Genomic DNA, 57671 nt, shown 5'->3' with positions numbered 1-57671 from the left:
GCATCCCTGCCTTAATCATATTGATTATTCATGCTTCTAAGCACGGTACCGCATCAGCCGTAGTTGCATTTACTGTTTATGGTGTAAGTATGTTCTTACTGTACTTGTTTTCAACATTGCTACATAGCATTCATCATCCTAAAGTAGAAAAAATATTTACTATTTTAGATCATTCAGCCATTTACTTATTGATTGCTGGCACGTATACTCCTTTTCTACTTATTACACTTCGTGGCCCATTAGGATGGACGTTGCTTGCTATAATATGGACACTAGCAATCGGAGGTATCGTCTTCAAAATTTTCTTTGTACGTCGCTTTATTAAGGCATCAACGCTATGTTATATCATAATGGGATGGCTCATAATCGTTGCTATTAAACCACTTTATGAAAATCTAACTGGACATGGTTTTTCACTACTTTTAGCAGGTGGCATTTTATATTCTGTCGGAGCTATATTCTTCCTTTGGGAAAAGCTACCTTTCAACCATGCCATATGGCACCTGTTCGTTTTAGGTGGTAGTGCGATGATGTTCTTCTGTGTACTCTTTTATGTCTTACCTACAGCATAATAAAAAGGATTCAGCTTACGATAAGCTGAATCCTTTTTTATTACTTATGTAATTGTGATGCAATAACTTCCTGTGTATGCTTCGTTAATTCTTTAATATCCATATTCGCATAATCTTCAGGTGTAATCGGCTTAGAAATTGTTACTGTTGCATGAGCTGGCTTCATACGATTTCCATTCGCTTCAAACATCTTATATGTACCATCTAACGTTACAGGTAAAATTGCTACACCTGACTTTACTGCAAGATGAAAACTACCAGCCTTAAACTCTCCAACTTCGCCGCCCTTACTTCTCGTTCCTTCAGGGAAAATTACGATAGAATGTCCATTCTTTAATAGTTCAATTCCATCTTTAATCGCTTGAAGAGATTGACGACGATCGCTACGATCCATAAATACACAATTCATCAGTTCCATCCAAGTTGGTACAACTGGGAACTTTTTAATCTCTGCTTTTGAAACGAATCCAATTGGTTTATTTAAGTAACCTAGTAAAACAGGGATATCCATATTACTTTGGTGATTACTTACAACTAGTACTGGCTTGTCTTTCGGAACATTTTCAAGTCCTTTCACTTCTACTGCCCCTCCAGCTACACGTACCATTTTCTTACCAAACCAATTTGTCGTTTTATACACAGCATTATCTTTTTCTTTTGGCGCCATCGTATTTACTTGTCTTTTAAGACGCCACATTCTCGGTGTAATCGCAATTACGATTAAAATTAAATAAAAGATTTTAAAAAACGTTTGAATCATACAGAACCCCCACCTATTATCATTCCGACCTTCATTATACTAGACAAACGAAGGAAAAAGAAGAAAAAAAGTCCAAACAGCAAGTGTTCGGACTTTTTAAGCATTCTATATTAGAAACGTTTTGCTAATTCACGAGCATTAGCAATTGCTGCTTCTTTAATTTCTTGTGCTTTTTCAGGGTTTGCATTCATACCTTCAACTGCAATATATTCAGTATCATTTACACCGACAAATCCTAATACAGTCTTTAAGTGATTGCGACCGAAGTCTACAGCTGCGTATGCTCCTTCAGAATATACGCCACCTGTTGCCTGAATGTGAAGCGCTTTTTTACCTTCTAATAAGCCGACTGGACCATTTTCAGTATATTTGAATGTTTTACCTGCGATTGCTACGTTATCTAAGTATGCTTTTACTACTGGTGGATAGCTAAAGTTCCACATTGGAGTTACGAATACATAACGATCTGCATTCATAAATGTTTCTAAGTTTGTGTTCATTGCTGCTACTTTTTGTTGTTGAACTTCAGTTAAAGCTTCAAAGCCTTCACCTGCTGCAAATTTACCCCAAGCAGCAAATACATCTGCATCAATTGCTGGTACTGTAGTGTTGAATAAATCAATTGTTACAACTTCGTCTTGTGGATGTTCGTTTTTATAAGCTTCAATGAAAGCTTCCCCTACTGCCATTCCGAAAGAACCTTCTGCTGAATTTGGATTTGCTGTAATAAATAGTACTTTTGTCATTGTATTCTCTCCCTTTTTTCTCTTTATCTTTAATTCAAGATTTGTTTTTTAAAAGTTAATAACTTACCTTATGTAAGTATAATACAAAAAGTTTTAATCAATGTCAATAAAAAATAGCTACTTTTTTTTCGTAAGTTAATGATTTACTTTGTTTCCTTAAAATTCAGTATACAGATATTACGAACTCTTTCATATAAAAAGGCTACCTCTACAACTTATAGAGATAGCCTACTATTACATATTATTTTTGAAATACATGTTTTACTTTTTCAGCTGGAATATTACTTCCGCCTCTACCTTTTACATCTTCAATCATCATTGTAATGACCATATCTGGGGAATTTAAATCAAATGCAGCGAACCAACCTAGTTCTTTTCCTTCGGCCTCTTTTGATACTTTTAATTCCGCTGTACCTGTTTTTCCAGCAAGAGTCATACCATCAATTTTAGCAATTCTCCCTGTACCATCTGGATCATTAATTACTTTCGTCATTGCAGTTTTTAATATATCCTGATTTCCTTTAGAAATTACATTTTCTTTCCAAGCTTTTGGTTGTTTATCTGTTTTAATAATATACGGTGACGGAATCGTTCCATCATTTACAATTGGCGCATACGTTAAAGCTAAATGAAGAGGAGTCATTAATACTTGTCCTTGTCCATATCCCGTATCTGCCATTTGAATATCATTTTTAATGCCGTCATTTGCAATTTTAGAAGCAGGGAATCCATATTCAATTGGTAGTTTCTCATCGAATCCGAATTTTTTTGCTTCACTCATAAACTTGTCTTTTCCGATTTTCAAAGCTTCTTGTGCGAAGTAAATATTATCCGAGTATTTCATCGCCTTATCAAGATCAATCGGATTTGCATCTTTCACACGCGTTACATAGTAATTACCCCAAGAAGAATCTTTTGTCCATTTTAATCCTTCAATTTTCAACTCTTCTTTTGGATTAATTGTTTTCGTTTCAAGACCAATTGCAGCTGTAATAGGTTTAAATACAGAACCTGGTACCGACAATTGTGTAAAGCGATTTGTCATTGGTTTTTTCGGATCATTATTCCAAGCTTCGCGTTGTGCCTTCGATGTCCCTCGTGCAATTATATTAGGATCATATGCTGGACTACTTACTAGTGCAATTGTTTCTCCACTTTTCGGATTAATTGCTGCACTTGAACCAGCTTCGCCCTTCATTTCATTATACGTTTTTTCTTGAACAACACTATCAATAGTTAAAGTTACATTTTCTCCATCAACAGCATCTGTTTTTGCCAAGTTTTTAATTTCTTTTCCTTGCGCATCTTCTACAAAGACACGGCCACCTTTTTTACCGCGTAGCTTTTCCTCTAATACTTGCTCTAAACCAGCTTTACCAACTGGGTCATCAGCTTGATAGCCTTTCTTTTGTAGCGTTTTTAAATCTTCAGCATTTACCTTTCCAATATAACCAGTCAGATGAGCTGCCGCTTCCCCTAACGGATATGTACGAACATTTACAGGTTTTGTTGAAACACCTGGTAAATCAATGTACGTATTTTGTGTTGCCCCTTCAGGCAAAATTCCAATTGGTACGAGATACCCTGGTTTTACCCATTTAGCAGCTAATTTTTGATCAATTTCTTCTACAGACATATTTAATAACTTCGCTACTGTTTCTTTCGTTTGCGGAGCAGCATCGCCTAACTTTTCAGGAATCAATCCGATTTCAGAAGCTTTCCCATTCGTTGCAAGACCTTTTCCATTACGATCGTATATTTCACCACGTTTTGGCTGTGTTGTCTGCATACGCACTTTACTATCTTTCGTCATGCCTGGGAAAATAAAATCAGGAGTCCAATCTATTTTCCAAGATTCTTTATCTCCATCTTTTTCTTTCACCATTTTTGCTTCATGACCAAATGTAATTTTACCACCAACTGTATCCATGCTTACTTTAAAAGGAACAGGGCCTTCATCTTTTTTATCTTCTTTTACTTCCCCTGTTTCTACCTTTAAGTCTTTCACTTCGATACCAGAATAAATTTTTTCATATTTCTCAGTAAACTCTTTCTTTGAAATATCTTTTTTTGCATTTTTTGATAGTTGATCATACATATCTGCAAATTTTTGTTTATTCCACGCTTTTACATATGTATCAAACGCTTCTTGTGGTTTTTCTTCTTTACCACATCCAACTAACATGAATGTTAAGCAAAGAAAAAGAATCCCCCATATCTTTCTCAATCGATTCTCCTCCTCTTTCTATATTAGTACTTTTGAAAATTTTAGCATTTTTACATGCTACCTATCATTATAGCACTATCGAATCTCATCTATAAACTTATATTGGTGAATATAAATAAAAAGATTGATGCGAATTCTCACATCAATCTTTTTTATTATTGTTGTTTCTCATATACATGGTAATAATACGTATATGGGTTTTTTTCATCCGTTAAACCTTTTTCTACAAAAATCTCTTTCCAATTTGTCATATCTATTTCTGGGAAGAATGTATCTCCTTCAAATGCATGATGGATTTTTGTTATATATAACTTGTCTACATAAGGTAAAAAGAGGTCGTAAATTTGCGCTCCACCAAAAATAAAAATCTCTTCTTCATTTTTACATAGTTCAAACACTTCTTCTACAGAATGAACAACTTCACAACCTTCAACATGATACCCTTCATTACGAGTTACAATAATATTACGTCTTCCAGGCAGTGGTCTACCAATCGCTTCATAGTTCTTTCTTCCCATAATAAGCGGGTGACCCATCGTTGTTTTCTTCACGTATTGTAATTCACTCGGTAAACGCCAAGGTAAATTATTATCTTTACCAATTACTCTATTTTCGTCCATAGCGACCATAAATGAAACAATCATTTTTTCATCTCCTCTACAATTATACTGCAACCGGTGCTTTAATTGCTGGATGCGGATCGTATCCTTCAATCGTTAAATCTTCCATTTCAAAATCGAAAACAGATTTCACATCTGGATTTAATGTAAGTTTCGGGAATGGACGTGGTTCACGTGCCAATTGCTTTTCTACTTGTTCAAAATGATTTGTATAAATGTGTGCATCACCAATTGTATGAACAAACTCTCCCACTTCAAGTCCGCATTCATGTGCAATTAAATGTGTTAGTAGTGAGTAACTTGCAATGTTAAATGGAATCCCAAGGAATATGTCACCACTTCTTTGATATAACTGACAAGAAAGCTTTCCATCTGCTACATAAAACTGGAATAGCGTATGACAAGGCGGTAAGGCCATACTTGGTACATCTTCTGGATTCCAGGCAGAAACGATTAAACGACGTGAGTCTGGTGTTTTTTTAATCATTTCAATTACATCTTTTAATTGATCAAGTGTCTCACCAGCTGTCGTTTTCCAAGCACGCCACTGTTTACCGTAAACGTCTCCTAAATAACCATATTTATTTGAGAACTCATCATCTTCTAAAACGTTCTTTTTAAACAATTCCATTTGCTCGTCGTACTGTACTTTAAATTCTTCATCTTGTTGTGAGCGAAGACCAAAATCAGTCATGTCAGGACCAGTATACTCATCACTTTCTACCCAGCTCTTAAAAGCCCATTCATTCCAAATGTTATTATTATGCTGCAATAAATAGCGAATATTTGTATCACCTTTCATAAACCAAAGCAGTTCACTTGCTACAAGGCGAAACGGTACTCTCTTTGTTGTTAATAAAGGAAAACCTTTACTTAGATTAAAACGCATTTGATATCCAAATACAGATACAGTGCCTGTCCCTGTACGGTCTTCTTTCTTCGTACCATGTTCCATTACATGGCGGCATAAATTTAAGTATTCATTTTCAGCATGTTTCATATGTAGGAAAACCTTCTTTCAATCGTATATGCAATTTATCATAACATGAAAAATGATAAATTTAATAATCCTAATTAATAAAATTTCTTGCGCTAATTCTTACAAAATTATTAACTTTCCAAATATAAAAAGGTTTTCATTTTCTATTACCGAAAGTATAGTGCGGTAGAACAAAATTTATATTTGGAGGTTAGAAGTATGTCTAAAATTGAAACGCCTGTTATGACTTCTTTACAAACAACGACTGAAAAAATGATGAAGGATTTAAATGTTCCTGGTGCTGCTGTCGCTGTTATAAAAGACGGTGAAGTTATTATTTCAGAAGGTTTCGGCTATCGTAATATAGAAACAAAAGAGGCTGTTACACCGAATACTCGATTCGCAATCGGTTCCTCAACGAAAGCATTTGGCACACTTTCATTAAGCTTGTTAGCACAGCAAAAAAAGTTTAATTGGGATACCCCTATCCAGTCTTATATACCTAACTTTACTTTATCTGAACTACTTGCTAGCTCACAAGTTACAGGACGGGATTTAGCTTCTCATCGAACTGGAGTGAGTCGTCATGAGGCTCTTTGGTACAGTTCTTCCTTATCTCGAAAAGATCTCGTTGAAAAAATAAAACATTTACCACTTGATGCACCGTTCCGAACTGCATTTCTATATAACAATTTAATGTATGCAACAATTAGCTACATTGTTGAAAACATTACAAATCAAACGTGGGAGCAATACACTACAGAACATATTTTAGAACCTTTAAATATGAGACATACAAACTTCTCTGTTAACGATTCACAAACTACAGATGATTACGCTTTACCTTACATTGAAAATGACGGTGAAATAAAAGCAGTTCCATTCCGTAACATCGATACAGTTGGCGCTGCTGGGTGTATTAATTCCACAATTGAAGATATGGCAAATTGGGTACTTCTCCACTTAAATGAAGGAAAATTTGGAGATCATGAATTAATCTCCTCTGAATTATTACAACAAATGTATACACCACACAATTCAATTCCAGACCAACCGGTTTTATCACTCCCTGAATCTCCATTAAATAGTTACGGTCTTGGTTGGTTTATTAGCGCTTATCGTGGTAAAAAAGTGATTCATCATGGCGGTAATATCGATGGATTTTCAGCGCTTGTTTCATTCATACCAACAGAAAACATAGGCCTTGTCATTTTAACGAATGCTGGAGGAACATTACTTCCTACTTATCTCGCTAATCAAATTTATGACGAACTACTTGAATTAGAATCCATTGATTGGCATAAACGTGCTGTAGAAGATACTAAAAAAATGAAGGAAATGATGAAAGAAGCAACTGAATCCCTCCCTGAACAAATTAAAGGGACTACACCTTCGCACAAGTTAGAGGATTATACTGGTACTTTTGAACATCCTGCATACGGAACATTACAAGTATACAAACGAGATGATTCGTTATATGTACAATTTATGGAAATGGATATTCAATTAGGGCATCATCATTACGACATCTTCTCTGCAAAAGTTGACTTATTCCAAATGAAAATGAGCTTATTATTCGCTTATGAAATGAATGTAAGTGGTGAATTCCCATCCCTTCAGTTACATGTACCAGCTACATTAAGTACTCAGCCGCTTACATTTAAGAAAATTAAATAAGTATTTTGATGGTAAAAAATAAAGGTAGGTGCGAATCACACCTACCTTTTCTATTTCATATCAATCTTATCTGATTGAAACCAAATTGGCTTCGATAACTCAAAGTTATTATGATCCTCTAAAACTATAGTAAGGCGCTCTAACATATCATCTAACATATGCGGCGCTGCTCGTAATGTCCAGACAACTGAGGAGAAAACTGTCATACCAACGTACACCGTGTATAATTTCCAGAATTCCTCTGGTATTTTTCTATTAAAGTATCCTTCTATTTGTCCGATTGAATACGGAATACTAATGTCCCTTGCAAACAGTGCAATTTTCACAAAATCATGAAGTGGATCGCCCCAATCGTAGCCATTAAAATCAACAACACCTACATATTTTCCATCCCGTACAATTATATTTTCTAAGTGAAAATCATCGTGTTGAAATCGATTTGGGCGGTTCTTTAAATATATTTCATTTTCTTCAATAAACTTTATGATTTTATCATCATTTTTTATGTTTATTCCACATGTTTTATATGCCTCTAAATATTTACTATGTTTTTTCATTGCTCTTTCATACCATGGAAGTATATTATTAGGAGCTTCATATGTATGCATTTTTGCTAAATCTTTCCCTGCCTCTATACCAATATCATATTGTTCTTTTGGTGAATACGTAGGCAATAACTTCTTCGCATCTTCCCCTTCTAAATACGAAAAGATGCCATAGCATAAACCTTCTTCTGCCAACAAACCTATTTCAATTGGTTTTTGTGCTTGCACACTACGATTTTGTATTTCATTTAAAATTTGAAACTCTATTTTCTTTCTTTCATACTCTTTTATATCGCCTGTCCGCAATAAATATTTATCATTATTCGCACTCGTAATTATATATTTCTTATCAGGTGAAAAACCTTTAGAAATTTCTTTAATATCCACTGCATTTTTTACTATTTGTATATTGTTTTGCCATGCTGTAATTATCTTCATATCTATTCCCCTTACATTTCTGCATTTGGTGTATAGGCAACTTCTACAATAAATCCATTCGGATCGTAAAAATCAATCGTATAGTAACCTTCCGAATAATGATTCATTTCAATTGGACCACGTATTACCTTCACTTTCGTACTAGAAAGAAAATCTGCTACTTCCTCATCTACTTCTTTAAAGTATATTTCACTTTCTCCTGTGCTATATGCTATTTCATTTAACTTTCTCCACCCAATTATGGAAAACAACTTATTATAAAAAGAAATGGATTCCTCTAAATTTGCTACCCAAAATTCAATATGATGAATGCCTGCTCGCAGTGTATTCATATTAAGAATACGCTCCTTGTACTACTTGCACAATTTCCATCGGCTTATGAACCATGTAATCTGGTGCATCTTTTTTCACTGTTTCAATAACATCATATCCCCAAGATACCCAAATTACGTTCACTCCAGCCTTTTTACACGCTGCTACGTCTCGCTGTTCATCACCGACATATAACATATCTTTCTCTGTTATTTTTTTTGATTTCAAAAATCTTTTTATCATTTTATCTTTACCAAACAAATTTTTAGAACAATACACTTCTTGAATATTTTCGATACCATTCTTGTGTAAAAACGCCCGAATATGCTCTTCTGAGTTCGATGATATGACTGCAATTCCGTAGCCTTTTTTATGTAGTTCATCTAATACTTCTTTCATCCCATGGAACAAAACGAGATTTTTTATAGCAGGCTGATATAATTTATAAAATTCCAACGCTAATATCGGTAGTTTATACAGTGGTACATTAAGTTGTTTACATCTCTCTGGCATCGTTAATTTACGTAAATGTTCAATTTCGTCTTCCTTTACTGCTTTATACCCATGTTTTTCAGCAAGTTGATTATAAATCGGTACAAATATATTTTGTGAATCTACTAATGTGCCATCAAAGTCAAAAACAATATATTTTTGCATTCCCATACTCCCTTTGCTTCTTTTTTCTAAACCTATGTTATTCAACAACATAGTTGTCTGTCCCTTCTATAAAAATAAAAAAGAACAAGATTTTCTCTTGTTCTTTTTAAGACAACCATTTCGGTGGTACATTCGTATTCCAATAAATATTTCCTAACTCATGATGTCCAGAGTATCCATCATCAAAACGGTGGTAATGGAAATTAAAATAATAACCATCTTGCGGTGGATGATCTCTTCTTACATGGAAACGCAATAAATCATTTCCAGATTTCGTATCGTAGACGTGAAAAATCTTCTCATTATTTCCACCAGCTGGTTTTTGAGAAATCGCTAATGATTGTAGTGAATCTTCTGGTACATCACTAGCAAGCTCAGCAATTGCCTCTTCAATTTTCGGTAATATTACATCTTTAAACTCATCTTCAATTACTGGACCAATTTTAGTACCAAACTTTTGCATCGACTGCTTCTCTGCTTCTTGCATTGCATAAGTAATAAAAGTATCGGTGGTTAACCTGTCATTCGTTTCTTCATATGTATAGGACGTGCTCTCCAAACTTTGTTGCCCAGCTGTGCTCGTAGGCTTGTCCGCAGCTTTGGCATTATCAAGTAATATGGAAGGAGGCGTCACTAAACCAAATGTAAACACGGTAATTAATGCGACTAAGGTTTTTCTAAACCAATTTGGCATTTATGTTCCCTCCCCTTTCACTCATTATTTTTTATATAACGGTGGTTTCTTCTATTATACAAAATGATTGTAATTTTTGCACTTTACAATTTTGTTAACGTTCACATATTTTTCACTTGAATATGAAATTGTAAGATTTCATACAATAAAAATACAACAACAATAAGGAGGCGATCAGATGACTTTAGATGTCATGTATTCCGCCGCAAGTATACTCGTTTTAGTATATTTTATTTATCAATGTGTTACAGACTAGAAAAAGAGCCGTCACTGGCTCTTTTTTAATGGTACAAATACAATCCATACAATTAATAAAATAAAAACAACGCTGCCTACCACAGCTGGCAATAAATAAAACTGTGAAAGTATAACTATTCCATATAAAAGTATTGCTGGTAGTAGTAAATAACGATCTGCCTTCCATCTTAACAATAGTAATTTCCCTTCATCACAATATAAACGAAGAAACATCTTATTCGTAAATTCATTCCAATAATCACGTGCATAGCGAGAAATTGCAACTACAGCAAATACGAGAACAATAGCTGCAATCCACCTTGGAGTCATAATTATACTTGCAGTACTGATACATACAATTTGAATATAAAATATTCGTGCAGTACTTGTACGGAAAAATTCTTTCAAAAAAGATTCGACAATACGAGAATCAGCTTTTTTCCCTAAAAGTCTTTTAGAGCGCGGAAACATCCACGGTTTTTTATTCGAACTACTCGGTTTAGCCGCATGACCACCAACTTGCATAATTCCGCTCGTCCAGCGCATGCTTTCCTCCTTTTCTTTCTCGATTTCTTTAAAAAAGAACTTTTTATAATTCATTTTCTCTTTTACTAATACACTACTTAAGAAAATTACTAGACCGATAAATAGAATTGAATACAACGGATTTTTATAAATAAAAAATAAACTAATTCCAAAAAAGGACACGCTCATAGAAAATACTACATTTTTTACAATCCATAAAACCCATCGTTTCCCCACATGTACATGAACAAATCTCGTTAACAACGACAACATAAATCGAAATATAGTAAAGAATACCCAAAATAATAGGACTTGTATCTCTGTTACTTCGATACTTTTCATCAACACTGGTAACATAATAACGACTACTATTATATTCGTTATCGCTATTCGAACAAATGTGTACATCATGCCATACTGGACTAATTTTCGCATATGTGTTGCATACGAAATTAAAAATAAACTATCCGCTTGCTCAAAAAATGAACGAACTCCTCTTGGATATGTTACTAGATAAAATGCGAGTAATCCTAATCCGAAATAAATCGTCTCTTCCGTTGATAATTCATTTATCCATAGCGATCGATAATAGATTCCCATAAATATAAGTGCTGGAATAATATATAATGCGACTGTCCAATCTGTTACCGAACGTATAGACTTCCATTTCCGCTCAAGTTCATGGCGTAATCTCTTATAAAATTGTTGTTTAATCATGTTGTTCACGCCTTACAATTACATCAAAGCAGTCTAATAATGAACTACCCGGCATTTCCGCTAATATTTGAATAGATTCTAAATGTCCATCTGCGACTAATGTACCTTGTGAAATGAGTAAAAATCTTTCACAAATTTTTTCAGCAGTATCTAATACGTGCGTACAAAGTAAAATTCCTGCCCCGCGCTCTTTTTCTTTATATAAATAATTTAAAAACTCTTTCGTAGCTACTGGATCTAAACCGATAAAAGGTTCGTCAATGATATAAAAATCTGGCTCAGTTAAAAACGCCAATATTAGCATAGACTTTTGTTTCATGCCTTTTGAAAACTTTGATAAATACTCATGTTTATGCTTATTCATTCGAAAAATATGTAATAATTGTTCCGCTCGTTCTTCCCAACTTCCCATTTCACTTCCACGAGCTGCCATTAATAATTCAATATGTTCCCAGAGCGTCAAGTAATCATAGTATGTTGGATGTTCTGGTACGTATGCATACGGATTTTTCTTTTCACCGAATGATATTTCACCGTCCATATTTACAAGTAATCCGAGTATCGTTTTAATCGTCGTACTTTTCCCAGCACCATTTACTCCAATAAGAGCAACTAGTTCACCTTTTTCGATAGAAAAAACTATATCATGAATTGTTTTTTCGCCTATTTCATATCCAGCTGAGCGGATATTTACTTTTAACATGCATTCCCCTTCTTTCCATTTCCAATACAATCAAGGAAAAGAATAACATATAACTATCTATATATCATTATAAAATATTTATTTTCATAGCAGGAAAAAACATTTTTTAACAGAATATTAAATGTTTGATTACATTTTATTGGAGTTGATAATATGTCTTTTCAAATTCGTGAAGCAACGATAGATGATATAGACGCACTTTGTTCTTTAACGAAAGAATTAAAAGGTTCCTCTATTTCCTATGAAGATATGAACAACCGCCTACAATTCGTACAAATGAGTCCGTTTGATTTTTTATATGTTTACGAGGAAGAAGAAGCTATATTTGGATTACTTGGATTTCGTATACGTGAAAATTTAGAAGATGTAACACGTTATGGAGAGATTTCAATTATTAGCGTTGATTCTAACATACGACGGAAAGGCATTGGACAAGTTTTGATGGATTATGCCGAGCAATTAGCAAAGAAACATAATTGCATTGGCACATGGCTAGTTAGTGGAACAAAAAGAGTAGAAGCTCATCCTTTTTACAAAAAATTAGGTTATGAAGTAAATGGCTACCGATTTGTAAAATATTTTTAAACTACTTTATAAAGTGAAGGGACTATAACTATGACAAACATTAAAGCAATTTTCATTGATCGTGACGGTACAATTGGTGGTGACACTACAATACATTATCCAGGATCTTTTACATTATTTCCATTCACAAAAACATCCTTGCAAAAACTAAAAGCTAAAAATATAAAAATTTTCTCTTTCACAAATCAACCCGGTATCGCAGATGGAATAGCAACTGTAGCCGATTTTGTACAAGAATTAGAAGGCTTCGGTTTTGATGATATTTATGTATGTCCTCATAAACACGGTGATGGTTGTGAATGCCGTAAACCAAGTACAGGCATGCTGCTTAAAGCAGCAAAAAAACATGGACTTAATTTAACACAATGTGCTGTAGTTGGTGATCGTTGGACTGATATTGTTGCAGGAGCAAAAGTAAATGCGACTACGATTCTAGTCCGAACAGGCGCTGGGTATGATGCTTTGCATACGTACCGAGACAAATGGGCACATATTGAACCAAACTACATTGCAGATAACTTTGAAGATGCAACAAACTGGGTTTTAAATCAACTATAATACAAATGAAAATCTTGATTCACCCGAAATAATTTAAAACATAGTTAAAATAGCCTTTTTGGCAAATAATTGTATTCCACAAAACGGATCACCTCAAAAGGTAGCAAGTTCCCTTTTGATACGCAAACATTGCAATTCAAATTATATTTTTTATTAGTAACAGCAATTAACGTAAAGAAGAAATAGCTTAGTGGCTATCCCTTCTTTATTGACTTCTATTATTTACATTTGTTATCTGTTTTTATTGAGTATTCTCATCGTTTTTATACTCCAAAATATCCCCTGGCTGACACTCCAAAGCTTTACATATCGCTTCTAATGTTGAAAAACGAACCGCTTTTGCTTTCGCATTTTTCAAAATAGAAAGATTCGCCATCGTAATTCCAACCTTCTCTGAAAGCTCCGTTACACTCATTTTTCGTTTTGCTAACATGACGTCAATATTAATAATGATTGTCATATCCGCCACCTCAAACCGTCAAATCATTTTCTGATTTTATGTGAATTGCCTCTTGTAGAAGTCGTTGGAGGATAGCAGCAAAAACGGAGATAACGAGCGAAGCAAAAACGATAATGAGTCCCACTAACCCAATAGGAGGGTCCATTTTTTTCGCTATAAAATAAAAAAGTGGCAAACTTAATACATACAAACCACTGATTGTAATTGCACAGCGCTTTATATTCTTTAACGCCTTTACTGATAATTCCGAGAACGCTGTGTTCTCATCAATGTACTGTAAAAGATTGAAAGCCTGATAAAGAGCAACGTAAAAAGGCACAGCTGCTCCATACATTACAATGAAAACAAGATATTTTATCGGAGTAATGTTAGGATACAAATTCGCTGTGAAATCCGCCATTTCCGGCACTAAAAATATGCATAAAGCAAGCACTGAAATTCCAGCAAGAAAAATAATTACTTTTAAGAACATTGTTGAACTTCGTTTAAGATTCATTTACAATACCTCACTTATTTAATGGCAACATAATTTTATCACAACATTTATTGTTTAACAATAAATAAATATCGTTTTATTTTTGTCATGTTTTTTAATTTAGGCAAAAATAAAAAAGAATTTCTCATTACAAAGAAATTCTTTTTCTTGAAAATGCCTCTTTCAACTTAATTTTTTAAAACGTTAATTCGTAATGGAAATAACGATTATCTCTCAAATAGCCATTTTCAGCGTATAATCGTTGTGCTGATAAATTATCAATCTCTGTTTGCAATTTTACACCTTTTGCTCCATTCTCTAATGCGTATTCTTTAGCAGCTTCTAATAATTTTTTACCTGTTCCGGCTCCACGCTTCGCCGCTTGTACAAATAAATCATTTAAAATCCATAATTCTTTCATTGAAATGGAAGAAAATGATGGATATAGTTGTGTGAACCCAATATATTCGCCGTCTTCAACTGCTACGAAAATAACGGACTCTTTTTTCTCAATTCGATTTCGTAAAAATACTTTTGCACCTTCTAAATCAGAATCTTGTCTATAAAACATGCGATAGTTATTAAAAACTGATGCCAGTCCATCTAAATCTGCAATTGTTGCCTCATATATTCTCATTTTACTCCATTCCCCTTCCAATACTGTCTCATTATATCCGTTGCCCATTTAGGCTGGTGTATTTCTTCTGTCGGCATAAACTCTTTCATTATTGGTTTTATATCCAATATAGGAGTGCCATCAATAGCATCTAATCCCTCAACAATAATTGATTTACCTTCTCTTTTGATCACCTTTACAATTGTTACACCTATGCGATTCGGACGATTTTTCCCGCGCTGTGCAAAAATACCTACTTCAGGATAATCCTTATTATTTCTAGGATGTCTAGCAAAATACTGAATTTGCTCGTCAGTTACTTTATGAAAATAAAAAACAACTTCAATATGAGAAAAATCTTCAATCCCTTGTATACTTTTTTCTGCATACATTTCAGTTAAAGTTATACGGGATCTTACTTCTCCCCACTCATCATCTTTTATTTCCTTTCTTTCATTATGTACAAATGCGATTGGTTGAACTGAAAACATACGCATTCCCCCTCAAATGTAACCACTTACATTATAAAGTATTTTCTGAATGTTTTCCAGATATGCGAATTAAGTTTACATAATATAATTATAATCTATTTATCTAAAGCTACCTTGACCGCTTCAATTGCATGTATATGGGTCGTATCAAATATCGGGACTGATACGTTTTCTTGCTTTATTAATAAACCTATTTCCGTACAACCTAATATAATTCCTTGTGCTCCTTCTTGTACTAATTCTTCTATAACCCTTTTATAATACTCTCTAGATTGAACTACTATTTTTCCTAAACATAATTCTGTATATATTACTTCGTTTACTTTTTCTCTATTTGTTCCTGATGGTACTATTACTTTTATATCATGCTCTTCAATACGTGACTTATAGAAATCTTGCTCCATTGTATATTTAGTTCCAAGCAGACCAACCTTTTGAATGTCTTTTCTTTTAATTTCTTTTGCAGTTGCATCAGCAATATGTAAGACTGGAATATCAATTTTTCCCTTTATTTTTTCAACTACCTTATGCATTGTATTTGTACAAATGATTATAAAGTCTGCTCCTCCCTTTTGTAATGAATATGCCGCATTCCCTAGAATTTCTCCAGCACCATCCCAATCTCCGCTAGACTGACATCGTTCAATCTCTTCAAAATCCACACTATTAATCAAACATTTTGCTGAATGTAGCCCTCCTAATCTCTCTTTTATTTCTTCATTAATAATTCGATAATATTCAGAAGTTGATTCCCAACTCATGCCACCTATAAGACCTATCGTTTTCATATAAACACCTACCTAAACTATTTTTATAAAACTAATAACAACGTTTTATTGTGTATATTATACATAATAAAACAAGACTTTAAGTTTGGAATATAAAGTCTTGTTTTAACGGAAATATGGAAATAATAAAGAATAATTCTACTTTCATTTCCAAGGAAATTTTTATAGAATATTCTGAAATTAACAATCTGATGTTTTTATAAATTCTTTATACTTATAATTAAAACACTCTCGATACAGCTCTTTGATTTCATCATATGATGGAACACGTGGGTTATTAGCTGGGCTACCACTTTCAATTGCATCTGATGCCATTTTAGAAATAGCATTTTCAAATTCAATTTCATCGATTCCGTATTCTTTTAAATTTGGAATACGAAGATCAAAGCAAAGTTTTTTTATTTCACCAAGTGTGTAGTCTGCTACTTCCTCATCAGAATTCGAATACAAATCCTTATTTAAACTACGTCCAATTTTTGCTAACCTTTTCATTGCACTTGTTTTTGTAAACTCTAACACTGTAGGTAATAGTATGGCATTTGATATTCCATGCGGTACATGAAATAATGCTCCCACTGGCCTTGACATTCCATGAACTAATGTAACTGATGCATTAGAAAATGCAATTCCAGCTTGTAAAGAAGCAATCATCATCGCTTCTCTTGCCTCCATATTACGTCCATCTTCATATGCTATACGTAAATATTTCATAATACTTTCAATAGCTGAAAGAGCAAGTACATCTGTAAGTGGTTGTGAAAATTTAGAAATATAAGCTTCAATCGCATGACATAACGCATCTATTCCTGTTGCTGCCGTAATTTGTGGGGGTAACGAACTTGTCAAAACTGGATCTATAATTGCTACTTTCGGTATAAAACTAGGATGCTTCATCATCATTTTTACATCTGTTTTTTTATTCGTAATTACTGCTACACTTGTAACTTCCGATCCAGTACCAGAAGTTGTTGGAATTGCAATAAGTGGTAGTGGATTGTTTTCTATTTTAATATCCTTTTGGACATAATCCTCAACTTCTCCACCATTTGTATATAAAACCGCTACCGCTTTCGCAGCATCAATACAACTTCCACCACCAATACCGATAATAAAATCGCACTTTTCCTCTTTACAAAGAGATAACGCTTCTAATACGTGTATATTTGTAGGCTCAGCATCCACTTTATTATATGTACTAACAGTAATACCTTTCTTATTTAGTTGTTGCATACACTTTTCAACATATCCTAATTTCTCCATAATTGTATCAGTAACTATAAAAGCTCTTTTCCCTAACTTTTTTGATTGTTCTCCCAGTTTTTCAAGCGAATTCCTTCCATATAATACCGACTTTGGCATACGAAACTCAGAAACCTCTTGCAAGTCCCCCACCCCTTCTTATCCTAATTAATATTTTATAACATAAATTATCGATTTGATGAATCTTTACGATTCAAATTTTTTAATAGAGTCCTGTTAAAGTATAGAATGCGATAACTAAAAATACAGCAACCGTTTTCAAAATTGTAATAGCAAATATATCTTTATATGACTGTTTATGTGTTAATCCTGTTACTGTAAGAATAGTAATAATAGCCCCGTTATGTGGTAGTGTATCCATTCCTCCTGATGCCATTGATACGATACGGTGCATAACTTCTAATGGAATATCAAATTGATTGGCCGCTGCAATAAATTTATCTCCCATTGCACTTAATACTATTCCCATTCCTCCTGATGCCGAGCCTGTAATTCCAGCTAAAATATTCGTCGTTACTGCACCATTCACTAACGGATTTGTGAAAGTAGCAGAGATGCCATCTCTCATAATTGCGAAACCTGGAAGTGCTGCAATGACACCACCGAATCCAAACTCAGCTCCTGTATTCATCGTTGCAAGTAGCGCTCCACCAATACTTGTATTCAATCCAGCTTGGAAACCTGTTACTACTCGCTTCCAATATAATAATAACGTTGTTAAGATCCCTATAATAAGTGCCAATTCTACAGACCAAATTCCTACTACTGCACTTAATTCTACTTTTCCAAATGCTTTCATACCAATTGCAGAAAAATCAAAACCGCTTGGATACCACTTCGGTATCATAATAGTAAACACTTTATTCATTACACCTACTAAAATAAGTGGTATAAATGCAATAAGTTGTTGTGCTCTTGTGATTTCAATGTTATTAATTAATGGCATATTTTTTTGTTCTACTTGCAAAGATGCTGCCATTTCAGTATTTCCATCATTAAAACCAAAGTATCCTTCACCTGCCGCTTTTGCCTTCTTACGTCTACTCTCTAAATATAGTAAACCTACTGTAAGAACAAAAATTGCTCCTACAATCCCAAGTATCGGTGCAGCATAAATATCCGTTTTAAAAAATGTTGTAGGTATTACATTTTGAATTTGTGGTGATCCAGGTAACGCATCCATTGTAAACGTTACTGCTCCAAGAACAATCGTTCCAGGGATTAAACGCTTTGGAATATTAGCTTGTCGAAACAACTTAGCTGCGAACGGATAAACAGCAAACACTACTACATACACACTAACACCACTATACGTTAAAATAGCCCCCATTAATACAATCGCTAATATAGTACGTTTTTCACCAACTAACTCAATAATTGTTTTTGCGATAGAATCTGCAATTCCTGACATTTCCACTACTTTTCCAAATATTGCTCCTAATAAAAACACAGGAAAATATAATTTTATAAATCCAACCATTTTCTCCATAAAGATATTAGAAAAGAAAGGTAATACATAACTAGGTTCTGTCAAAAATACTGCAAATAATGCAAATATCGGTGCGAATAAAATAACAGAAAAACCTCTGTATGCTACGAACATAAGTAAACTTAGTGCTAATAATATAATAACTAACTCCAATTTTACCCCTCCATTAAACAGAATATTCTAAATTTTATTGATAAATTTCTACTAACCTTTTAATTCTGACATCCCTCCTCTTATTCATACAAATTTTTATGCTAAAAATGTCTAATTATAATTATTCGATTACATATGAAAAATCCCTTTAAACAGAAACGAATTCATCGTCATACGTTATAAAGGGATTGCTAGAATCTATATTTACTGCTGTATTAAATTTTTCTCTACACAAAAATGATACAGTTCTTCAACATCTTTCACTATGTAGGTCGCACTAACTTCAGTCAGTTCTTTTTTACAGCCATAGCCATATAAAACACCAATTGAAGCAATTCCATTCTGATTTGCACCTATTATATCGTGCTTTCTATCACCAATCATTATCATTTCTTCTTTATTTAGTTCTTCATTTTTTTGTAAAATATGAGCAATTATTTCTTCTTTTTTTATTCTCGTACCATCTAAATTACTTCCAATGATGTCTTCGAAATAATTCGTTAATTGAAAATGCTCTATAACTTGTTTCGCAAATACAGTGGGCTTTGAAGTTGCTACAAATATGCGATTCCCTGAACTTTTTAATTGTTGCAAGAGCTTCAGAATCCCCTCGTATACATTATTTTCAAACAATCCACGCTGCTTTAAATACTCACGGAAGTAAAAAACTGCACGTTCAACCTCTCCTTCACTCATATTATATCTCTCTACGAATGATTGCTGAATAGGAGGACCTATAAATGAATCTAACTCACTTATATGTACTTCTTCAATTCCTACTTTTTTTAACGCATACAAAACCGAATTTACAATTCCTTCTTTCGGATCCGTTAAAGTTCCATCTAAATCAAATAGAAATGTTTTATACATGTTTCATTCCTCCACTTAATTTGCTGTATAAATAACTGCTAACATCTCTTCCACTTCTCCCTATTATACTATCATTATCTATTTTTTCGAAAAATCAATTTCCATATGTCACATACTTTCAGTTACAAAATACGATAGATATGATAAAGTAAAAAAGTTACAATTATTTTAATAGAAACTGGTGAAACAAATGTCAATTACGTTAATTTTTATAATGGCTTTCACAATTGTAATCCACGCAGTTGAAACAAGCTCTTATAGTATTCGATTAGCGGGGGTTCGTTTAAAGAAGATTGCTGTCGCATTATCCGTCGTAGGAATCGTATTACTCATTTCAAGAACGTCAAACTTACTACAAGCCTTTTTACTTGGCGGGATTGTGGACGAAGCAAAACTAGATCCTTCTATTGATTTAGAGCATATTATACGTCTTGTACTATTATCTGCTTCTATCGGTACATTGCTTGCGATTATACTGTATCCAACTTTGACAAAACTATTTGGATATGTCATTCAAAACTTTGAAACAGACGGTTCTTTCATTCGAATGATGAAAACGAATAACATTCAAAAATTAAAGTACACAAAAAAATATGTCCGCTTTCCAAAGTTAGAAATGATTCATAGACTGCGTATCGGCGGTATTCCAAAGCGTATAATGCTTATTAACATGTTCGCTACTGCAATTTATACAGCGGGAGTTCTTTCCGCACTATATGCTTCTTTTTTAATTCCAGCTTTCGCAACAAAAGCCACTACAGCTTCTGGTCTTATTAATGGTTTTGCTACTATTTTATTAACAGTGCTACTAGATCCACGTATTGCTCTTTTAACAGAGCGAGCTCTTCAATCAGAAGAAGGTGCTGAAGCAATGAGTAAAATGTATGCTTGGCTAATGATTTCTAGACTTTTTGGTACATTACTTGCTCAACTGTTATTCATACCAGGTGCTTACTGGATTACATGGATTATAAAGCTTATGAATTAAATTTACTCTCTAAAAAAAAGCAGGTGAGATAACAAATGACTATACAAACAGAACAAGATATCATTCGCTTAATAGAAAACGACGAATGGATGATGAATGTATTACAAATGGCAAAATCACTAGAGCTACCTGATTGGTGGATTTGTGCCGGATTTGTTCGTTCTAAAATTTGGGATACTTTACATGACTATGAAGCTAAAACGGCTATGCCTGATGTTGATGTGATTTATTATGATAGTCTACATCAAGATGAGATATACGAACAATCATTAGAAACGAAATTAATGAATATTGATGCTACTATCCCTTGGTCTGTAAAAAATCAAGCTCGTATGCATGTAGTGAATAATATGCCACCATATTCTTCTTCTGTTAATGCTATATCTAAATTCCCTGAAACAGCAACGGCTTTAGGAGTTACACTTGATGAACTAAACAACGTTATCTTAACAGCCCCATGTGGTATTGAAGATGTCCTTTCCTTACAAGTGAAACCAACAGCTCATTTTCTTAAATCGAAAGAACGATTACATATGTACAAAAACAGAGTTATAAAAAAGAATTGGCAAAGTAAGTGGCCTAGCATCACAATCACATATCCAGAAATTTAGAAAGGGTGCCTCTCATTTATAGAAGCACCCTTTTCTTCATTTCAAAAAATGTATGACTGTTTCTGCAAATCTATCTGCTTCCTCATAATGAGGTGAATGACCGCTCTCTTCAAATACGATATACTTGCCGTTTCGGGCATCTTTATTAAATGTTTTAATTTGTTCTTCACACGTTACTACATCATGTTTTCCTACTATTAATAACATTAGATTTTGTACATCTTTTATTTTTGATAATAATGATGTATGACATGCTCCCTCTAATTTTAATCTATCAAAGTGAATTTTGGAGCGATTTGAAAATATTTCCCACTCTTCATCACTGTATAAACTCTCATCTGTCCTATCTTCCTTATTATTGTAAATCTCCATTCTTTTTTCTTCTAATTCAGCGCTTAATCTTATATAAGCTTCTAACAACTCTTCTGAACTAGCATCGCTAGATGAATAAGCAAAGCATTCTTTTGCTATTTCTTCTTTTCCATACTTTTTTAATAAATGCCCTGTTTTTTGTAACAAAGCCCTACTTGTTAATGCAAAATTAAAAGTTGGTCCTTCAAATATTATTTTCTCTATTGAACTTGGATATATCGACGCATAAAGCAATGCTACATATCCACCGAAAGAGTGTCCAATTATAGACCACTTCTCAATTTGTAATACTTTTTTTAATTCCTCACAGTCTTCAATCAAATCATTTAATCCAAAAGCTTCGTCTTCAGTAATTTCTTCTGAGCGACAAACACCTCTTTGATCTATCATAATTACATATAGAGAATCTTTTAAACGTTCCGCTTGATGAAATGAAAAATCATAACAACTTTCTCCTGGTCCACCATGCAAGTATAAGACTGGCTTATTTTTAGGATTTCCATGTGTTTCAACGTATAGCTTTTTCCCTCTAATATTCATGTATTTCCCTGCTTCTATCAAATTTTCCTTTATGATCACCACCCCTTTTTTACTGAATATTATAACATTTAATATTAAATAATTCCTATTACATTTAAGAAGACGATAATTATTGCAAGTGGTGCTACAAATCGAAGTAAAAATGCCCAACAAGTAAATACTTTCTTTCCATAATTTCCACCTACAAAAAACTCTGCTTCTAGTACCTTCTTCTCCATTTTGAATGAAACGAAAATACTAATAAATAGTGCTCCAAGTGGCATTAATATATTACTAGATAAGAAGTCTACTGCATCAAAAATATTCTTTCCGAAAATCGTAATATCACTCCATACTCCAAATGATAACGCTGATGGTATACCTACTAAGAAAATGCCGAAACCGATCAGCCATGATAATTTCGTTCTCTTTTCTTGTTCACCATTTGCTAATGCTGAAACAACAGTTTCTAGTAGAGAAAATGCTGATGTTAATGTCGCAAATGTAAATAGTGCAAGAAATACTGTTAAGAAAAATCCACCGAATGGGATTTGACTAAATACAGATGGTAATACGATAAATAGTAATCCAGGTCCTTCTGTTGGCTCCATTCCTAATGAAAATACGGCTGGAAAAATAGCAAGACCTGCAAATAATGAAACAAATAAATTTAATCCAACAATTGTTATTGCTGATTTTGGTAAACTTTCTTTTTTATTTAAATAGGAACTATACGTAACCATAATTGAAATCCCGATACTAATTGCAAAGAATGATTGCCCCATTGCGAACAAAATACTTTCCGAAGTAATCTTTGAGAAATCTGGTTGTAAGAAAAACTTCACACCTTTCATTGCATCATCAAGTGTTAACGAACGAATAATAAGAGCGACAAATAAAACGAACAATGCTGGCAACATATATTTACTTGCTTTTTCAATTCCGTTTTGTACACCCTTTGATACAACCCATATCGTAATGAACATAAAAGCGAAATGTCCCATAATAGCCCAAGCAGGATTCCCAATTGTTTCAGTAAATAATGTGCCGTAATTTTGTCCTGGCGTAATCAGTTGTCCAGTTATTCCTCTGAATAAATAAATTAATACCCATCCACCTACAACACTATAAAATGAAAGTAGTATAAAACACGTTCCAACACCAAGGCGTCCAATCCAATGCCATCCTGTATTTGGTGCGATGCTTTTAAATGCTCCAACTGCTTGTTTCTGCGTACTGCGTCCAATCATAAATTCAGCTATAAGTAGCGGTAGTCCAATTAAAACAGTAAATAATATAAATATTAAAAAGAACGCTCCTCCCCCACTCTTCCCAGCGATATAAGGGAACTTCCATATCGCACCAAGTCCAATTGCTGATCCGGCTGCCGCCATTATAAAACCTAATTTCGAAGTCCATTGCTCCGTCTGTTTCATCTCATTTTCCTCCTAATTAAATCTTTTTATATAAATAAATAAATTTTATAAACCTATTCAAATAAACCCTCCATTTCTTCTTCCATATAATAAAAAAATGGCCTAGCATCTCTATATAAAGAGACGCTAAGCCATTTACTTAACGCGGTACCACCCTTATTGATTCCATTATGAATCCACCTTAGTAGTAATCGTTTGATTACAAACCTAATATCGAAGGTTAACCGTTAAGATTTACTAAGAATGTAATTCCGTTCCACCTTACTGCTCCTAGGCGAGTTCAGGATGTCATTTGACTATGTCACACCAACCCATAGCTCTCTGTACAAATACATGACCTTACTACTCCTATTCAACACATTGTAATATTTAGAATATATTTTCTTTTGAAATTAACATGAAGTATATCGGTTATATTTGTAACTGTCAAGGGGTATATTGATTTTTTGTCGAAATGGTTCATATTGATAACTCACTTTTACTAAGCTTATTAGCAAAAGAAAGGGTCTATATTTTCATCTTTTCAAACGAACTAAAAAAAATCTTCGCGATAATCGCAAAGATTCTTTTTATGGTATAAGACGAGTACAATCTCTCGGAAAAGCACTAGCCTCTCGTACATTTGTTAATTCTAATAGTTTATATACAATCCTTTCTAACCCAATTCCGAAACCTCCATGTGGTGGACAACCATATCGGAATGTATTTAAATAAGATTGAAATTTCTCTGGATGTAATCCTTTTTCTTTAAACGAAGCGAGTAACAATTCATAATTATGAATTCGCTGTGCCCCTGACGTTATTTCTAGCCCTTTATATAATAAGTCGAATGAATCAGTAATAGCTGGATTCTCTTTATTTTGCATCGTATACATCGGTCTCGCTTCTTTCGGATAATGTGTAATGAAAACAAATTCACTATTATATGTTTCCTTTACATATTTCCCTAGTAACTTTTCACCTTCTGTATCTAAATCCCCTACAGGAGATTCTTTACGATACTTACTTTTCAAAATTTCTTGTGCTTCTAACAATGTAATTTTAGGTATTTCAGTAATAACAGGTACTTCTATTTGTAATAGTTGTAGTTCTATTTCACATTTTTTCGCTACTTGTTGAAACATATATCGTAAAACATCCGTTTCTAGTTGCATCACTTCATAAAAATCATGAATAAAACCAAGTTCTACGTCTAACGATATATATTCATTCAAATGACGGGAAGAATTATGATGTTCCGCTCTATATACAGGTGCAATTTCAAAAACTCGTTCTAACCCACCTGCCACCATCATTTGCTTATAAAACTGTGGTGATTGTGCTAAATAAGCTTCTTTTTGGAAGTATGGAAGCTTAAAAACATTTGCTCCTCCTTCTGCCCCTTGCGAAACAATTTTCGGCGTAAAGATCCGTGTAAAATCGTTCTCTATAAGAAATTCACTAAAGCTCTGAACGAGTGTAGATTTCACTTTAAAAATCGCTGCGGTTCGCTCATGCCTTAATGATATTACTCGCTCATTAAGTAGTTGATCTAAGCCAACTTGTAACTTCTTTTTATTTATTTCAAATGGAAGTGGCTCTGCACCGTTTATTACTTTCACTTCATGAGCAAGTACTTCAACACCCAATTCTGTTTTCGATGTCTCGACTATCTCACCGATTACATGGACAACACTTTCTACATCAACTTTATATCCGGCCAATTCATTTTCTAATACACATTGAATTACTCCTGTTCTGTCCCGTAATAATAAAAAACTAACATTTCCAAGGTGCCGAATTTTTTTTACCCATCCTTGAAGTAATACAACCTTTCCACTTTGCTTTGTACATTCTTTTGTGAGTGAACGCTTCATTATTGAATCCATTATTTTTCCCTCCAGTAATTTTATATTTATTTACGTTATTGTTGTCATCGTCATCATCCACGGTCACTCACCCCCTTTCAAAGAATACAAAAATCCGCCCCTATAAATAGGGACGGATTTTTTTCCGCGGTACCACCCAAATTGTCATACTGACCATCTTAGCCCTGATAACGGTAGGTACCGTTTGCTTTTACTAATAATCACGTTCAAAGCAACACTCACAGGTGTCTTTCCATCATGCGGTATCGCAACCTTCCCAGCAACCGGCTGCTCTCTGTAGATCTTTGCACCATGTACTTTTCCTGATCATCACTTTTTATATTTACAGAGTATTCTAACTCCTTACTTTATAAAATGCAAGCCTTTTTTAAAACATTCTGATTTTCTAACTCCTAGATTCTTCTAAAGTGTGAAAAGTTAATTTTGTAATACATATTCTTATGTATTAAATCCAAAATTACACCTTTAATATTTTCCAATTTTTACATAAAAACTAATTCATTTACGCATATTAATAAAAATTTTAAAGCGAGGTGTGTTTATGCAAAAAGCAATTAGTTTCTTTCTCCTTTTGTTTTGCTTAATTGTAGTAAACGAAACGTATGCCTATTCACCAAAATCTTTACCAATCTCTCAAAACTCTGATCGATGGCAAGTGAATATTGATAAACCGAAAAAAACAAACAAGAATATGCTTCAAGCTAAAAAAGATGAATTTCAAACATATCATTTTTCAGTAAAGAATGTCGGGAATAATGAAGTATATAATGTAAACGTCGAAGTATTCCGCAACGAACCAAATAAGAAAACGAAATATGAACTCTTTTCCCTAAAGGAAAGTCGTTTGGCAAGTGGAAAAACTGGATTTGAACACGCTAATTTACCTGTTGCTACAAAAGCGGATGAGGTTGATGTAATTATTACATGGCAAGAACACCCTTTCCGCTCCATGAGAAATGGTCAAAAAGTTGAGTCTAGAAAATTTAAAGAGCATTTTGTTTTTAAAGAAGCTAAAAAATAAATGGGATACGGATATATTCACACTATCATTGATATAGCTTTATTTACTAGTACCAGTTCGTAAGCAAATTAAAAAGTCGTGGCTTATAAACGCCACGACTTTTTATATTAATTCGTACTAATGCCTCTCGCTGCCCAAATGCGATCAATATCAGCAGCATGTTGTCCGCCATATAAAAGAGCATCCGCTTGCTTAATCGCTTTCGCTCCATCACTGAATTTAGAGTTTGGTGTTAATGACCAGTGTGATTGTAAAATGATTTTTGTTGCTACATCACGGCCAAAAGCTTGTGCCATTTCGTATTGGCCTTGAGCCCAAATTTCACCATCATCATGCACTTCATTCGTTATATCTTTCGGATATACTTTATTATTATCTAATCGGCGTAAGCATGTTGGATCTGAACTAGAATAAGCTGTCGCATCCCATTCTCCAACACATGCTTTACCATATCCAGTAGTCGATACTGCATCTTCATATGTAGCACCTAAGAAGTCCCCAAATCCTTCTCCCATCGCCCCACCTTCTGCTGAACTACCAAAGCCAGGAACTTGGTTATCTTGAATCGAATGCCCATATTCATGTGCGATAATACCAGCATCTTCTGCATCATCAACACCGCCAGTACCGAAAGTCAAAGCTTTTGTTGATGGAGAATAGAATGAGTTATCATCAGTTGTACCATTAACATTCACTTTTATCGAACGGTTATTAATATTTTTAAAACCTAGACTTTGAATGTAACGTTGCAATGTGTCGATATGATAGTACGACATAACATCTTCAAAGCTATCATTTGCGCGTGTATAGTTAAATTGTAAATTCGTAGATTTTGTTTTCGCTTTTGAAGAAATCGTTACATATTCTCCAATTAAAAATCCTGTTCCATCTAAACCTTTTAACGTAACAGTTTTCAGTTGGTTCGTTAGAGCTGTTGAATCTGCATCGTTATTATCTTTTAAGCCTACTTTACTACCGCTAGATACGACTGGGTTAGGTAAAAATACTTTTCCTGACCCTTCAGCTTTTCGGTTTATATCAACCTTTTTAATTAACTTTCCATTTTCTGCATCAATAAATGTTTCCCATGCACCAAATGGATTATTAGAATGGACTACAACTTTATATACTGGACGAGCAATTCCTTCTTCAACAATATATCCGAACTCTTTATCTGTAGGAGCCCATAAATTTTGCTCACTTGCTTCTCCAACATACGCCATTGATTTTTGTATTGCATCTTTTTCACTAATTTTTGTCGTTACTTCCTTCACACCTGTAACAGGCTGATAATCAGAAACAGCGAGTACTCCCTTTCCCTCTCCGTTAAGCGTAACTGTTATTTGTTTTGAAAATACAGGTGCACCATTAACAACTTGTTGGAACCTAACATATGAAGCTACTGATGTTTCTGTTGTAGAAATATATTGCAAGTCTGAAAGATCTGTTTTCAATCCATACTGCGCAGCATTTTCTTTTAAATATTCAGTTGCTTTTTTCTGTGGCGAATAAGCTTCTAACTTTACTTGCTGTTGTTTTTCCAATGCCGAAACCGTAGAAATCGTCCCCATTACTAACGGCACGGTCATTGCCATTGCCACCATTTTTTTATTAAACATAGAACCACTCCCCCTAATAAAGTAGCTCAACCTTATCCCATTACCACTAGGCAATCATTCCCCGCAAAACGGATGGATAAAAATTGAATCTACGAGTAATTCTCTATGAACACTTCTATTACCTTTCCATTTAGGGTAAGTGAAATTTTCTCAATATTTATGTGTAAAGTGAACACAATACTTTAGAAATATATTTCTAAAGTATTTCCATAACTCTTAACCTTTTTAAATTACTTTGTAAAAAACAGGATATTTTTTTACCTAACGGTAGGTTGAAAAAAATATTTATGAATGATACGATTTATATAACCTTTTTGTAGGAGGCTTTATTATGAGCAAAAGTGAAGAAACACTCTCTTCAATTATGGAAGCAAGCTATCGACTGTTTGCCGGACATGGCATTACTAAAACGACCTATTCTATGATTGCTGAAGAAGTCGGAATTGCTAAACCGTCCATTTATTATTACTTTAAATCTAAAGATGCATTAATCGAATGTATTTTCACAGAATTATGTGCTGCGATGCAGTTTTCTTCCTTCTTCCATACAGAAGAGTTTACGAAAGAAAATTTTATTGAGAAATGCATTGAAATTGGATTCAAAATAATTGATGAACAGCAGAACGATCCTTATTTTAATCGTGTGTTGCAAGAATATGTATTACTATCTTCAAGAAATGATATGTACAAAGATCGATTACTAACTGTGCAAACAGAATATTTACAAGGGTTTGAATCACTCCTTACAAAAGCAAATGAGCTGCAACTAATTGAAAATAAAAATCTAGTTTCAAAAGCTCATATGTTAGCATTAGTGCTTGATAATGTCGGGAATTTTATGATGTTACATGTGGATATAGATTATAGACAAATATGGATGGAAGCTGTAAACAGTATTTTTGAAAGAAGGGATTGAATTGAATACTAAAAAACGAATTATCGGCTTAGACTTTGCTAGGGCCTTGGCGATGTTTGGTATGCTGCTTGTTAATTTTATGGTGATAACAGGTGCAGAAGGAAATGGTCCCCCATTTTTAATAACTTTAATGTCACTTTTTGAAGGTAGAGCTTCTGCCTTGTTTGTTATACTTGCTGGAATTGGAATATCTTTAATGACTAGATCCTCTGTTGCTAGAAATGAAAAAATAAAAATTTCTAATAGCCGAAAGATCATATGGAAACGGGCACTATTCTTATTTATTTTAGGATTACTTTTATACGTAATGGAGTGGACTGGGGATATATTACACTACTATGGTGTTTACCTTTTCGTTGCTGCCTTACTCATTACAGTCCGAAAAAAAGCATTACTCTTCTTATCTATTATTATCCTACTCTTGGCACAATCTCTTCAGCTTACTTTCAATGCTTTCGAAGGTTGGGGAGGCCCTACTCCATTTATAAACTATGTAGACTTCTGGACAGTTAACGGTTTTCTTCGCAATTTATTCTTTAATGGTTATCACCCTTTTTTCCCATGGTTTTCATTCTTCTTAATCGGTATGATAATTGGCAGATTAGATCTTCATAATAAAAAGATTAGAGATAGGTTGCTCTTGCTCGGTATTACATTCACCATACTGATAGAACTTTTATCAAAAGGGCTCACGTACTACTTCATTCCACACATTGGCAAAGCAGCTGCTACATTTTTGTTTAATACAGGACCCGTTTTACCAAATGTATTGTACATTTTATCTGCAACAGGATCTGCTATTGCTATATTAATACTTTGCCTCTATATTACTGAAAAATATGAAAATAATTGGTTTGTTACTTCCATTATACAAACAGGTCAATTAACATTAACTCATTATGTAAGTCATGTATTTATCGGGATTGGGACATTAATTCTATTCAATAGAATGGAACATCAAACACTACTTTTCGTTTTATTATTTGCTACTGTATTTTTCATTTTCAGTATTTTGTTTAGCGTATTATGGAGAAAGAAATTTTCTAGAGGACCTATCGAATGGATTATGAGGAAATTAGCTAGTTAATTTACCTCCATACAAAAAAGGAAGTTGGAATCATTCCAACTTCCTTTTTTCTTTAATTAGCTGCACTTAATTTAATTCTAAGTTTTGTTTCACCTAAAGAAAGTTCATCATCTTCGTTCGTTAAGTGACCAAATGTAAATTGTTTAACGAGTAAGTTTTCTTCCAATAAATCTTTATGGTTCGTTAACGTTCGCTGTAGTTCTTCTTCTGTATCAAGAATAATATCGACTCGTAAATTAACTGGTAAATTCAACTGTTTACGGTATTCTTGAACCGCACGAATGAATTCACGCGCTACTCCTTCTTGTAACAATTCTTCCGTTACATTCGTATCTAACATAACTGTATATTGTCCGTTAGTCGTATTAGAGAATCCTGATTTTGCAACTTTCTCAACTAACACATCTTCACCAGTTACAACTACTTCTCCTTCTGGTGTTGCTTCGTAAACTGCTCTTCCTGTTGATACAAAGTTTTGTACTTCTTCTTGTGATAATTGTTTTAGCCAACCATTCACTGCATTCACATTTTTACCGAATTTTGGCCCCGCTGTTTTAAAATTAAGCTTCAATTGATATGATGTGTATTTTGTTTCATCGAGTTCAACATGGAACGCTTTTACATTTAACTCATCCATAACGATATCACGATAAGATTCCCAATCCATATCATTCTCGTTATGCTCAAGTAATACAAGTTCTGCTAGCGGCTGTTTTACTTTTAAAGAATGCTGATTACGGTTACTTCTTCCAAGTTCAACAACTTGTAAAACAGCATCCATTTCCGCTTCTAATTTTGGTTGAAGTAGTGATTCATTTACAACTGGATAATCGGCTAAATGAACGCTGCTTCCTTCTAAATTTAGATGAATGTCTTCCGCGACAAACGGTGTAAATGGTGCAATTAATTTACTAATTGTTACAAGCACTTCATGAAGTGTCTCATACGCAGCTGCTTTCTCAGCGTTCATACCAGATTCCCAGAAACGATTACGTGAGCGTCTTACATACCAGTTACTCACTTCATCTACAAGTGCTGCAATTTCACGAGCTGCATTCGTAAATTGATAATCATCAAGTGCAGTTCTCACTTTTTTCGTTGTACTATGCAATCTTGATAATACCCATTCGTCTAATTTCGTAAGCTTTACATCATACGTTTCTTTCGGATTATACTCATCTAAATTTGCATATAAAACGTAGAAGCTATACACATTGACTAATGTATCTACAAATTTAGATTTCGCTTCCAGTACTGTTCTTTCAGAAAAACGCTTCGCATTCCACGGGGCACTATCAACAAGTAAAGCCCATCTTAGCGCATCTGCACCAAATTTATCTACTAAATCAACTGGATCTAGTGCATTTCCTTTGCTTTTAGACATTTTCTGCCCTTCTTCATCTAAAACATGCCCTAGTGATAACACTCGTTTATACGGTACTTTTCCTGTATATAGTGCTGATACTGCTAATAAACTATAAAACCAGCCGCGTGTTTGATCAATTCCTTCTGCAATAACATCCGCTGGAAACTGCTCTTCAAATAACTCTTTATTTTCAAATGGGTAATGATATTGTGCAAATGGCATAGAACCACTATCAAACCAAACATCAATCACTTCTGGTGTACGATTCATTGTGCCTCCGCATTTCCCGCAGCAGACTTGCACTTCATCTACATAAGGCTTATGCAATTCCAAATCTTCTGGTGTTTCTTTCGTACTATGCTTTCTTAATTCGGCAATGCTTTTCGGTGCGAACTGATGATCACAACTTTCACATTCCCATACATTCAATGGCGTTCCCCAATATCTATTTCGGCTAATATTCCAGTCCACCATATTTTCTAAAAACTTACCAAAGCGCCCATGTTTCATATGATCCGGATACCAAGTAACAGAATCATTATTTTGTAAAAATGTATCTTTAATTGCAGTTGTTCGGATTAACCAACTTTCTCCTGCATAATAAAGTAGTGGTGAATCACAACGCCAGCAATGCGGATAGCTATGTTCATATTTTTCTTTATGATACAGTAAACCTTCCTTCGCTAAATAACGAACGATATCCACGTCACAATCTTTTACAAATTTCCCTTTCAAAAATGGTACTGCCTCTGTATACTCACCTTTTTCATCTACAACGTGCAAGAATGACAATCCTTCACTTTGAACAACTCTATAATCGTCCTCTCCATATGCTGGAGCAATATGAACAAGTCCTGTACCACTATCTCCCGTTACAAAATCTGCTGCAATAACGCGGTAACCATTTGTAACTTCTTTCATCGGAAATGGCGCTGTATAAGATGTGTTTAATAATTCTTCGCCTTTATGAACAGATAATACTTCATAGTTCTCTTTTAATACTTCTTGTACACGTTCTTTCGCAACAATGTATACATGACTTTCTTGTTTTGCTTTAACGTATTCCATATTTGGATGGACAGCAAGCGCAACGTTTGCTGGAAGTGTCCAAGGTGTCGTTGTCCAACCTAAGAAATACTCATTTTCACTATCTTTCACTTTAAACTTCACAGTTGCACTTAAATCTTTTACTGTTTTATACCCTTGTGCAACCTCATGTGAGCTCAATGAGGTTTGGCAGCTTGGGCAGTATGGTGAAACTCTATGTCCTTTATATAACAATCCTTTTTCATGGATTGTCCCCAAAATATTCCATACACTTTCGATATATGGATTCTTTAAAGTTACATATGGATCATCCATATCTACCCAATAACCAATACTTTCAGTGAATTCGCGCCACTGCTTCTCATATGTGAAAACACTCTCTTTACACTTTTGAATAAATGGTTCAATGCCATATTCTTCGATCTCATGTTTACCAGAAATACCAAGTTGCTTCTCAACGCCTAATTCTACAGGTAAACCATGTGTATCCCATCCTGCTTTTCTTAACACTTTATAACCAGCCATCGTTTTATATCTTGCTACTAAGTCTTTAATTGTTCGTCCAAGTGCATGACCTACATGCGGTAGTCCGTTCGCCGTTGGTGGTCCTTCATAAAATACGAAAGACTGTGCGCCTTCTCGATTCTGAATTGATTGTTCGAAAATATTTTGTTCGTTCCACTGTTTGCGAATTCGCATTTCTCTTCCTGCAGCTGATTCTTTTACATCTACTTTTTCCATATACAATCACTCCTTTGAATATTTTAAAGCACACAAAAAACCCGTCCCTATAAAGTAGGGACGGGTTTACCCGCGATACCACCCTAATTCTATTAGCTTTTTCACTAATAGCACTTAGCAACGTACTATCATACGTGTTCTTTGTAACGGTAGACATCCGTCCGGGCTTACTTACTTTCAGCCTCGGCTCCTCGGAGATGATTTTCAAATAACGTCTGCACACCGGCTTTCAGCAATATACCGGCTCTCTGGAGAACAGCTCACTATTTTACTCTTTCTCGTCTTCAGATTTGTATACTTTGTTAAAAGTTATTTTATGCCATTTAGCAACTAATTGTCAACTAATTCAAAATATCTCCTTATCTTTTTTCCCTATTCTTATACAATTACTTTTCAAATTCTCGCAATGCTGCTAAATTTTCATCATCCTCAATAAGTTCAGCAAAGAATCCCGATTCATCCTCACGAAGGACAAATTCAAGCTCTTCCTTCGCCTCTTCATTTCTATTTAACTGTGCTAAATAACAAGCTCGATCATATCTTGCTAACAAATCACTCGCGTCAATTATTAATACTTCATTTGTTATTTTTTCTGCCTTTATCGTTTGGCCGGCACCATGATATGAAGATGCTAAAGAAAGAAGAATTGCTGTTTCATTTGGATGATGTATAGAAGCATTTTCTAATACATGAATTGCCTCTTCAAACCTTTCTTGACTTTGATATATTTCTCCTAAAGCAAGAAATGCTCTACTTACAAACGGTGTTTGCTCTGTTAATTGCAAGATAATCTTTTCTGCTTTTCTTTCTTCCCCTGCTTTAAAAAATACTTGTGCTTGCAGAAGAAGAGTATCATAATCATCTGGTAGTTCTCGAACCATTTGTTTCGTTAATTCCAAAGCATCTCTTAACATATCTTCTTCCTCGCACTCAACGAAAAGATTTACAAGTTGCTTCGCTACGTCATAATCCCATTTATTTTCTAGTGACGTGTGCAGAATCTCTATTGCTTCTTTATTCATCTCTACATTCTCATAAAATAGCGCAAATCGCTGTGCTGCCATACTATTTTTCGGATTTAACTTTAAAGAGATTTCATATAAATCAATTATCATAGTAACCATTGAAATTTCTTTCGCACGATTTTTCATACGATAAAAAGCTCTCGTAATGATAGATCGTTTTGGCTGTTCATGCAGCTGGCGTTCAATCCATATTTCCGTAACCGCAGCTGCAGCATACATGAATGCTGTACTCCTTTCTGCTTTTTTCACCTTTAACGTATGAAGAAAATCTCGTATGTTAGACAATTTTTTATGTTGCTCTACTGCTTTTACATAAACATCAAATATACGTTCATTATCAAAATCTTTTTGTATTACTTTCATTGCAACTTCAATTGCTTTTACATTTCTTTTTTTCACTAATACTTTTGCATAATGATATAGAACTTCTATATGCTCACCATCTAATTGTAGTGCGTATTCAACCTGTGCTTGTTCTTTATCTATTTCATTCATCGCTCCGTACACATATGCAATCGCATCTAAACGCCATATTTCAGGTACTTCGTCCACTAATTGTTCTAGTTCAGTCAGCAATTCTTCCTGAAGATTCATATCTACTGAAAGCTGTGCTAAATATTCCATATTAATATGCAACGGCTCTTCTTTCATCGCCTGAACCATATGACTTTGTTCTTTAGAACGGTTTTCTTCTTTTTCGTATATTTCCGCAAGCTGTAAATGTACACCTACGAAATTCCCATCAAGCTCTAAACATGTTTCATACGCTTGTTTTGCTTCCGTCAATTGCCCTAATGCCATAAGTGTTTCACCAATTCGGTAATACGGTAATGCCGTTTCCATTTGTTCTATCGCCTTATTATATCTTTTCATCGCTTGGCCGTACTGTCCAATAGATTCATATAAAATACCTGCATAACAACCGTACTCACTTACTTCATTTCTTTCTTTGTGTAACGTTCTTAAAAATGCTATACCTCGTTGTACAAATTCCGTTCCTTTAATTCGATTCACATATTCATCTAACGCACTTGCTACATTATAATCACTTTTCTTTATACCATTTTCTAACTTAGATAGTGCTACTTTAAACCCTTCTTCATTTCCACCAAGTTCAATTTCAGCATCCCATAAAACCATTCCTGCATTCATGAGGAAATCTTGGCTCTTTTCAATTTGCTTCTCAAGACCAAGTATATATTCTTTTGCTTCCTTATATTGTTCTCTTGCCATATAAACTTGTGTAAGTCCGAAGTGAGAATAAACATCCTCATCATTTTCTTCTAAAGCACGCTTATACAATACTTCTGCTTCTTCCAAGCTATCATTTTGAAAATGATAATCACCTAATTTTACGTAAAGAGGTGCTTTATCATCACAATTCTCAATACCGTTTAATAAAATTTCTTTCGCACTTTCCTCATCCTTCAAATCAGATTCGTATATTTCCGAAAGTTTCGTATAAATGTAAGGTGCATTACTATCCAAACGAATCGCTACTTTAAGCCCTTTTATTGCTAAATATAATTTCCCTAGTTGATGTGCACATCTCGCTCGTTCATACCATACATGCGCTTCATATTTATACTCTTTTAACAAGTCATTAAAGATTTCATATGCTTCTTCATATCTTTCTAAATCTATTAATATTAAACCGTGATTTGTTAAAGTGAACCTTTCAGGACTACGCTCTAACGCAACTTGAGAGTATTGCAATGCTTTTTCAGATTGATCAATATACATATAGGATAAAGCGAGAAAACTCCAAGCAATAGGCTGATCTGCGTCTAATTGTAACGATGAACGAAAGCTTGAAATCGCTTCTATATAACTTTCCTGCTCAAAAGCATATCTTCCGTTTATTAAATGATATAAAGCACGATTATTTTTCTTCTCAACGCTTGTCAGCATTTGCTCCGCTTTCTCTACTTCTTGAAGACGAATAAAACACTGTGCACCATGCAATTTAACAAAGTCCGAGTTCGGAAACTTTTCCATTAACTTATCGATACAATATAAAATAAATTCTTTATCTACTTCAACATCTAAGTGCTTTATCGTATATAACCACGTATTTGGATTATCACTCGTTTCTTTTAAAAATTGTACTAAGTTACTAATCCCCTCTTTGTCATGTTCATCTAAATGATCCGTAAGAGAAAAAATAGATTTAAAGTAACGATTTTCTTCCTCACTTAGAAACGCTAGTTGCTCCTTCTTTTCTTTCGGAACAAACGTGATTGCTAAACAGCCTGTATAACGATATTTTTCTTGTAATTTACTATATTCCACAAGAACTGGTTCTATAAAGTTTGGATCTTGAACATAGAAAGCTTGCAATGTATCATCATATCCAGATAGAACTTGTACGTGTGAAGCATGCTCAATATCTATACTTAATAAAACAGGAATTCCTTCGTCAATCAGTCTCTTATAATTCTCTTCATTCCCTTTAAAATAACGATATTCATAACCTAATTCTTCTAAATAAGAAACAGTATCTGAAAACTTCGAACCTGTCATATCAAAAATAAACTCTGCTATTTCATCTTGTGTACGTTTCTCTCCCCATATACGCAACATCATCTCTAAACTTGTCGGAACACAATAATTATCCTTTTGTACAATAGGAACTATCGGCAAGTGAACCTTTTTTCCATCCGGATTTTTTTCTAAATTATGATATAAAGATTCTTTTAAACTCTTTTCTTCTTTTAATAGTTTTTGTAAATCTGCAAATTTATTCATTTTGTACAGTGCTTCTGCACGTAAATGTACAAAGTAAGTATTATAGGCATGATACGGCAGCTGAGTATTTATGTTATCTATTACCGCTAACATCTCTTCATATCGCTCTAAATCTAATAAATACTTTATCTTCTCAAAATGAAAATATGGTACTTGTGGGAATTTTACAATTGCATCATCGATTAACTGTATCGCGCGTTTTTGTTCTCCTTTATTCGCATACAATTGTGATAATAAATAGGTAGATAACTCTTCACAATCTTCATGCTGCATGCCAGCAATAAATTGTTCTTCCGCTTTCTCCCATTCACCTGTATGCATATAAACGTAGCCCCATTTATCAAACACTGCGCGTGCACTGTACTCCTCTGCTTTTTGCATATACATTAACGCTTCTTCGTTTCGTTTCATTTCTAAAAGACATCGTACTAACGTAAAATATGTTTTCGCTAAAAAATCCGCATCTATTTCTTCTTTATTACTCTCTTCTAAAGTTTCTTTTAACAGCTGCTCTGCTTCAAGAATTTTCCGCTCATCAATTAACTCATCACAATATAAAGAGAGCGTTCTCATATTTGGGAATTTTTTATAAGCGTAACGAATGAGGAATGAACTGTATTGGTGCATAAGCCCTTCATCAGTAAGACGAATTAATATATCGAACTCCTTATGCGAAGGAATATTGGCAAGCCAATTCTTCACATAGGATAAAGCATTCGTTTCTTTTATATATGCAATTTCATTATTTATTTCCTGTAATCCATCTACAAATCTCTTGTCTTTTAAACAAGTTTCTAACTGCTTAAAATCTAGCATGCATTCACCTCGAATTTATATTTATACTGCTACTTGCTTAGATTTTACACACCATATAGTATGTATTCAACTAAAATCTCTTATAATGGATGGTATTAATTAATATTATTCAAATTTATAACAAAATATAGTAAAAATGATTGTCTTTCTCTGTATTTTGTTTGATTATATAGAATAACGTAACATGTGTATCCTATCTTTTGTTAGTTAAAAACAGTACATGAAATTATATCGGCGATTATACGGTGAATATCGACTTACCAACAAAAAATGACATTTTTCTCATTCATTAAATTTCAACTCTACAAAAACACTGTAATGATCACTAGGAAACACACCAGTTGAAGTTAGTACCGAATCCCCAAATATAGATACGTTTTCAATCGTAGGAAATTCAAATGCGGCATTTTCTTGTATCATGACCCAATCATATCTTTTTTCTTGCTTTACATCACCTTTTAAATTCGGATTCTTTCTATAATCTAAAGTTGGTTGAGCTATCATGTTCTCTTCGATTTCTTTAAACTGAGCTACATCTATCCAATGCTTCCGAATTAAGTATTGATGCACCATTGAATATGGATCATCATTAAAATCACCACATAATAATTCGTAATCACTTACTTTATTTGTAATCCAATTATTCACGGCATTCATTTGTTCTTGTCTTTTTCTATTAGATTTCCAATTTAAATGAACATTCGTAACTCCTAAATTGCAACCTTTATATGTAAACATGATTCGAATAGCACAATAATTTGATTCATCTATATCAGTTTCCCAAATTGCTTCTTCATCTATAATAGGTATTTTACTTAAAAAGGCTAATCCTTCATCTGGAGAATCAGGGTACTCCTTAAATATACAAAACTAAAGTTCTCTATAGAATAGTCGTATTCCTACACTTTTCTTAAAATTTCAAAGCAAAAAGCTAGTGTATTTTTAATAATACACTAGCTTTTTATTTGGAAGAAAAATTTAACAAGTACAATCACAATCAAAACAATCCGTACAGTCTAAATCGTCACAATCTGCTTTTCTCTTTCTTTTGTTTCTTTTAAGATAATAATACAGTAGCCCAAACAATAGTATACAAATAACAAAAGCTATTATTGCTTCTGTATAGTTATTTTGAGTCATAAAACCAATTCCACTTCCGCCTGAAATAAAAATTAGAATTAAGTAAATCCAGAACATCTATGTAAATACCTCCATTACTATATATCTTAAGATAATATCCATATAACACTAGAGGAAATGAATAATCCCATACCATTACCGCTTAATACACCAGTAGTTATTCTTAGCAAATTTGAGCTATTTCTCCATTTCCACTTTTGGGTGAACCCATCGATAAGTAACGGAATTTGAGCGAAAAATGATAGTATGATTGCCAAAAGAAATGAAGGTGTCATATAAAAATAAATTGGAAACATTAAAATACCAATAAGCATGCCTGTACAACGTGCACATAAAGGTATGTACTTTTGTAGTTTAAAGAAACTCCTATCTAATCTTCTATGACAAGGAATTTGTAAAATAAAAGTTCGAATCAATATGAATCACCCTCTCTAAAAAGATTTTAATTGATTTTGCAAAAAAAATATATATCCAATAAAAAAACAAACCAGGTTTATACTAGACCCAGTTTGTCAGTTTACTACTATGTTACATCTCCTCAGGTGCCTCCACCCCAAGTAAACGTAATCCTTCTTTTAATACAACCGTCACAGCATAAACCAATGCGATTCTGCTGTCTTTTTCTTTGCTCTCTTCTAATATACGAACATTACCGTAATATTTATTGAATGATTGTGCTACATCTAATATATATTTCGAAATAATCGATGGCTCATTTTTATTGAAAGCTGCTTCAATTATTTGCGGGAATTTATTTAGTAATTTTACGACACTCCAGCTATGATCGTCTTTTAAAGCAAATGTACATGTTTCAAATTCTACACTTTCTTTTCTTAAAATAGAACAAGCACGTGCATGTGTGTACTGTACGTACGGGCCTGTTTCTCCTTCAAATTTCAGCATGTTTTCTAATGAGAATTCAATATTGTGCATACGCTCATTTTTTAAATCGTGGAAGATGACTGCACCAACACCAACTTGCTTTGCCACTACTTCTTTTTGTTTTAAGTTTGGATTTTTCTCTTCAATATTTTGTTTTGCAAGTTCGATTGCTTCTTCGAGTACTTCTTCAAGTAAAATAACTCTTCCTTTACGTGTCGACATTTTCTTACCATCTTTTAAAATGAAGCCAAACGGTACGTGTTCCATACCATCAACCCAAGTATAGCCAAGTTTTTTTAATACGGTGAAAAATTGATTGAAATGTAAGCTTTGTTCTGGACCAACAACATATAGCGCTTTATCAAACCCATAAGTGTTTTGACGATATAAAGCTGCCGTTAAGTCACGCGTTGCATAAATCGTCGCACCATCTGATTTTCTAATTAAGCAAGGCGGCATTCCTTCTTCTTCTAAATTAACGACTAATGCACCTTCTGATTCTTCAAGCAACTCATGTTCTTCTAAAATCCCAATAAAATCTTCCATTAAATTATTATAAAATGCTTCTCCCTGAAAATTAGTAAATTCTACGCCGAGAAGTTCATAAATGCGAGAAAATTCTTTAAGGGACTCATGACGGAACCAATTCCAAAGTTCTACCGCTTCTTCATCACCTTCTTCTAGTTTCTTAAACCAAGCACGTCCTTCTTCTTCTAGTTCTTCGTCGTCTTTTACCTCTTCATGGAATTGGACATATAACTTAAATAGCTCACGTATTGGATCTTCTTTAACAACTGCTTCATTTCCCCATTTTTTATAAGCCGTAATTAACTTTCCAAACTGTGTTCCCCAATCTCCTATATAATTAATCCCTACAACTTCATAGCCACATTTTTCAGCTATATGTTTCAGCGAATTTCCTATCATTGTAGAACGTAAATGCCCCATCGAAAAAGGTTTCGCGATATTAGGAGAGGAATAATCAATTACTACTGTTTTTTCACAGCCAAAGTGGTTTTGACCGAACTCTTCTTTCTCCGCTAAAACTGTTTTTAATACTGCATCACTTACAGTTTCACGATTGAAAAATACATTTACATAAGGACCAACGGCTTCTACTTTCGTAAAAAACGTATCATTGAATTTCTCAGCAACTTCCTTTGCGATAAGAGCTGGTGCTTTTTTATATTGCTTCGCTAATGAAAAGCATGGGAACGCTGCATCTCCAAATTCATCTTGTTTCGGTGTTTCAATTAAATCTAAAATTTGTTTTTGCGTTAATTCATTCGTGAAAATATTAGATAAACTTTCCGCAAACTGCATTTTATAATCCATGATACAACCTCCTTATTTTTTAAAACACAAAAAACTCGTCTCTAAAAAAGAGACGAGTTTTAACCCGTGGTACCACCCTTGTTGTTCGTTACGAACCACTTTCCCGTTTATAACGAGGACAGGGGGCCTCGGCTTTCTCTACTATTCGTTCAAGAAGCATCTCCGAAGTGCGCTTCATCTTTTTCTTCCGTACTAGGCTCACACCATCCCTAGCTCGCTTTCCTTCTAAAAAAGACTACTCTCTTCATCACAGACAGTATATTTAATTAATTATTGCTTATTATACATCTTTTCAAACAATTAGCAAGGGTCAATTACACCAAAGTGAAACTTAGCACTTTTTCTTTTGTATACATAAAAATTGTGTTTTTCAAATCTAGAACTACGAAAATGATCTTTTAAAACGACACGTTTTCTCGCCACTCGTTTTGCCTCCGCAATTGTTTCGTCAGTAATATCATGATACAAAGCGAAGTGTTTTAATCCTTTAATTCCATCGGATTCTATGACAGTTTCTTCAAACATCGGATCAAGGTAAACGACATCGTAACTATTGTCTTCACATTGCGCTAAAAATGAAAAATGCTCCGTTTGCTTTACTTGGATTCTTTGCATTGCTTCATCAATTTCAGAAACAGATGAAGACCATGTTTTCAAACCATTTTCCATAATATAAGCCATATACTCATTGCCTTCAAGTCCTGTTACTTTTCCGCTTTCCCCAACAACATAACTAGCTACAATACTATCTGATGCCATCCCGAGCGTACAATCTAACACTGTCATTCCGCTCTCTAATTTAGCAGCTTGTACAAACGGATCGTGTTCTCCACGCATTAACCTTTTCACACGAAACATCGCTGAGTTCGGATGAAAGAAAAACGATTCTTCCGTACCTTTTGGATAAATAGCTAATCGGTTCTTCCCAACGACAAGCACATCTTGTTCATACTGCTCATGTAGCTTATGTACCGGTATGTCATTACGTTTAACGAAAGAAGCATTTAATTCTGCTGCTACCTCGTTTGCATAATCTGTCATTTCTTTATTCGTTCTTCCTGCTGTTGTTACGATCATTGTTTCACCTCTATATAAAGAAAAGAGGGAGATTTACTCTCCCCCTTCTTTAGCAATTCTTTTCGAAAGCTTGTTCTAAGTTCGTAATAATTTCGTCCATAGTTGCACCTTCAATTTCATGACGGTGAATGAAGTGAACAACTTCTTTTCCTTTTAATAATGCCATAGATGGTGAAGATGGAGGAATTTCTCCGAAGTATTCACGCATTTTTGCAGTAGCATCTTTATCTTGACCTGCGAATACAGTTACAAGATGATCAGGTTGTTTTTCAGCACGAACAACCGCTTGACCTGCTGATGGACGTGCTAAACCAGCTGCACAACCACAAACAGAGTTTACAACTACTAAAGTTGTACCTGATGTATTTTCCATAAATTCTGTTACAGCTTCTTCTGTAGTTAACTCTTCAAACCCAGAACGCACTAACTCTTGGCGCATTGGGATTACCATTTGGCGCATGTATTCTTCATAAGCATTTGACATCTTGTAATCTCTCCTTCAACTTTCATTCCAAATTCATCATATCACGCTCTATTAATAGGTGCAAAAGAAAGATAACGATGATTTCATTTTTTTGTAGGGATTTCACAAACCCCACCGCGGCAATGTCCCACTGGAACAAGTTTTCTATTATTAGCGATATAATCGTATACTTTACTTCCAAAACCAAGTACGATAGATAGCTTTATAAAAGGAACTGCAAACCAATAAGATGGAACGGCCTTTGCTAATACATCTATGCTCTGAATACCGTCATACCACTTATTATTTTTAAAAATATACAGTCTTTGTTCCATCTTACTTTGTAGTTCTTGAGAAAGCTCATACTTCTCAACTACATCTTCATTTCGAAATGAAACAAATTTCATCTTACCCTTTTTATCTAATTTTTTCGTACGTTCTGCAACGGCCGTACACATCGGACACCAACTATCATAGAAAACAATCATACATTATTCCCCTTTACGTGACTCCGTCATTTGTTTCCATACAGAACCTTTTGCTTCTTCTCCGCCTTCAATACGCTCTAATGCTAGACGTGCTTGCATCGCTACTTCAAACTCTGGATCATCTTGCGCTGCTTTTAATGCTGGAATCGCACTTTCATCTCCAAGTTCAAATAAGAACATCGCTGCACGCCAGCGTACTAATTTACTTGGATCTTTCAGAGATTTAATCATAACGAACATCGCTGCCGGATCACCTACATCCGATAAACAATCTCCTGCAGTACGGCGAACACTTACAGAGCGATCTAACAACGCTTTATATAATAACGGTAATACTTCATCACCTTTTACCATACCTAAATACGCTGTTGCTAAGCGGCGTATTGAAACTTTTTCATCGTCTAACGCCATCTTCAACACTGGAATATCTTCTTCAGTAGGATCCATTTGTTCTAATGCTGCAAAACGGTTTTTCCAGTCAGAATCTTTCATCATCTCTTCTGTTACTTTATATGGCTCACGCTTTTGAATCGTTACTTCAACAGCACCCGCTTGATTTAATAATTCTTTAACCGTTTCATTTACACGTTCTTCTGAATAAGCAGCAACAATCTCTTCCACTACTTCTTTCCCAATTTCTTCAAAATTACCGTAACGTGTACTTTGTTCTACCCATTTACGCTCTTTTACAACGTTTGGTGCAGACATTTGCACTTTCATAATTGATTCTTTAAAACGATCTGGTAAACCAACACGTTCTTCCGTCGTTCCATCTGTTAACTTTACTTGCATTGGAATTGTAAAGAACATTTGAACAAACACTTTCACTTCTCCAAAATGAGCAAGTTGTTGTTCTTCACTTTCTTCCAATACTTCTTCGCCGAAAACAGCACGAACTTGTTGTAATAAAACTTTCCAGTCATACTTCGCATTTCGCTCCACTGCTAAAAAGTCGGCTACATGATATACACCTTTAATGCCTTCAATTTTCAAAATTTCTTGCACTTGCATTGGTGCTTGTTCTTTATTTTCATTTGTATAATTATTACGTGCTCCTGATGGTAATACTTCATTCAAAATAACTTTCATTGTATTTGGACTTGGCGTCGGTTCAATTGCTTTAATCTTCACGTAAAAAACTCTCCTTTATTGCATGTTCTTAGCTGTATTGTAACATGTTATCACTCTATACTCCTACTCGGATGCTTAATTTTACTACTTTCTTCCCGCTACCATACTATTTCATTCTTTTTACATTTTAAATTAGGAACGGGATTTTAAAAGCTTTCGTTTCCGATGATTTTTATTTTTTATCCATTAAGTTTATTAAAATACTTTCCACAATTTTTTCCGAAGCTATTACTTAAAATCACCTTTTATTACAATGCCCCCTCCCGCCTTCTCTCCAAAAAGGTAATACTCTCAATCACAACTTCAGTTCTATATATTCTCTTGCCTTGTTCATCATCGTAATTACTAGTCTGAATACGCCCTGTAATCCCAACGAGCGACCCCTTCTTACAATATTCAGTTACATTCTCAGCCGATTTGCGCCAAACGACACAATTAATAAAATCGACTTGTTGTTCACCTAAACTATTTCGAAATCCTCTATTCACCGCAACACATATTCGTGCATAAGCGACGCCTTGTTTTGTGTAGTATAATTCTGGCTCCTTTGTCAATCTACCGATTAATACAACTCGATTCATCATAAGTTATACCACCTCACATGTTTTTCTTCATTGTAAGGAGAAATGTTTGAATGGTAAAAAGCACAAAATGATATATCCGTAAGTAAAAAGTATTATTTTAGACCTTACAAAACAAAAAAAGAAACCATACATAGTTCAAACATGTATGGTTTCAAAATTTATTACACTTCAGTACAAGATATGTAATATCCTCCGCGAGCCATCTTTATTTCAGCACGGTACATTGCATTTTCTAAGTAGAAAGTAATCGGTTTAACTTTACTCTCAAATTTTAGTCTTTCATTGCATTCAGTTGCATATCCTTCAATCGCTGAAGTAATAACTTTTGATGATGGATACGTTAAAGCTTCATCTAGTTCTATGAAAAAACTTTTAGAAAATAGTTTTTTCATAATCCCCTTCTTCTCTTTCATCATATTCCATCTCCTTCACTTCAAGTTGCTATCATCCATATTATACCATACATTCAATATATCTTTGAAAATAAAAAAATCCTGCATTTTTCATGCAGGATTTTTTTATTAGTCATTTTTCGTAAAGTACGAAACGAAACGAAGAATTTCTAAGTATAACCATACTAATGTAAGCATTAATCCCATCGCAGTATACCACTCCATATATTTCGGAGCTTGACTACGTACACCATTTTCGATTAAATCGAAATCTAGTAATAAGTTTAATGCAGCAACTACAATAACAACTGCACTAATAATAATACCGATTGTACCACCTTGGTGAATGTATGGAACAGTTACACCAAACATATTTAGTAGAAATACGACTAAATACATAACCATAATTCCAAGTGTTGCTGCCATCACGCCTGTACGGAATTTATCCGTTACTTTTACTACGCGTGTTGCATATAACACTAACATTGCAAATAGAATTGAGATTGTTAGTAATACAGCATTTAAAACGATAGAATCGCCAAATTTCATTGTATAAACTGCTGAAATACTTCCTAACACAACCCCTTCTACCGCTGCATAGATTGGTGCACCAAAAGGTGAAATACGCGGGAAGAACATAGACGCAAATGCGATGATTGCTGCAACGATTAAAGCACCAATTAATACTGGCATCTTCATCGTCCCCTGCATCATCTGTATGTATGAATAGACAGACGTTGCAAGTAGCAAGATAAGCATAATGAACGTTTTGCCTACTGTTCCGCCAATCGTCATCGCAGAAGCACTTGCTCCCTCTTTACGGAATGCCTCTTTTTTCAACATTGGATTAGATGTTCTCATTTTTTCCCTCCTAAAATAGGTTCTACCAATAGTGTAAAGTTTTTCTCTTTACTTTTCAATATATGCAGCTTGTTTTTATTTTAATCCTTCAACGATGTCTGATAGTTCACTCCATCTTTCCATCTTTTTTTCTAGCTCTTCTTCTGTTTTCTGCTGTGCTTCAGATAATTCTTGTGCCTTTGTGAAGTCAGATCCAACTTTCGCAAGTTCTTCTCCAATTGACTCAATTTTCTCTTCAAGTTCGGCAATTGTATCTTCAATCGTTTCCCATTCACGCTGTTCATTGTATGAAAGTTTACGTTTACGTTGTTGTTTTGGAGGTTCTTCTACAACTTTTTTCTCTTTTTGAACTTCCGCTTTCTCCATAAGTTCTCTCGTTTTTTCCATTTCTAAATAATCTGTATAACTACCTAGAAACTCACGCACTTCGCCGCCGCCAGTAAAGATGAACAGTTCATCTACTACTTTATCTAAGAAGTAACGGTCATGCGATACAGTTAAAACGACACCTGGGAAATCTTCTAAATAATCTTCTAGTACTGTTAATGTTTGTGTATCTAGATCGTTCGTAGGTTCATCAAGTAAAAGTACGTTTGGTTCTCCCATTAAAATACGTAATAAATATAAACGTCTTCTTTCACCACCAGATAGTTTACCAAGTGGTGTACCATGTGAATGCGTCGGGAATAAGAAACGTTCTAACATTTGAGATGCACCAATTACTTTTCCATCTGTCGTATGAATAACTTCTGCAATCTCTTTAATGTATTCAATCATACGCTGATTTAAATTCATCTCTTCATTTTCTTGCGTATAATAAGCAACTTTTACAGTTTGTCCTACTTCCACTTCACCACTATCAGGAGATAACTTACCTGCAAGCATATTTAATAGGGAGGATTTTCCACTTCCATTCGCCCCAATAATTCCGATACGATCACCCGGTTTCACAATATGATTAAAATTATGTAATACCGTCTTATCGCCAAATTTTTTCGTTACATCTTTTAACTCAAGTACTTTCTTTCCTAGACGACTTCCGCTTAGTGCAATATCAACTGACTGTTTTGCAGCTGGTCCTTCTTGTGCCTTTAGCTCATCAAAACGCTGAATACGCGCCTTTTGTTTCGTAGAACGGGCTTTTGCACCACGACGAATCCAAGCAAGTTCACGACGATATAAATTTTGGCGTTTCGATTCTTGTGCCAATTCTTGCTCTTCACGAAGTGCTTTCGCTTCTAAAAATGTACTATAGTTTCCTTCGTAGCTATATAGTTTACCATTATCTAATTCAAAAATACGATTCGTCACACGATCTAAGAAATAACGATCATGGGTTACAAGTAATACCGAACCTGTATATCTCGCTAAATATTCTTCTAACCATTCAACTGTCTCATGGTCAAGATGGTTCGTAGGCTCGTCTAAAATTAATAAATCCGGTGTTTCAATAAAACATTGTGCCATTGCAATACGTTTTTTCTGTCCACCAGATAAATTCCCAACAATTGCAGTGAAGTCCGTAATTCCTAATTTCGTTAAAAGAGACTTCGCATTTGCATTTGCTTCCCATGCACTCATTGCATCCATACGTTGCTGCACTGCAAATAATTGTTCCTGTACTTTTTCATTACTTGGATCTTTTTCAATATTTAATAGTGCTTTTTCATAATCACGAAGAAGACGAATTAAAGGTGTATCACCATGGAACACTTGCTCTAATACTGTCAGTTTTTCATCAAACTCTGGTTGCTGTGATAAATAACTAATTGTATACCCACGTGAATGCGTCATATCACCTGTATCAGGAGCTTCTAATCCTGCAATAATTTTTAATAATGTCGATTTACCAGTTCCGTTTACACCAATAATTCCGACACGTTGTCCTTCTGTAATACTACATGATAATCCATCAAATAACGGCTTTTCTCCATATGATTTTGATAAGTTCTCCACAGTTAACATTTTCATATTTGTGCATTCCACTCTTTCATAAATTGTTCAATAAACTGTTCCATATAACGATGACGAATTTCAGCCTCTTGTTTTGCTGCATTCGTATTCATTAAATCTTTTAATTTCAAAAGTTTTTCATAAAAATGATTTAAAGATGGATCATTATTTTTTCTATACTCTTCTTTCGTCATTTCTTCACGCGGCGGAATAGTTGGGTCATACATTAATCTCCCTTTCGCCCCACCATATGCAAATGTACGAGCAATTCCTATTGCACCAAGAGCATCTAAACGATCCGCATCTTGAACAATTTTCCCTTCAAGTGACTCTACTGTGCCGCCATGGCCACCTTTATAAGACATATTGGCGATGATATAAAGAATATGTTTACTTTCCTCTTCTTCAACACGTAGCTCTTCTAACCAATCAGAAACTTTTTTCATTCCTGCTTCTTCACTTTCATTTAGCTTTTCATCTGCCACATCGTGAAGTAATGCTGCCATTTCAATTATAAAACGATTTCCACCTTCTTGCTCAGATAAAGAAATCGCCATTTTATGTACACGTTCAATATGATACCAATCATGCCCACTCGCATCTTTTTCTAAAATATGTTTTACAAAAGTAATTGTTTTTTGAATTTTTTCTTGTTTTGTCATTTTATCTTCACCCAGTTACTTATTGTAACACGCCCGCATTTTTTCATCACATATTTTCTTGTCCGCCCATACACTAGGTGGTAGGCATCATCATGAAGGAGGAATAAACATGTTCTATAATAATCAACCGCCTTATCCAAGGCAACCATTGTATCCTCAACAACAAGAACAGAGATGCACAGAACAATACGAAGAACAAGAGTTACAACAGCAAGAGCAACAATATGACGAAAACCCATATGCAACAACGCAAAACCAAGAAACTGAATTTCAACAAAATCCATATGACACACGTCCAAATTATGAATATCCTCAAAATCCATATGCAGCACCACAAAATCAAGAACAGCGATATCCTCAAAATCCATATGTAATACCACAAAACCAAGAACAACAATATCAACAAAATCCATATGCAGCACCACAAAACCAAGAACAACAATATCAACAAAATCCATATGTAGCACCACAAAACCAAGAACAACAATATCAACAAAATCCATATGCAGCACCACAAAACCCATACACAACTCAACCACAACAACCGCAATATCAACAACAAATGTATCAACCAAACTACGACGCACGTGTCTCACCACCTAAACCACCAACAATAGATCCAACTCAGCCACAAATTTTACCGCCCGGACCAACACTAGACATTACACAACCACAAATCTTACCACCTGGACCAATTACTGAACCAACACAACAACAAATTCAACAAGTTGTCGGTACACAATTTTTACCTTTCAAGAAACCTGTACTAGATTTCGTAAAACCATGGGTAGATTACGGTTTAAATGAAGCAAAACATACATCACACGAACACGCATTAACAGAAGTTGCTGCGATTATGTTTTTAGTTGGTAAAGGCTTCAATCCGACGATTGCACATTATATCGTTGAATCTTGGGAGAAGAATGAACAATTTTAGAATTGTTTATTTGATAAAATACAAAAACACAAAAGTGCCAAAACCCTTATAAAACAAGGGTTTTGGCACTTTTTAATATCCAGAATAAATTTTATTGAAATAATTGTTTTTATAGATTTTCATACTTTTTTATATAGTACGTGAACAAAATGTGAGCAAAATGTGCGCAAATATATGAATCACATTTTGCTGTTGGTGCACTGGTTATTTAAACCAATTCTCAATTATGAGATTTATATGAAAAGCCAACACTTTTTCCCGTTGGCACTCGGACAGTTTCATGATATCCAGCCACGACACTTATGCACCGTGGCTTTATATATAAAATCAATTTAGCTTTTCGTCTTTTTCTTCCTTTTTTCTCCGTCCATTCCGACCAAGTAACGTTTTGATAAAGGAGCTACGCTATCCCCACAGTATTCTTTTTTCAAAGAACAATTAACTGTAGAAATATCGTACCGCCGATTCCAATGTAAAAAGGCACCTGATTAAGTGCCCTAAATAGTGCCCCGAACAGTACTCCTAAAATTCCATCACTTTTTAAATCATGCCAAGCGCTGTAGCAAAGTTGATGATACCTGATTTACGTTTTCTATAAAACTTACCTGGTTTCATTGCAAGGATAGTATAAATGTAATCATCATTTAATTCTTTGATACTCATATACTTCATTATATAACCCTCCCACTTCTCAATCCTTACATATGTAAGACTAAAATTTAAAATATTATATATATATGCCTTTATATGTGTATGAAATTAGTTCTGTATCCCATATAGGTTGGAAACCTTCATTTTCTTATGCCTATTAATGTGTAATTTACTAGCAGTGATCATTTAACTTAACACAATTACACTACATTTTCATAGTATATTTAATCATTTTCACCAGACATAAAGTATAAAAACAATTAAAGAAAAGAGACTGTCTTCAAAAGTTAATCTGAGGATACTTTTTTGACAATCTCTTTTCTTATATCAAAATTTTCAACTACAAAACTTACAAGTGATTATACAAATGTTATACCTGCACTTGCGAAGCCTGTAATAGCAGTAGCTATATCAAAACCTGGTGTAGTCGATGAAACAACAAGTAATATCTTATCTTGTGGAGCGACCGCAATTGCTTGTGCGCTAATACCACTTGAGGTATTACCGATAGCAATAAGACCACTAAATGCTGGTGTTAATAGTAACGGTGTACCTACTGGAGTAAAAGTATTACTTGCTGCTGGTGCGCTGTACAACTGCATTTGAATTTGTATGCTTCCTATCGATAAAGCAACCGCTACAGTTACACTAAAGAATCCTGCTAACGAAGTAATTGTACCTGCGCGAGGAGCTACAAATGCGAAATCAAATACTGGAGGTACAGGGCCTATAGTAATCGGGCCACCAGGTGGGACAATTACAGGGAAGAATGAACTTCCAAATCCAAGAAGTGCTCCTGTATTTGCTAATCCACCTAAAACAGTTGCTAACGCTACTGGCCCACCTGATGCAAACGGAATAACTGCTCCAGCTCCCGTTGCTCCCGTTGCTCCTGTTAGGCCTGTTGGACCTGTTAGACCTGTTGGACCTGTTGGACCTGTTGCTCCTGTTGGACCTGTTGCTCCTGTTGGGCCTGTTGGACCTGTTGGACCTGTTGGACCTGTTAGACCTGTTAGACCTGTTGGACCTGTTGGACCTGTTGGACCTGTTGGACCTGTTGGACCTGTTGGGCCTGTTGGACCTGTTGCTCCTGTTGCTCCTGTTGGACCTGTTGCTCCCGTTCCTGTTGCTCCTGTTGGACCTGTCGCTCCCGTTGGGCCTGTTGGACCTGTTGCTCCTGTTGGACCTGTTGCCCCTGGAGTAGCATTGATTAATTGAATTAATAAATTAAAAAGAACTTGTAAAGTTGCAGGATCGACATTTGAGTCGCAAGATACAGGGATAAGATCTAAAGCGAAGAAGAATTGTGCAAGGGCGCTATAAAATTGTTGCAATAATGTTGACAATTGTCCTAAATTAGGTGCTGGAGATTGTAATAAAACTATAATACTTTGAGTTAATTGTTTCAAAAAATTAACTTCTGGGGAAGGTAGTAAGGAATTTAAGAAAATTAAAAATTGATTAAATAAATTGAGTAACGCTAATCTGTTTGCATCACTTGGATTTGCAAAAAATGCTGAAATAGCTGATACTAATGAGTTTAGTAAAGTAATTAATTGACTTAATTGTTCCCTAGTTATAGGAACTGACTGTGGATTTTTACAACAATCTGCTGAAAAAACAATCGGATTGCAGTTATTGTGATCAAAACAATCATTATGTTTCATTTATTTCCTCCTTATTTAATAATTTTGAGAGAATATTCTTATACTAAGAAACACTCAATTGTAATGGTGTTGAATATTTTTAAATATCCATTTTTCTTAGAATAAAAATAGTTACTAATAATTAAACTATAAAAATTCAGTTTAATTACATTCACAACTCACATAATATAAGTATACGCATCTATTTATCTAGTGCTTAGATTAATTCCCTAATGAAAAAGCGTATTTTTAAAGGAATACGTTATTACTCCTATCAACGTGTTTATTTTGTCAATAAACGAAAAGGCATATTAATTTATAAGTTCAATAATTCCATTCTAGAGTAATACCAAATGAAGTTTTTTGAAAAACTTTAATCTTCACAACCTAGTTGTTTATATCATGAGTTTCTAATAATACATTTCATTTTCCATTAAGAGCTAATCATTTTGCTTTTGCTGACTAATTATTTCTTTGTAACAACTTATACTCATCTTACATACATTATCTTGAATCCTTACTTGTTAAACCATTTAATTGTTCATGACTCACAAACATCAACAATATATAAATGGTGTACTGATTCATAAAAGAGTACCCTATAATGGTGCTCTTTTTTATTTTTTGTAACAACTTACACTCATCTTACATACATTATCTTGAATCCTTACTTGTTAAACCATTTAATTGTTCATGACTCACAAACATCAACAATATATAAATGGTGTACTGATTCATAGAAGAGTACTATATAATGGTGCTCTTCTTTATTTTTTTATAACGATTTATACTCATCTTACATACATTATCTTGAATCCTTACTTGTTAAACCATTTAATTGTTCATGACTCACAAACATTAACAATATATGAATGGTGTACTGATTCATAAAAGAGTACCCTATAATGAACTGCACCTCCAATTGTTAGACTGTGTCTAACAATTGGAGGTGCAGTTTTTCTATGGCTAAATTTACAGCTGATGAAAAAATATAAATCGTTCTACGTTATTTGAACGGAAATGAAAGTTATCGAGAAATGGGTAGATTGCTCGGTATAAGTGACACAATCATTTTGAATTGGGTAAACCAATATAAACAGAATGGTCTGGAAGCTTTTCTAAAACGATGTACAAATTACACACAACAATTTAAACTAGACGTACTAAACTTTATGACTGAAAACGGTATGTCCTTATTTGAGACGGCAGCTATCTTTAATATTCCTGCCCCTTCAACGATTTCTGTTTGGAAAAAACAGCTCGAAACACAAGGAATTGATGCCTGCAGTGACCCCTGTCAAGTAGACAGGATTTAAAAAGCGCAACTAAGTAACCTGAGTTCTATATTTATATGGACTCAGATTATTTAATTTCTTTTGAAATCTTTGATGCCTAATTGATTCATCAATCTTTGTATGCGCTTATGCTTCAAATGAAGGTTATAGGTGACTTTCAGTCACACTTGCACTCCTCTATATCCATAAATCCCTCTTAGTTTTTTATGACACTTCAATATCTTTTTCTTGGTTTTAGCGTCCTCTAGTTGTTTTTCAGAAGGCACTAAGTGCCGCTTTGTCCGCTTATATACCCACTTCTAGTTACACCAGCGATGGCACATAATAGGCTAATCGTATACCCCTTTTCTAACATCTCAAGTATAGCTTCAAACTTTCTCGTTTTGGATATAGCTTGCATACCTCCTTTTACATCCCTAAGAGCTTTTTTAACATTTCATTCTCGGCTTCTAATCGTTTAATCTTAGCTTCTGGGTCTTTTGGTTTTGTTCTTCCTATACCTGGCCCTTTCGCTTTTCCACGTTTTTCTTCTAGTCCTTTGATACCTTCAGCTTCAAAGTATTTCACCCAACGACTTACAACCGAGTGATGAATACCTAATTCTTTCGCAATGTTTTTATAGCTCATGCCTTCTTTTAAGTATAAATCTATAGCTTTTTTCTTAAATTCTACATCGTAAGTGACTCTAATTTTCCCCATAAAAAAATCCCCTCCATAGTAAACAGGTTAATGCGCTTTCTTTTTCCTGTCTACTATAAGGGGATCATATCAAGATCTCGTCCTCTTTTTGTTTTCGATATGCTCACCATGATCAATATAAGTATCGCCGTATTCGTATGCCGGCGCAGGTGGTCTACCGTGATCAAAATCGGCCACATTAGAAATATAATCTGGTCTTTGTGGTGCAGGTGGTCTACCATGATCAGCTTGTGATGTAAAAGATTCTGTAAAACTTCCAATAGTTAAAACAGCAGCAAAACTAACAAATCCCATTAGTACTTTTTTCATTTTAACGCACTTCCCTTCTGAAGTAATTCTTTAGCATCATAAGATATATTAAAGTATTGGCTAGCCTTCTCATGATTACCTTCTTGATAAAGTTTTTTCGCTAAAATTCCAGAGTACTCTTCCATAAATCCATAAAGTTTTTGGGATTCGAAGTAATCTAGTCCATCTGCAATCGTTGTTTCTAGATTCTGCTTATAATTTTCATCGTATTGTGCTCGAAGTATTCGTAAATGATGTGTATATTCTACGTCAGCTAATTCAAAGCCTTGAGTCAAAAATTCTTGTGCTTGTTCAATTTCATTTATTTTGAAATGTTCTCGAGCCAGTAAGAATATAGTTTTATGATATGGTTTTTCAGATTTATATACATCCATTAAATGTCGAATTGCAGTTGCGGATATACCTTGTTTTGCATAAAGGAAGCCCAAGTTGTACTGAATTAAGGTAATTAGTCGAGTGCAGTTATGTTTTTTAGCCATATCCAAACACTTAACAAAAAGTTCTTCTCCTTGTTCAAACTGACTTAAAGTGACACTTGCTAATCCCAGGATTGTATCACATTCAATTTGATTTATTACATAATCTTCATACTTTTTGTATATGTCTTTTGCTTTCATTACATGCTTAATTGTTAATAAAGGTTGTTGAAGATGGTAATATAGTTCACCAAGTTTATAATTAAATTCAGCTTTTTCAATGTCATTAGGAATATACTCTAAAAGTCGTTCAGCTTCTTCAAATTGCTCCATAGCCTCCATATAGTTAGCAATCATGGTGTTATGCACAGCTTTATAGAAATGGTAGTAGTATTTTAAATACTCATCAATAGTTTTTGTTGTAAGTTTTTCAACTGCATCAAAATCACTACGAGTTACATATGATTTATTTATTAACACTTTATAACTATAATCCAATAGAGAATAATACAATAAGAGATTTTGATCTTGTAGATCTCGGTTTTGTTCGACCATTAAGACACTAATCTTTTCATCAACTTCTTCTTTCATTCTTGTCGCTTTTGTTATTTGCTTAGATAGAATAACTTTATACCATTCATTCAATAGTTTGGTAACTTTTTCATTATTCAGAATTATCATATCACAATCTCCTTTATTTAGTTTATATAGAATCAATCATAACAAAGTTCAATTGTAATAAGTTGTAAAAAACGATTTTATAAATATAATTCGGAATATTCAGTTTTTATTTTATCAATTGACGTATGGTTATCGGTAAATTGTTAGATCGTAAAGATGAAATTCTTTATATAAAAATCATTATAACTCCAGTAATGACATGGTTTTAAGAAGGTTTGTCGAATTGTTTTGTGAAAATTTTAATCTGAATATTGTTTATTTTTCGAATTTTATAGTCTATTATCGGGATTGTGCTAGTAAATACCGGTAAATTAGCATAAATTTTCAAAAGGATGGAGATGTTATTATGGGTTATAAAAATTTATTAAAGAAAAAAACAATCCCAATGTTACTAGTTGGTGGAATGTTAGCTAGTACTGGATGGGGTGCAGGTAATGCATATGCAGATTCGCCTACAGCACCTGAATCTGCTAATTCACCAGCAAAATTTGCAGGTGTAACATCACCTTTGGATACTTCAAGTGCAGACTTTGAAGTGTTATACAGCGAAACAGTAAAATTTGATGAAAATGAAAACGTTATTAATAGAGAGGTTTCAGGCACTGAAACTCGTACAAGTAATACACAGGGAGTAATTATTGCTGATGGTAGTTTCAACTGGAAACACGCTAGTAGTAAAGATTCAAGCAATAGAATTAATAAAGACAGTTATAATGTAGGACTTATTTTAGTAAATGGATTATCTTCTTATATTCCTTGGAAACCAGTACAGGTTACAGCACAAGTAGTTGCAAGCGGATTAATGTATTTTAATCAACCTTCTATTACGTATTATCACACTGAAGCATATAGAGATATCGATGCCGTTAACCATTATGTAAAAACAGTAACGGATACAATTAAAAACGGTAAGAAAGTATATACTGATACAAAAGTTATGAAATATACAAAATAAAAAAAGAACCGAACTAGATTATTTATCTAGTTCGGTTCTTTTTTTATATAAACGATTTATTAAGTCAATAATCCATGAATTAATAATAACTACGGTAAAAATTACAAATAAAGCTACAATATTTTCATTAGAAGCTATATATGGTATAAACGTACCGCGCACTAAAAAGAATATAATTAGAGCGAATGCAATTGCCCAAATAAATTTTAACATTAATTCACCTCCTTTAAAAAATACAAAAGTAATTTTAAAATATAACTATTCTGTTTTGAAAATAAGATTCCTTTTAGTATGTAATAAGAATTATAGAAAAGGGTTCCAAAAATAGGCTAAATTATAGAAAAAACTCCATTTTTTTACGTGAAATAAACAAAAAAAGGGTATGCCAAAGTTTGGGCATACCCTTTTCCCTACTTTACATACACATAGGCTTCATTTGCAGTTATATAGTATGTTACGCCTTTACTGTTGTGTACTTTGTATTGTGGTGAACCATTAACGGCTACTTTAGAATCAATCGTAAATCCAAGTCCTTCATCTACCGTTCCTGCTACATCTTTATCAGACCAAGAAGCAGAGTCATAGAAACGAAGGTCATCCACTTTAGAAACAACACGTTTTCCTACTACAGAACTTGAAGTAGTAGTTGGTTCCCCTTGATATTTAATGTAAGATGGGTTGTTATAAATCCATTGGTTACCGCCAAGATTTAACCAATCACCTTGTTTTCCCCATACTTGATATGCTTCTCCTTTATTTAATTGACGGATAACACCATAA

General features: G+C 34.2%; 56 protein-coding genes, 2 pseudogenes and 4 other annotated features (1 of these 62 running past the window's edge). Of the genes and pseudogenes, 12 read left to right on the top strand and 46 right to left on the bottom strand.

The window, feature by feature from the left end; translation table 11 throughout:
- Positions 1-572: the 3' portion of a PAQR family membrane homeostasis protein TrhA gene (gene trhA / locus ACTFRM_RS25590; protein ID WP_000136889.1), read on the top strand. Its footprint begins 85 nt before the window's first position; 572 of the gene's 657 nt are visible here — the last part of the coding sequence; its start codon lies off the left edge, out of view; its stop codon occupies positions 570-572.
- A gap of 40 nt (positions 573-612) precedes the next feature.
- On the opposite strand, the gene ACTFRM_RS25585 is transcribed toward trhA, so the two are convergent.
- The 5 genes from ACTFRM_RS25585 to ACTFRM_RS25565 form a co-directional block, all read right to left on the bottom strand.
- On the bottom strand, positions 613-1332 hold the full coding sequence (locus tag ACTFRM_RS25585; RefSeq protein WP_000616577.1) for a lysophospholipid acyltransferase family protein: 720 nt from the start codon (positions 1330-1332) through the stop codon (positions 613-615).
- 110 nt (positions 1333-1442) lie between these two features.
- A complete protein-coding gene (locus ACTFRM_RS25580) occupies positions 1443-2078 on the bottom strand; it encodes an FMN-dependent NADH-azoreductase (RefSeq protein WP_000170025.1) in 636 nt (211 codons plus the stop codon).
- A 241-nt stretch (positions 2079-2319) separates the two neighbouring features.
- Positions 2320-4305: a penicillin-binding protein 3 gene (pbpC, locus tag ACTFRM_RS25575; RefSeq protein WP_322367590.1), complete on the bottom strand. Its 1986-nt coding sequence runs from the start codon at positions 4303-4305 to the stop codon at positions 2320-2322.
- Positions 4306-4460: 155 nt separating this feature from the next.
- Entirely contained in the window at positions 4461-4949 is a 489-nt protein-coding gene (locus ACTFRM_RS25570; protein ID WP_000637205.1) for a dihydrofolate reductase, read from the bottom strand.
- A gap of 19 nt (positions 4950-4968) precedes the next feature.
- Positions 4969-5925 (bottom strand): thymidylate synthase, encoded by a 957-nt coding sequence (locus tag ACTFRM_RS25565; RefSeq protein WP_322372805.1) that lies wholly within the window; start codon positions 5923-5925, stop codon positions 4969-4971.
- Between the two features lie 198 nt (positions 5926-6123).
- On the opposite strand from ACTFRM_RS25565, the gene ACTFRM_RS25560 reads away from it, so the two are divergent.
- On the top strand, positions 6124-7581 hold the full coding sequence (locus ACTFRM_RS25560; RefSeq protein WP_322372804.1) for a serine hydrolase: 1458 nt from the start codon (positions 6124-6126) through the stop codon (positions 7579-7581).
- Positions 7582-7631: 50 nt separating this feature from the next.
- Here ACTFRM_RS25560 and ACTFRM_RS25555 read toward each other — a convergent pair whose 3' ends face one another.
- The 6 genes from ACTFRM_RS25555 to ACTFRM_RS25530 form a co-directional block, all read right to left on the bottom strand.
- Positions 7632-8564 carry an aminoglycoside phosphotransferase family protein gene (locus ACTFRM_RS25555; protein WP_322372803.1) on the bottom strand — a complete coding sequence of 311 codons (933 nt, stop codon included), beginning with the start codon at positions 8562-8564 and terminating at the stop codon, positions 7632-7634.
- Between the two features lie 11 nt (positions 8565-8575).
- Positions 8576-8896: a hypothetical protein gene (locus ACTFRM_RS25550; RefSeq protein ID WP_322372802.1), complete on the bottom strand. Its 321-nt coding sequence runs from the start codon at positions 8894-8896 to the stop codon at positions 8576-8578.
- Between the two features lies 1 nt (position 8897).
- Positions 8898-9533: an HAD family hydrolase gene (locus tag ACTFRM_RS25545; protein WP_025687389.1), complete on the bottom strand. Its 636-nt coding sequence runs from the start codon at positions 9531-9533 to the stop codon at positions 8898-8900.
- Between the two features lie 106 nt (positions 9534-9639).
- Positions 9640-10227 (bottom strand): YpjP family protein, encoded by a 588-nt coding sequence (locus ACTFRM_RS25540; RefSeq protein WP_001134421.1) that lies wholly within the window; start codon positions 10225-10227, stop codon positions 9640-9642.
- 267 nt (positions 10228-10494) lie between these two features.
- Positions 10495-11706: an ABC transporter permease gene (locus ACTFRM_RS25535; RefSeq protein WP_000595449.1), complete on the bottom strand. Its 1212-nt coding sequence runs from the start codon at positions 11704-11706 to the stop codon at positions 10495-10497.
- Entirely contained in the window at positions 11699-12409 is a 711-nt protein-coding gene (locus ACTFRM_RS25530) for an ABC transporter ATP-binding protein (RefSeq protein ID WP_440043756.1), read from the bottom strand. The genes ACTFRM_RS25535 and ACTFRM_RS25530 overlap by 8 nt, the downstream gene beginning before the upstream one ends.
- 153 nt (positions 12410-12562) lie before the next feature.
- On the opposite strand from ACTFRM_RS25530, the gene ACTFRM_RS25525 reads away from it, so the two are divergent.
- Together ACTFRM_RS25525 and ACTFRM_RS25520 are read left to right on the top strand one after the other, a co-directional pair.
- The gene (locus ACTFRM_RS25525) at positions 12563-12994 is read left to right on the top strand and encodes a GNAT family N-acetyltransferase (protein ID WP_000009777.1); all 432 of its coding nucleotides are present in this window, start codon (positions 12563-12565) and stop codon (positions 12992-12994) included.
- Positions 12995-13024: 30 nt separating this feature from the next.
- The gene (locus ACTFRM_RS25520) at positions 13025-13552 is read left to right on the top strand and encodes an HAD-IIIA family hydrolase (protein ID WP_000181785.1); all 528 of its coding nucleotides are present in this window, start codon (positions 13025-13027) and stop codon (positions 13550-13552) included.
- A gap of 241 nt (positions 13553-13793) precedes the next feature.
- On the opposite strand, the gene ACTFRM_RS25515 is transcribed toward ACTFRM_RS25520, so the two are convergent.
- From ACTFRM_RS25515 to ACTFRM_RS25480, 8 genes are all read right to left on the bottom strand, one after another.
- Positions 13794-14012, bottom strand: a complete 219-nt coding sequence (locus tag ACTFRM_RS25515) for a helix-turn-helix domain-containing protein (protein ID WP_000152532.1) — start codon at positions 14010-14012, stop codon at positions 13794-13796.
- 10 nt (positions 14013-14022) lie between these two features.
- Positions 14023-14508, bottom strand: a complete 486-nt coding sequence (locus ACTFRM_RS25510; RefSeq protein ID WP_001050145.1) for a DUF2975 domain-containing protein — start codon at positions 14506-14508, stop codon at positions 14023-14025.
- Positions 14509-14683: 175 nt separating this feature from the next.
- On the bottom strand, positions 14684-15124 hold the full coding sequence (locus tag ACTFRM_RS25505; protein WP_001223866.1) for a GNAT family N-acetyltransferase: 441 nt from the start codon (positions 15122-15124) through the stop codon (positions 14684-14686).
- Entirely contained in the window at positions 15121-15594 is a 474-nt protein-coding gene (locus ACTFRM_RS25500) for an SAM-dependent methyltransferase (protein WP_000493257.1), read from the bottom strand. Before ACTFRM_RS25500 ends, ACTFRM_RS25505 begins: the two co-directional genes overlap by 4 nt.
- A 95-nt stretch (positions 15595-15689) precedes the next feature.
- Positions 15690-16382, bottom strand: coding sequence for an aspartate/glutamate racemase family protein (locus ACTFRM_RS25495; protein WP_440043754.1), 693 nt, complete (start codon positions 16380-16382; stop codon positions 15690-15692).
- A 180-nt stretch (positions 16383-16562) separates the two neighbouring features.
- Positions 16563-17765 carry an iron-containing alcohol dehydrogenase gene (locus tag ACTFRM_RS25490; protein ID WP_001158674.1) on the bottom strand — a complete coding sequence of 401 codons (1203 nt, stop codon included), beginning with the start codon at positions 17763-17765 and terminating at the stop codon, positions 16563-16565.
- Between the two features lie 79 nt (positions 17766-17844).
- Positions 17845-19284, bottom strand: a complete 1440-nt coding sequence (locus tag ACTFRM_RS25485) for a GntP family permease (protein ID WP_000424332.1) — start codon at positions 19282-19284, stop codon at positions 17845-17847.
- A 204-nt stretch (positions 19285-19488) separates the two neighbouring features.
- A complete protein-coding gene (locus ACTFRM_RS25480; protein WP_000278486.1) occupies positions 19489-20154 on the bottom strand; it encodes an HAD family hydrolase in 666 nt (221 codons plus the stop codon).
- 190 nt (positions 20155-20344) lie between these two features.
- Between ACTFRM_RS25480 and ACTFRM_RS25475 the strand changes: the two genes are divergently transcribed.
- Both ACTFRM_RS25475 and ACTFRM_RS25470 read left to right on the top strand, forming a co-directional pair.
- A complete protein-coding gene (locus ACTFRM_RS25475) occupies positions 20345-21142 on the top strand; it encodes a lipid II flippase Amj family protein (RefSeq protein WP_000028911.1) in 798 nt (265 codons plus the stop codon).
- Positions 21143-21177: 35 nt separating this feature from the next.
- On the top strand, positions 21178-21753 hold the full coding sequence (locus ACTFRM_RS25470; protein ID WP_000155287.1) for a nucleotidyltransferase family protein: 576 nt from the start codon (positions 21178-21180) through the stop codon (positions 21751-21753).
- Positions 21754-21789: 36 nt separating this feature from the next.
- On the opposite strand, the gene ACTFRM_RS25465 is transcribed toward ACTFRM_RS25470, so the two are convergent.
- The 3 genes from ACTFRM_RS25465 to aspS all read right to left on the bottom strand — a co-directional run bounded on the left by ACTFRM_RS25465 (position 21790) and on the right by aspS (position 25948).
- Positions 21790-22665, bottom strand: coding sequence for an alpha/beta fold hydrolase (locus tag ACTFRM_RS25465; protein ID WP_001026102.1), 876 nt, complete (start codon positions 22663-22665; stop codon positions 21790-21792).
- A gap of 74 nt (positions 22666-22739) precedes the next feature.
- Positions 22740-24080, bottom strand: coding sequence for a sodium-dependent transporter (locus tag ACTFRM_RS25460; protein ID WP_000814537.1), 1341 nt, complete (start codon positions 24078-24080; stop codon positions 22740-22742).
- A gap of 116 nt (positions 24081-24196) precedes the next feature.
- Positions 24197-24445: a binding site (T-box leader), on the bottom strand.
- A 204-nt stretch (positions 24446-24649) separates the two neighbouring features.
- Entirely contained in the window at positions 24650-25948 is a 1299-nt protein-coding gene (gene aspS / locus ACTFRM_RS25455) for an aspartate--tRNA(Asn) ligase (RefSeq protein WP_000377346.1), read from the bottom strand.
- Between the two features lie 105 nt (positions 25949-26053).
- Positions 26054-26267: a binding site (T-box leader), on the bottom strand.
- A 222-nt stretch (positions 26268-26489) separates the two neighbouring features.
- Between aspS and ACTFRM_RS25450 the strand changes: the two genes are divergently transcribed.
- The gene (locus ACTFRM_RS25450) at positions 26490-26969 is read left to right on the top strand and encodes a hypothetical protein (RefSeq protein ID WP_001167920.1); all 480 of its coding nucleotides are present in this window, start codon (positions 26490-26492) and stop codon (positions 26967-26969) included.
- Positions 26970-27076: 107 nt separating this feature from the next.
- Here the strand turns inward: ACTFRM_RS25450 and ACTFRM_RS25445 are convergent, their stop codons facing one another.
- Positions 27077-28588, bottom strand: a complete 1512-nt coding sequence (locus tag ACTFRM_RS25445; protein ID WP_000482273.1) for a M36 family metallopeptidase — start codon at positions 28586-28588, stop codon at positions 27077-27079.
- 331 nt (positions 28589-28919) lie between these two features.
- Between ACTFRM_RS25445 and ACTFRM_RS25440 the strand changes: the two genes are divergently transcribed.
- Positions 28920-29504, top strand: a complete 585-nt coding sequence (locus tag ACTFRM_RS25440) for a TetR/AcrR family transcriptional regulator (RefSeq protein WP_000045218.1) — start codon at positions 28920-28922, stop codon at positions 29502-29504.
- Between the two features lies 1 nt (position 29505).
- Complete coding sequence (locus ACTFRM_RS25435; RefSeq protein WP_001093114.1) at positions 29506-30591, top strand: DUF418 domain-containing protein; 1086 nt, start codon at positions 29506-29508, stop codon at positions 30589-30591.
- A 52-nt stretch (positions 30592-30643) separates the two neighbouring features.
- Here the strand turns inward: ACTFRM_RS25435 and ileS are convergent, their stop codons facing one another.
- The 15 genes from ileS to ACTFRM_RS25360 all read right to left on the bottom strand — a co-directional run bounded on the left by ileS (position 30644) and on the right by ACTFRM_RS25360 (position 49302).
- Positions 30644-33745, bottom strand: a complete 3102-nt coding sequence (ileS, locus tag ACTFRM_RS25430; protein ID WP_440043751.1) for an isoleucine--tRNA ligase — start codon at positions 33743-33745, stop codon at positions 30644-30646.
- Between the two features lie 53 nt (positions 33746-33798).
- Positions 33799-34039, bottom strand: a binding site (T-box leader).
- Positions 34040-34131: 92 nt separating this feature from the next.
- Positions 34132-38334, bottom strand: coding sequence for a tetratricopeptide repeat protein (locus ACTFRM_RS25425; protein WP_440043749.1), 4203 nt, complete (start codon positions 38332-38334; stop codon positions 34132-34134).
- 282 nt (positions 38335-38616) lie between these two features.
- Positions 38617-39198, bottom strand: coding sequence for a hypothetical protein (locus ACTFRM_RS25420; RefSeq protein ID WP_306299079.1), 582 nt, complete (start codon positions 39196-39198; stop codon positions 38617-38619).
- Between the two features lie 114 nt (positions 39199-39312).
- On the bottom strand, positions 39313-39531 hold the full coding sequence (locus ACTFRM_RS25415; protein ID WP_000498606.1) for a hypothetical protein: 219 nt from the start codon (positions 39529-39531) through the stop codon (positions 39313-39315).
- A gap of 29 nt (positions 39532-39560) precedes the next feature.
- The gene (locus tag ACTFRM_RS25410; RefSeq protein ID WP_000621474.1) at positions 39561-39890 is read right to left on the bottom strand and encodes a DUF2085 domain-containing protein; all 330 of its coding nucleotides are present in this window, start codon (positions 39888-39890) and stop codon (positions 39561-39563) included.
- A gap of 112 nt (positions 39891-40002) precedes the next feature.
- Entirely contained in the window at positions 40003-41691 is a 1689-nt protein-coding gene (gene argS / locus ACTFRM_RS25405; RefSeq protein WP_000384917.1) for an arginine--tRNA ligase, read from the bottom strand.
- A 45-nt stretch (positions 41692-41736) separates the two neighbouring features.
- Positions 41737-41951, bottom strand: a binding site (T-box leader).
- Positions 41952-41991: 40 nt separating this feature from the next.
- Entirely contained in the window at positions 41992-42768 is a 777-nt protein-coding gene (locus ACTFRM_RS25400) for a class I SAM-dependent methyltransferase (protein ID WP_000637455.1), read from the bottom strand.
- A gap of 49 nt (positions 42769-42817) precedes the next feature.
- On the bottom strand, positions 42818-43252 hold the full coding sequence (locus ACTFRM_RS25395; RefSeq protein ID WP_000063706.1) for a BrxA/BrxB family bacilliredoxin: 435 nt from the start codon (positions 43250-43252) through the stop codon (positions 42818-42820).
- Positions 43253-43335: 83 nt separating this feature from the next.
- Complete coding sequence (locus tag ACTFRM_RS25390; RefSeq protein WP_000634884.1) at positions 43336-43719, bottom strand: thiol-disulfide oxidoreductase DCC family protein; 384 nt, start codon at positions 43717-43719, stop codon at positions 43336-43338.
- A gap of 3 nt (positions 43720-43722) precedes the next feature.
- A complete protein-coding gene (locus ACTFRM_RS25385; protein WP_000692564.1) occupies positions 43723-44850 on the bottom strand; it encodes a conserved virulence factor C family protein in 1128 nt (375 codons plus the stop codon).
- A 248-nt stretch (positions 44851-45098) separates the two neighbouring features.
- Positions 45099-45434, bottom strand: a complete 336-nt coding sequence (locus ACTFRM_RS25380) for a single-stranded DNA-binding protein (RefSeq protein WP_000982017.1) — start codon at positions 45432-45434, stop codon at positions 45099-45101.
- Positions 45435-45595: 161 nt separating this feature from the next.
- Positions 45596-45850: a DUF4318 domain-containing protein gene (locus ACTFRM_RS25375; RefSeq protein ID WP_000975138.1), complete on the bottom strand. Its 255-nt coding sequence runs from the start codon at positions 45848-45850 to the stop codon at positions 45596-45598.
- A gap of 105 nt (positions 45851-45955) precedes the next feature.
- Positions 45956-46687: a Bax inhibitor-1/YccA family protein gene (locus tag ACTFRM_RS25370; RefSeq protein ID WP_001260655.1), complete on the bottom strand. Its 732-nt coding sequence runs from the start codon at positions 46685-46687 to the stop codon at positions 45956-45958.
- A 75-nt stretch (positions 46688-46762) separates the two neighbouring features.
- On the bottom strand, positions 46763-48658 hold the full coding sequence (locus ACTFRM_RS25365) for an ABC-F family ATP-binding cassette domain-containing protein (protein ID WP_173600558.1): 1896 nt from the start codon (positions 48656-48658) through the stop codon (positions 46763-46765).
- On the bottom strand, positions 48655-49302 hold the full coding sequence (locus ACTFRM_RS25360; RefSeq protein WP_000165968.1) for an HD domain-containing protein: 648 nt from the start codon (positions 49300-49302) through the stop codon (positions 48655-48657). Before ACTFRM_RS25360 ends, ACTFRM_RS25365 begins: the two co-directional genes overlap by 4 nt.
- 109 nt (positions 49303-49411) lie before the next feature.
- Between ACTFRM_RS25360 and ACTFRM_RS25355 the strand changes: the two genes are divergently transcribed.
- Positions 49412-50239 carry a hypothetical protein gene (locus ACTFRM_RS25355; protein WP_440043747.1) on the top strand — a complete coding sequence of 276 codons (828 nt, stop codon included), beginning with the start codon at positions 49412-49414 and terminating at the stop codon, positions 50237-50239.
- Between the two features lie 540 nt (positions 50240-50779).
- Here ACTFRM_RS25355 and ACTFRM_RS25350 read toward each other — a convergent pair.
- A complete protein-coding gene (locus tag ACTFRM_RS25350) occupies positions 50780-50911 on the bottom strand; it encodes a hypothetical protein (RefSeq protein ID WP_276565566.1) in 132 nt (43 codons plus the stop codon).
- Positions 50912-51249: 338 nt separating this feature from the next.
- Entirely contained in the window at positions 51250-52557 is a 1308-nt protein-coding gene (locus ACTFRM_RS25345) for an exosporium glycoprotein BclB-related protein (RefSeq protein ID WP_440043047.1), read from the bottom strand.
- A 974-nt stretch (positions 52558-53531) separates the two neighbouring features.
- Between ACTFRM_RS25345 and ACTFRM_RS25340 the strand changes: the two are divergent.
- A pseudogene (locus tag ACTFRM_RS25340) lies at positions 53532-53819 on the top strand (helix-turn-helix domain-containing protein); the annotation flags it as partial.
- A gap of 277 nt (positions 53820-54096) precedes the next feature.
- On the opposite strand, the gene ACTFRM_RS25335 reads toward ACTFRM_RS25340, so the two are convergent.
- The 4 genes from ACTFRM_RS25335 to ACTFRM_RS25320 all read right to left on the bottom strand — a co-directional run bounded on the left by ACTFRM_RS25335 (position 54097) and on the right by ACTFRM_RS25320 (position 55936).
- Complete coding sequence (locus tag ACTFRM_RS25335) at positions 54097-54231, bottom strand: hypothetical protein (protein ID WP_262984027.1); 135 nt, start codon at positions 54229-54231, stop codon at positions 54097-54099.
- 8 nt (positions 54232-54239) lie between these two features.
- Positions 54240-54530 (bottom strand): transposase, encoded by a 291-nt coding sequence (locus tag ACTFRM_RS25330; RefSeq protein WP_061457133.1) that lies wholly within the window; start codon positions 54528-54530, stop codon positions 54240-54242.
- A gap of 69 nt (positions 54531-54599) precedes the next feature.
- Positions 54600-54839 (bottom strand): hypothetical protein, encoded by a 240-nt coding sequence (locus tag ACTFRM_RS25325; protein WP_440043048.1) that lies wholly within the window; start codon positions 54837-54839, stop codon positions 54600-54602.
- Positions 54836-55936, bottom strand: a complete 1101-nt coding sequence (locus ACTFRM_RS25320; protein WP_192797057.1) for an aspartate phosphatase — start codon at positions 55934-55936, stop codon at positions 54836-54838. The genes ACTFRM_RS25325 and ACTFRM_RS25320 overlap by 4 nt, the downstream gene beginning before the upstream one ends.
- A gap of 346 nt (positions 55937-56282) precedes the next feature.
- Between ACTFRM_RS25320 and ACTFRM_RS25315 the strand changes: the two genes are divergently transcribed.
- Positions 56283-56891: a hypothetical protein gene (locus tag ACTFRM_RS25315; protein ID WP_063263839.1), complete on the top strand. Its 609-nt coding sequence runs from the start codon at positions 56283-56285 to the stop codon at positions 56889-56891.
- Positions 56892-56909: 18 nt separating this feature from the next.
- On the opposite strand, the gene ACTFRM_RS25310 is transcribed toward ACTFRM_RS25315, so the two are convergent.
- Together ACTFRM_RS25310 and ACTFRM_RS25305 are read right to left on the bottom strand one after the other, a co-directional pair.
- The gene (locus ACTFRM_RS25310) at positions 56910-57104 is read right to left on the bottom strand and encodes a hypothetical protein (protein ID WP_000911201.1); all 195 of its coding nucleotides are present in this window, start codon (positions 57102-57104) and stop codon (positions 56910-56912) included.
- Between the two features lie 197 nt (positions 57105-57301).
- Positions 57302-57671, bottom strand: a pseudogene (locus ACTFRM_RS25305) (N-acetylmuramoyl-L-alanine amidase); the annotation flags it as partial.

Origin of the sequence: Bacillus cereus group sp. MYBK227-1 (assembly GCF_051916325.1) — a bacterium.
Taxonomy (GTDB): domain Bacteria; phylum Bacillota; class Bacilli; order Bacillales; family Bacillaceae_G; genus Bacillus_A; species Bacillus_A cereus.
This window is presented reverse-complemented; position numbering and strand designations above follow the sequence as displayed.

Excerpts from the sequence above, each read along its gene's own strand:
- ileS (WP_440043751.1), bottom strand. The coding sequence starts at position 33,745 with ATGGAAAAAGTAGATGTAAAAGAATCAGCTGCAGGAAGAGAAATGCGA.
- argS (WP_000384917.1), bottom strand. The coding sequence starts at position 41,691 with ATGGATTATAAAATGCAGTTTGCGGAAAGTTTATCTAATATTTTCACG.
- ACTFRM_RS25370 (WP_001260655.1), bottom strand. The coding sequence starts at position 46,687 with ATGAGAACATCTAATCCAATGTTGAAAAAAGAGGCATTCCGTAAAGAG.
- ACTFRM_RS25565 (WP_322372805.1), bottom strand. The coding sequence starts at position 5,925 with ATGAAACATGCTGAAAATGAATACTTAAATTTATGCCGCCATGTAATG.
- ACTFRM_RS25520 (WP_000181785.1), top strand. The coding sequence starts at position 13,025 with ATGACAAACATTAAAGCAATTTTCATTGATCGTGACGGTACAATTGGT.
- ACTFRM_RS25310 (WP_000911201.1), bottom strand. The coding sequence starts at position 57,104 with ATGTTAAAATTTATTTGGGCAATTGCATTCGCTCTAATTATATTCTTT.
- ACTFRM_RS25345 (WP_440043047.1), bottom strand. The coding sequence starts at position 52,557 with ATGAAACATAATGATTGTTTTGATCACAATAACTGCAATCCGATTGTT.
- ACTFRM_RS25515 (WP_000152532.1), bottom strand. The coding sequence starts at position 14,012 with ATGACAATCATTATTAATATTGACGTCATGTTAGCAAAACGAAAAATG.
- ACTFRM_RS25400 (WP_000637455.1), bottom strand. The coding sequence starts at position 42,768 with ATGATCGTAACAACAGCAGGAAGAACGAATAAAGAAATGACAGATTAT.
- ACTFRM_RS25530 (WP_440043756.1), bottom strand. The coding sequence starts at position 12,409 with ATGTTAAAAGTAAATATCCGCTCAGCTGGATATGAAATAGGCGAAAAA.
- ACTFRM_RS25550 (WP_322372802.1), bottom strand. The coding sequence starts at position 8,896 with ATGAATACACTGCGAGCAGGCATTCATCATATTGAATTTTGGGTAGCA.
- ACTFRM_RS25380 (WP_000982017.1), bottom strand. The coding sequence starts at position 45,434 with ATGATGAATCGAGTTGTATTAATCGGTAGATTGACAAAGGAGCCAGAA.
- aspS (WP_000377346.1), bottom strand. The coding sequence starts at position 25,948 with ATGGATTCAATAATGAAGCGTTCACTCACAAAAGAATGTACAAAGCAA.
- ACTFRM_RS25335 (WP_262984027.1), bottom strand. The coding sequence starts at position 54,231 with ATGCAAGCTATATCCAAAACGAGAAAGTTTGAAGCTATACTTGAGATG.
- ACTFRM_RS25480 (WP_000278486.1), bottom strand. The coding sequence starts at position 20,154 with ATGTATAAAACATTTCTATTTGATTTAGATGGAACTTTAACGGATCCG.
- ACTFRM_RS25425 (WP_440043749.1), bottom strand. The coding sequence starts at position 38,334 with ATGCTAGATTTTAAGCAGTTAGAAACTTGTTTAAAAGACAAGAGATTT.
- ACTFRM_RS25535 (WP_000595449.1), bottom strand. The coding sequence starts at position 11,706 with ATGATTAAACAACAATTTTATAAGAGATTACGCCATGAACTTGAGCGG.
- ACTFRM_RS25465 (WP_001026102.1), bottom strand. The coding sequence starts at position 22,665 with ATGAATATTAGAGGGAAAAAGCTATACGTTGAAACACATGGAAATCCT.
- ACTFRM_RS25355 (WP_440043747.1), top strand. The coding sequence starts at position 49,412 with ATGTTCTATAATAATCAACCGCCTTATCCAAGGCAACCATTGTATCCT.
- ACTFRM_RS25315 (WP_063263839.1), top strand. The coding sequence starts at position 56,283 with ATGGGTTATAAAAATTTATTAAAGAAAAAAACAATCCCAATGTTACTA.
- ACTFRM_RS25505 (WP_001223866.1), bottom strand. The coding sequence starts at position 15,124 with ATGAGAATATATGAGGCAACAATTGCAGATTTAGATGGACTGGCATCA.
- ACTFRM_RS25325 (WP_440043048.1), bottom strand. The coding sequence starts at position 54,839 with ATGAAAAAAGTACTAATGGGATTTGTTAGTTTTGCTGCTGTTTTAACT.
- ACTFRM_RS25510 (WP_001050145.1), bottom strand. The coding sequence starts at position 14,508 with ATGAATCTTAAACGAAGTTCAACAATGTTCTTAAAAGTAATTATTTTT.
- ACTFRM_RS25450 (WP_001167920.1), top strand. The coding sequence starts at position 26,490 with ATGCAAAAAGCAATTAGTTTCTTTCTCCTTTTGTTTTGCTTAATTGTA.
- ACTFRM_RS25540 (WP_001134421.1), bottom strand. The coding sequence starts at position 10,227 with ATGCCAAATTGGTTTAGAAAAACCTTAGTCGCATTAATTACCGTGTTT.
- ACTFRM_RS25525 (WP_000009777.1), top strand. The coding sequence starts at position 12,563 with ATGTCTTTTCAAATTCGTGAAGCAACGATAGATGATATAGACGCACTT.
- ACTFRM_RS25395 (WP_000063706.1), bottom strand. The coding sequence starts at position 43,252 with ATGTCAAATGCTTATGAAGAATACATGCGCCAAATGGTAATCCCAATG.
- ACTFRM_RS25445 (WP_000482273.1), bottom strand. The coding sequence starts at position 28,588 with ATGTTTAATAAAAAAATGGTGGCAATGGCAATGACCGTGCCGTTAGTA.
- ACTFRM_RS25375 (WP_000975138.1), bottom strand. The coding sequence starts at position 45,850 with ATGATGAAAGAGAAGAAGGGGATTATGAAAAAACTATTTTCTAAAAGT.
- ACTFRM_RS25580 (WP_000170025.1), bottom strand. The coding sequence starts at position 2,078 with ATGACAAAAGTACTATTTATTACAGCAAATCCAAATTCAGCAGAAGGT.
- ACTFRM_RS25350 (WP_276565566.1), bottom strand. The coding sequence starts at position 50,911 with ATGAAGTATATGAGTATCAAAGAATTAAATGATGATTACATTTATACT.
- ACTFRM_RS25545 (WP_025687389.1), bottom strand. The coding sequence starts at position 9,533 with ATGCAAAAATATATTGTTTTTGACTTTGATGGCACATTAGTAGATTCA.
- ACTFRM_RS25460 (WP_000814537.1), bottom strand. The coding sequence starts at position 24,080 with ATGAAACAGACGGAGCAATGGACTTCGAAATTAGGTTTTATAATGGCG.
- ACTFRM_RS25415 (WP_000498606.1), bottom strand. The coding sequence starts at position 39,531 with ATGTTCTGGATTTACTTAATTCTAATTTTTATTTCAGGCGGAAGTGGA.
- ACTFRM_RS25475 (WP_000028911.1), top strand. The coding sequence starts at position 20,345 with ATGTCAATTACGTTAATTTTTATAATGGCTTTCACAATTGTAATCCAC.
- ACTFRM_RS25585 (WP_000616577.1), bottom strand. The coding sequence starts at position 1,332 with ATGATTCAAACGTTTTTTAAAATCTTTTATTTAATTTTAATCGTAATT.
- ACTFRM_RS25390 (WP_000634884.1), bottom strand. The coding sequence starts at position 43,719 with ATGATTGTTTTCTATGATAGTTGGTGTCCGATGTGTACGGCCGTTGCA.
- ACTFRM_RS25330 (WP_061457133.1), bottom strand. The coding sequence starts at position 54,530 with ATGGGGAAAATTAGAGTCACTTACGATGTAGAATTTAAGAAAAAAGCT.
- ACTFRM_RS25360 (WP_000165968.1), bottom strand. The coding sequence starts at position 49,302 with ATGACAAAACAAGAAAAAATTCAAAAAACAATTACTTTTGTAAAACAT.
- ACTFRM_RS25470 (WP_000155287.1), top strand. The coding sequence starts at position 21,178 with ATGACTATACAAACAGAACAAGATATCATTCGCTTAATAGAAAACGAC.
- ACTFRM_RS25555 (WP_322372803.1), bottom strand. The coding sequence starts at position 8,564 with ATGAAGATAATTACAGCATGGCAAAACAATATACAAATAGTAAAAAAT.
- ACTFRM_RS25440 (WP_000045218.1), top strand. The coding sequence starts at position 28,920 with ATGAGCAAAAGTGAAGAAACACTCTCTTCAATTATGGAAGCAAGCTAT.
- ACTFRM_RS25560 (WP_322372804.1), top strand. The coding sequence starts at position 6,124 with ATGTCTAAAATTGAAACGCCTGTTATGACTTCTTTACAAACAACGACT.
- ACTFRM_RS25320 (WP_192797057.1), bottom strand. The coding sequence starts at position 55,936 with ATGATAATTCTGAATAATGAAAAAGTTACCAAACTATTGAATGAATGG.
- ACTFRM_RS25570 (WP_000637205.1), bottom strand. The coding sequence starts at position 4,949 with ATGATTGTTTCATTTATGGTCGCTATGGACGAAAATAGAGTAATTGGT.
- ACTFRM_RS25365 (WP_173600558.1), bottom strand. The coding sequence starts at position 48,658 with ATGAAAATGTTAACTGTGGAGAACTTATCAAAATCATATGGAGAAAAG.
- ACTFRM_RS25495 (WP_440043754.1), bottom strand. The coding sequence starts at position 16,382 with ATGAAAACGATAGGTCTTATAGGTGGCATGAGTTGGGAATCAACTTCT.
- ACTFRM_RS25500 (WP_000493257.1), bottom strand. The coding sequence starts at position 15,594 with ATGTTTTCAGTTCAACCAATCGCATTTGTACATAATGAAAGAAAGGAA.